General features: G+C 70.5%; 45 protein-coding genes, 1 tRNA gene and 1 pseudogene (1 of these 47 cut by a window edge). 24 read left to right on the top strand and 23 right to left on the bottom strand.

Features of this window, described 5'->3' with window-relative positions:
- The 3 genes from ABEA93_RS13385 to rarD form a co-directional block, all read left to right on the top strand.
- On the top strand, positions 1–1,451 hold the 3' portion of the coding sequence (locus tag ABEA93_RS13385) for a SpoIIE family protein phosphatase (protein WP_345675693.1). It extends 1,399 nt beyond the left edge of the window; only the last 1,451 of its 2,850 coding nucleotides appear in the window; its start codon lies off the left edge, out of view; its stop codon occupies positions 1,449–1,451.
- 201 nt (positions 1,452–1,652) lie between these two features.
- Complete coding sequence (locus tag ABEA93_RS13380) at positions 1,653–2,777, top strand: agmatine deiminase family protein (RefSeq protein WP_345675692.1); 1,125 nt, start codon at positions 1,653–1,655, stop codon at positions 2,775–2,777.
- A gap of 982 nt (positions 2,778–3,759) precedes the next feature.
- The gene (rarD, locus tag ABEA93_RS13375) at positions 3,760–4,632 is read left to right on the top strand and encodes an EamA family transporter RarD (protein ID WP_345675691.1); all 873 of its coding nucleotides are present in this window, start codon (positions 3,760–3,762) and stop codon (positions 4,630–4,632) included.
- A gap of 121 nt (positions 4,633–4,753) precedes the next feature.
- Here the strand turns inward: rarD and ABEA93_RS13370 are convergent, their stop codons facing one another.
- On the bottom strand, positions 4,754–5,872 hold the full coding sequence (locus tag ABEA93_RS13370) for a carboxylate-amine ligase (RefSeq protein ID WP_345675780.1): 1,119 nt from the start codon (positions 5,870–5,872) through the stop codon (positions 4,754–4,756).
- Positions 5,873–6,551: 679 nt separating this feature from the next.
- Here ABEA93_RS13370 and ABEA93_RS13365 point away from each other — a divergent pair.
- Genes ABEA93_RS13365 through ABEA93_RS13340 form a run of 6 tightly spaced genes read left to right on the top strand, consistent with a single transcriptional unit; the run spans position 6,552 to position 13,563 of the window.
- Positions 6,552–7,988: a type IV secretory system conjugative DNA transfer family protein gene (locus ABEA93_RS13365; protein ID WP_345675690.1), complete on the top strand. Its 1,437-nt coding sequence runs from the start codon at positions 6,552–6,554 to the stop codon at positions 7,986–7,988.
- A 53-nt stretch (positions 7,989–8,041) separates the two neighbouring features.
- The gene (locus ABEA93_RS13360; RefSeq protein ID WP_345675689.1) at positions 8,042–8,794 is read left to right on the top strand and encodes an SCO2525 family SAM-dependent methyltransferase; all 753 of its coding nucleotides are present in this window, start codon (positions 8,042–8,044) and stop codon (positions 8,792–8,794) included.
- Positions 8,788–10,617, top strand: a complete 1,830-nt coding sequence (locus ABEA93_RS13355) for an SCO2524 family protein (RefSeq protein WP_345675688.1) — start codon at positions 8,788–8,790, stop codon at positions 10,615–10,617. Before ABEA93_RS13360 ends, ABEA93_RS13355 begins: the two co-directional genes overlap by 7 nt.
- Before the next feature lie 2 nt (positions 10,618–10,619).
- Positions 10,620–11,537, top strand: a complete 918-nt coding sequence (locus ABEA93_RS13350) for an SCO2523 family variant P-loop protein (protein ID WP_345675687.1) — start codon at positions 10,620–10,622, stop codon at positions 11,535–11,537.
- A gap of 5 nt (positions 11,538–11,542) precedes the next feature.
- Positions 11,543–12,496 (top strand): SCO2522 family protein, encoded by a 954-nt coding sequence (locus tag ABEA93_RS13345; RefSeq protein WP_345675686.1) that lies wholly within the window; start codon positions 11,543–11,545, stop codon positions 12,494–12,496.
- Positions 12,493–13,563, top strand: a complete 1,071-nt coding sequence (locus ABEA93_RS13340) for an SCO2521 family protein (RefSeq protein ID WP_345675685.1) — start codon at positions 12,493–12,495, stop codon at positions 13,561–13,563. The genes ABEA93_RS13345 and ABEA93_RS13340 overlap by 4 nt, the downstream gene beginning before the upstream one ends.
- Here ABEA93_RS13340 and ABEA93_RS13335 read toward each other — a convergent pair.
- On the bottom strand, positions 13,532–14,386 hold the full coding sequence (locus ABEA93_RS13335; RefSeq protein WP_345675684.1) for an ABC transporter permease: 855 nt from the start codon (positions 14,384–14,386) through the stop codon (positions 13,532–13,534). The genes ABEA93_RS13340 and ABEA93_RS13335 overlap by 32 nt on opposite strands.
- The gene (locus ABEA93_RS13330; RefSeq protein ID WP_425584929.1) at positions 14,364–15,419 is read right to left on the bottom strand and encodes an ATP-binding cassette domain-containing protein; all 1,056 of its coding nucleotides are present in this window, start codon (positions 15,417–15,419) and stop codon (positions 14,364–14,366) included. The genes ABEA93_RS13335 and ABEA93_RS13330 overlap by 23 nt, the downstream gene beginning before the upstream one ends.
- A 67-nt stretch (positions 15,420–15,486) precedes the next feature.
- Here ABEA93_RS13330 and ABEA93_RS13325 point away from each other — a divergent pair, with 67 nt between their 5' ends.
- Positions 15,487–16,125, top strand: a complete 639-nt coding sequence (locus ABEA93_RS13325) for a TetR/AcrR family transcriptional regulator (RefSeq protein ID WP_345675682.1) — start codon at positions 15,487–15,489, stop codon at positions 16,123–16,125.
- Positions 16,126–16,153: 28 nt separating this feature from the next.
- Here the strand turns inward: ABEA93_RS13325 and ABEA93_RS13320 are convergent, their stop codons facing one another.
- The 3 genes from ABEA93_RS13320 to ABEA93_RS13310 form a co-directional block, all read right to left on the bottom strand.
- Positions 16,154–16,627: a hypothetical protein gene (locus tag ABEA93_RS13320; protein WP_345675681.1), complete on the bottom strand. Its 474-nt coding sequence runs from the start codon at positions 16,625–16,627 to the stop codon at positions 16,154–16,156.
- Between the two features lie 744 nt (positions 16,628–17,371).
- Entirely contained in the window at positions 17,372–17,806 is a 435-nt protein-coding gene (locus ABEA93_RS13315) for a PNPOx family protein (protein WP_345675680.1), read from the bottom strand.
- Positions 17,807–17,855: 49 nt separating this feature from the next.
- Positions 17,856–18,533 carry a hypothetical protein gene (locus ABEA93_RS13310; RefSeq protein WP_345675679.1) on the bottom strand — a complete coding sequence of 226 codons (678 nt, stop codon included), beginning with the start codon at positions 18,531–18,533 and terminating at the stop codon, positions 17,856–17,858.
- 86 nt (positions 18,534–18,619) lie between these two features.
- Here ABEA93_RS13310 and ABEA93_RS13305 point away from each other — a divergent pair, with 86 nt between their 5' ends.
- On the top strand, positions 18,620–19,081 hold the full coding sequence (locus ABEA93_RS13305; protein ID WP_345675678.1) for a MarR family winged helix-turn-helix transcriptional regulator: 462 nt from the start codon (positions 18,620–18,622) through the stop codon (positions 19,079–19,081).
- 531 nt (positions 19,082–19,612) lie between these two features.
- On the opposite strand, the gene ABEA93_RS13300 is transcribed toward ABEA93_RS13305, so the two are convergent.
- Positions 19,613–20,611, bottom strand: a complete 999-nt coding sequence (locus tag ABEA93_RS13300; RefSeq protein WP_345675677.1) for a GlxA family transcriptional regulator — start codon at positions 20,609–20,611, stop codon at positions 19,613–19,615.
- 541 nt (positions 20,612–21,152) lie between these two features.
- On the opposite strand from ABEA93_RS13300, the gene ABEA93_RS13295 reads away from it, so the two are divergent.
- The gene (locus tag ABEA93_RS13295) at positions 21,153–24,035 is read left to right on the top strand and encodes a helix-turn-helix transcriptional regulator (protein WP_345675676.1); all 2,883 of its coding nucleotides are present in this window, start codon (positions 21,153–21,155) and stop codon (positions 24,033–24,035) included.
- A 263-nt stretch (positions 24,036–24,298) separates the two neighbouring features.
- The gene (locus ABEA93_RS13290) at positions 24,299–25,135 is read left to right on the top strand and encodes an alpha/beta fold hydrolase (RefSeq protein WP_345675675.1); all 837 of its coding nucleotides are present in this window, start codon (positions 24,299–24,301) and stop codon (positions 25,133–25,135) included.
- A 165-nt stretch (positions 25,136–25,300) separates the two neighbouring features.
- Here the strand turns inward: ABEA93_RS13290 and ABEA93_RS13285 are convergent, their stop codons facing one another.
- The 7 genes from ABEA93_RS13285 to casA all read right to left on the bottom strand — a co-directional run bounded on the left by ABEA93_RS13285 (position 25,301) and on the right by casA (position 33,599).
- A complete protein-coding gene (locus ABEA93_RS13285) occupies positions 25,301–25,876 on the bottom strand; it encodes a DUF4913 domain-containing protein (protein WP_345675674.1) in 576 nt (191 codons plus the stop codon).
- Positions 25,873–27,657, bottom strand: coding sequence for a type IV secretory system conjugative DNA transfer family protein (locus ABEA93_RS13280; protein ID WP_345675673.1), 1,785 nt, complete (start codon positions 27,655–27,657; stop codon positions 25,873–25,875). Before ABEA93_RS13280 ends, ABEA93_RS13285 begins: the two co-directional genes overlap by 4 nt.
- 868 nt (positions 27,658–28,525) lie before the next feature.
- Positions 28,526–29,290: a type I-E CRISPR-associated protein Cas6/Cse3/CasE gene (gene cas6e / locus ABEA93_RS13275; protein ID WP_345675672.1), complete on the bottom strand. Its 765-nt coding sequence runs from the start codon at positions 29,288–29,290 to the stop codon at positions 28,526–28,528.
- Between the two features lie 6 nt (positions 29,291–29,296).
- Complete coding sequence (gene cas5e, locus ABEA93_RS13270; RefSeq protein ID WP_345675671.1) at positions 29,297–30,106, bottom strand: type I-E CRISPR-associated protein Cas5/CasD; 810 nt, start codon at positions 30,104–30,106, stop codon at positions 29,297–29,299.
- On the bottom strand, positions 30,103–31,251 hold the full coding sequence (cas7e, locus tag ABEA93_RS13265) for a type I-E CRISPR-associated protein Cas7/Cse4/CasC (RefSeq protein ID WP_345675670.1): 1,149 nt from the start codon (positions 31,249–31,251) through the stop codon (positions 30,103–30,105). Before cas7e ends, cas5e begins: the two co-directional genes overlap by 4 nt.
- A complete protein-coding gene (gene casB, locus ABEA93_RS13260) occupies positions 31,244–31,885 on the bottom strand; it encodes a type I-E CRISPR-associated protein Cse2/CasB (RefSeq protein WP_345675669.1) in 642 nt (213 codons plus the stop codon). Before casB ends, cas7e begins: the two co-directional genes overlap by 8 nt.
- Positions 31,878–33,599, bottom strand: a complete 1,722-nt coding sequence (gene casA / locus ABEA93_RS13255) for a type I-E CRISPR-associated protein Cse1/CasA (protein ID WP_345675668.1) — start codon at positions 33,597–33,599, stop codon at positions 31,878–31,880. The genes casB and casA overlap by 8 nt, the downstream gene beginning before the upstream one ends.
- A 451-nt stretch (positions 33,600–34,050) precedes the next feature.
- Here casA and ABEA93_RS13250 point away from each other — a divergent pair, with 451 nt between their 5' ends.
- Entirely contained in the window at positions 34,051–34,515 is a 465-nt protein-coding gene (locus ABEA93_RS13250; protein ID WP_345675667.1) for a hypothetical protein, read from the top strand.
- An 843-nt stretch (positions 34,516–35,358) separates the two neighbouring features.
- Here the strand turns inward: ABEA93_RS13250 and ABEA93_RS42120 are convergent.
- Positions 35,359–35,526, bottom strand: a pseudogene (locus tag ABEA93_RS42120) (MFS transporter); the annotation flags it as partial.
- 339 nt (positions 35,527–35,865) lie between these two features.
- Here ABEA93_RS42120 and ABEA93_RS13240 point away from each other — a divergent pair.
- The 5 genes from ABEA93_RS13240 to fxsT all read left to right on the top strand — a co-directional run bounded on the left by ABEA93_RS13240 (position 35,866) and on the right by fxsT (position 46,333).
- Positions 35,866–37,428 (top strand): hypothetical protein, encoded by a 1,563-nt coding sequence (locus ABEA93_RS13240; RefSeq protein ID WP_345675665.1) that lies wholly within the window; start codon positions 35,866–35,868, stop codon positions 37,426–37,428.
- 762 nt (positions 37,429–38,190) lie between these two features.
- On the top strand, positions 38,191–39,123 hold the full coding sequence (locus tag ABEA93_RS13235) for an effector-associated domain 2-containing protein (protein WP_345675664.1): 933 nt from the start codon (positions 38,191–38,193) through the stop codon (positions 39,121–39,123).
- Positions 39,116–40,606, top strand: a complete 1,491-nt coding sequence (locus ABEA93_RS13230) for a VMAP-C domain-containing protein (RefSeq protein ID WP_345675663.1) — start codon at positions 39,116–39,118, stop codon at positions 40,604–40,606. Before ABEA93_RS13235 ends, ABEA93_RS13230 begins: the two co-directional genes overlap by 8 nt.
- A 100-nt stretch (positions 40,607–40,706) precedes the next feature.
- Complete coding sequence (locus ABEA93_RS13225; protein WP_345675662.1) at positions 40,707–41,840, top strand: AAA family ATPase; 1,134 nt, start codon at positions 40,707–40,709, stop codon at positions 41,838–41,840.
- Between the two features lie 77 nt (positions 41,841–41,917).
- On the top strand, positions 41,918–46,333 hold the full coding sequence (gene fxsT, locus ABEA93_RS13220; RefSeq protein ID WP_345675661.1) for an FxSxx-COOH system tetratricopeptide repeat protein: 4,416 nt from the start codon (positions 41,918–41,920) through the stop codon (positions 46,331–46,333).
- Between the two features lie 58 nt (positions 46,334–46,391).
- Here fxsT and ABEA93_RS13215 read toward each other — a convergent pair whose 3' ends face one another.
- Both ABEA93_RS13215 and ABEA93_RS13210 read right to left on the bottom strand, forming a co-directional pair.
- Complete coding sequence (locus ABEA93_RS13215; protein ID WP_345675660.1) at positions 46,392–48,317, bottom strand: aKG-HExxH-type peptide beta-hydroxylase; 1,926 nt, start codon at positions 48,315–48,317, stop codon at positions 46,392–46,394.
- Between the two features lie 9 nt (positions 48,318–48,326).
- Entirely contained in the window at positions 48,327–48,524 is a 198-nt protein-coding gene (locus ABEA93_RS13210) for a hypothetical protein (protein ID WP_345675659.1), read from the bottom strand.
- 221 nt (positions 48,525–48,745) lie between these two features.
- Between ABEA93_RS13210 and ABEA93_RS13205 the strand changes: the two genes are divergently transcribed.
- Positions 48,746–49,078 carry a CU044_2847 family protein gene (locus ABEA93_RS13205; RefSeq protein WP_345675658.1) on the top strand — a complete coding sequence of 111 codons (333 nt, stop codon included), beginning with the start codon at positions 48,746–48,748 and terminating at the stop codon, positions 49,076–49,078.
- A 65-nt stretch (positions 49,079–49,143) separates the two neighbouring features.
- On the opposite strand, the gene ABEA93_RS13200 is transcribed toward ABEA93_RS13205, so the two are convergent.
- The 4 genes from ABEA93_RS13200 to ABEA93_RS13185 all read right to left on the bottom strand — a co-directional run bounded on the left by ABEA93_RS13200 (position 49,144) and on the right by ABEA93_RS13185 (position 51,454).
- Positions 49,144–49,653: a nuclear transport factor 2 family protein gene (locus ABEA93_RS13200; protein WP_345675657.1), complete on the bottom strand. Its 510-nt coding sequence runs from the start codon at positions 49,651–49,653 to the stop codon at positions 49,144–49,146.
- Between the two features lie 154 nt (positions 49,654–49,807).
- The gene (locus ABEA93_RS13195) at positions 49,808–50,644 is read right to left on the bottom strand and encodes an SMP-30/gluconolactonase/LRE family protein (protein WP_345675656.1); all 837 of its coding nucleotides are present in this window, start codon (positions 50,642–50,644) and stop codon (positions 49,808–49,810) included.
- Between the two features lie 225 nt (positions 50,645–50,869).
- Positions 50,870–51,124 carry a hypothetical protein gene (locus tag ABEA93_RS13190; RefSeq protein WP_345675655.1) on the bottom strand — a complete coding sequence of 85 codons (255 nt, stop codon included), beginning with the start codon at positions 51,122–51,124 and terminating at the stop codon, positions 50,870–50,872.
- A gap of 54 nt (positions 51,125–51,178) precedes the next feature.
- The gene (locus tag ABEA93_RS13185; RefSeq protein ID WP_345675654.1) at positions 51,179–51,454 is read right to left on the bottom strand and encodes a hypothetical protein; all 276 of its coding nucleotides are present in this window, start codon (positions 51,452–51,454) and stop codon (positions 51,179–51,181) included.
- Positions 51,455–51,726: 272 nt separating this feature from the next.
- Between ABEA93_RS13185 and ABEA93_RS13180 the strand changes: the two genes are divergently transcribed.
- The 3 genes from ABEA93_RS13180 to ABEA93_RS13170 all read left to right on the top strand — a co-directional run bounded on the left by ABEA93_RS13180 (position 51,727) and on the right by ABEA93_RS13170 (position 54,111).
- Entirely contained in the window at positions 51,727–52,515 is a 789-nt protein-coding gene (locus ABEA93_RS13180; RefSeq protein ID WP_345675653.1) for a polysaccharide deacetylase family protein, read from the top strand.
- Positions 52,516–52,857: 342 nt separating this feature from the next.
- The gene (locus ABEA93_RS13175; protein WP_345675652.1) at positions 52,858–53,865 is read left to right on the top strand and encodes an aminoglycoside phosphotransferase family protein; all 1,008 of its coding nucleotides are present in this window, start codon (positions 52,858–52,860) and stop codon (positions 53,863–53,865) included.
- 171 nt (positions 53,866–54,036) lie between these two features.
- A tRNA-Gly gene (locus tag ABEA93_RS13170) sits at positions 54,037–54,111 on the top strand.
- Positions 54,112–54,285: 174 nt separating this feature from the next.
- On the opposite strand, the gene ABEA93_RS13165 is transcribed toward ABEA93_RS13170, so the two are convergent.
- Positions 54,286–55,206: a LysR family transcriptional regulator gene (locus ABEA93_RS13165; protein WP_345675651.1), complete on the bottom strand. Its 921-nt coding sequence runs from the start codon at positions 55,204–55,206 to the stop codon at positions 54,286–54,288.
- 111 nt (positions 55,207–55,317) lie between these two features.
- On the opposite strand from ABEA93_RS13165, the gene ABEA93_RS13160 reads away from it, so the two are divergent.
- Positions 55,318–55,743, top strand: coding sequence for a carboxymuconolactone decarboxylase family protein (locus ABEA93_RS13160; RefSeq protein ID WP_345675650.1), 426 nt, complete (start codon positions 55,318–55,320; stop codon positions 55,741–55,743).
- A gap of 76 nt (positions 55,744–55,819) precedes the next feature.
- On the opposite strand, the gene murJ is transcribed toward ABEA93_RS13160, so the two are convergent.
- Complete coding sequence (gene murJ / locus ABEA93_RS13155) at positions 55,820–57,385, bottom strand: murein biosynthesis integral membrane protein MurJ (protein ID WP_425584927.1); 1,566 nt, start codon at positions 57,383–57,385, stop codon at positions 55,820–55,822.
- Between the last annotated feature and the right edge of the window lie 286 nt (positions 57,386–57,671).

Below are 57,671 nucleotides of genomic sequence, written 5' to 3'. Positions count from 1 at the left end.
CGCGGCTGATCGAGGCCGGGGTGCATTCGTTGGTCACGGTGCCGTTGCGGGCCCGCGGCCTGGTCCTGGGACTGGCGACGTTCTGGCGCGGGGCCGGGTCGCCGGCCTTCGACGCCGACGATGTGTCCTTCGCCGAGGAGGTCGCCGCGCGGGCGGCGGTCGCGGTGGACAACGCCCGCCGCTACACGCGCGAGCACACCACCGCGGTCACTCTGCAGCGCAGCCTGCTCCCCCAGGCGCTGCCCGGCCAGGACGCGGTCGACGCCGCGTTCCGCTACCTGCCTGCCCGAGCCGCGACGACGGCGGACGCCGGAGGAGGCGAGCCGGACGACGCTGCCGTCGTGGGGGCGACCGCCGCGGCGGGCGTGGGCGGTGACTGGTTCGACGTGATCGTGCTGCCGGGCGCGCGGGTGGCGCTCGTGGTCGGGGACGTGGTGGGGCACGGACTGCACGCGGCCGCGACGATGGGGCAGCTGCGGACCGCGGTGCGCAACTTCTCCGCACTCGACCTGCCGCCGGACGAGGTCCTGGGGCACTTGGACGAACTCGTCGCCGGGATCGACCAGGACCTGGACGCGGACGGCCCCGGCACCGAAGACGTGCGGATGACCGGCGCGACGTGCCTGTACGTGGTCTACGACCCGGTCGCCGGGCGCGCCGTTGCGGCCCGGGCCGGCCACCCGGGCCCGATGGTGGTCGACCCCGCGGGCGCCGTGGACTACCCCGACGTGCCCGTCTCGCTGCCGCTGGGACTGAACGAGGGACTGCCGATCGAGACCGCCGCGTTCGACCTGGCCGAAGGGTCGCGGCTGGTGCTGTTCACCGACGGCCTGGTCGAGCGCCGCGACCGGGATGTGGACGCCGGACTGCGCCTGCTCCGCGACGCACTGGTCGCCGCGGGACCGGCCGCGACCCCGGAGGAGACCTGCGACGCGGTGATCGCCGCGCTGGTCGCCGAGGGGCCGCGCGACGACGTGGCGCTGCTGGTTGCCCGTACGCAGGTACTCGAGAACGCCCAGGTGGCGTCGTGGGACGTGCCGTCCGACCCGGAGGCGGTCGGCGTCTTGCGTGCCGCGTGCGCGAGCCAGTTGGACGCGTGGGGGCTGGGCGGGATCGACTTCACCGCAGAGCTGATCCTCAGCGAGCTGGTGACCAACGCGATCCGCTACGGCACCGCACCGATCCGTGTCCGGCTGATCCACGAGCGCGCCTTGACCTGCGAGGTGTCCGACGCGAGCAGCACCGCCCCGCACCTGCGCCGCGCGGCCACCACCGACGAGGGCGGCCGCGGGCTGTTCCTCGTCGCCCGGTTCGCCGCCCGCTGGGGCACCCGCTACACCGCGCGCGGCAAGGTCATCTGGGCCGAACTCCCTCTCGCCGACACCGGCGACGCGCCCAAGGCGGACCTCGGTGAGGCGCTTCTCGACCAGTTCGACGACACCGGATGGTGACGCCGGGCGATTCGGGCATCGGGGCCCCCGCCCGACCGGTCCCGACACCATCCCACAAATTGACTGAAATTTCAGTCGGTGTCAGGATGGTACTCCGGCAGTCGCCGCGGGCGATCCCCGGGCGACCCCGCCGCGACACTGCTCTCCCCCACCCCGCAGCGCGCCGACCCGCGCCGGACCGGGCCCGATTCGGAGGACCGCATGCCCGAACAGCCTTCTTCCCCTCGAGGCCTCCTGAGGCGGGCCGCCGATTGGGGCGCCGCCGTCCTCGGCGGCGGAACCGCGTCCGCCGATGCGGCTGCGGCATCCGGCGCCGGGGCGCCGCGGTGGCGGGTGCCTGCCGACGAGGTCCCGCATGAGCGCACATGGATGTCCTGGCCCGCGAGCCGCTCCATCTGGGGCCGTCGGCTGCCCGGCGTCCAGGCGGACATCGCGCTGATCGCCCGGACGGTTGCCGCCTTCGAGCCCGTGGTGATGTGCGCGATCGACGAGCGCGCCGCGGCCGACGCGCGGGCGCACTGCGGGCCCGGCGTCACCGTCACCTCCGAGATCCCCACCGACGACCTGTGGATGCGCGATACGTGTCCGGTCTTCCGCAGCGACGGTGCCGGCGCGCTCGACGCGCTCGGGCTCGGCTTCGACGGCTGGGGCCGCAAGCAAACCCACCGCAACGACGCACGAGTTGCCGAATACGTCGCCGAGTACGAGGACTTGCCTTTCGGCCGGGCGGACTTCGTCGGCGAGGGCGGCGCGATCGAGACCGACGGCGACGGCACCGTCATGGCGACCGAGAGCAGCCTGGTCGCCAAGAACCGCAACCGGGGCCTGAGCAAGGCGCAGATCGAAGCCGCCGTCCTCCGCGCGTACGGAGCCGACACGATGCTGTGGGTACCGGGCATCAAGGGCCGGGACATCACCGACGACCACATCGACGTGACCTCGCGCTTCATCCGGCCCGGTGTCGTCATGGTCCAGGTCCCCCCGGGCGACCGCACCGACGTCTGGGCGGAGGACGCACGCCGGCAGCTCGCCATCCTCTCGACCGCGACCGACGCCCGGGGCCGGCGCCTCCGAGTGACCACCGTCGAAGGCCCGGACGCGCCCCGCTCGCACGCACGCGACTTCGTCGACTCCTACCTGAACTTCCACGTCGTCAACGGCGCCGTGATCACCGCGCAGTTCGGCGACCGCCCCAAGGACGAGGCGGCACGCGCCACGCTGGCGGCCGCGTTCCCCGGACGGACCGTCGTCCAGCTCGACGTCGACCGGCTGATGAACGGCGGCGGAGGCATCCACTGCTCCACGATGCAGCAGCCCGCCCGGTAGCCCTGCGCCTGGGCTCCGAACCGGGTCGACGACGTCGTCGCCCTTCTTCTTGCTCCGCCACACCATTCCGGGATTGTCGCCGCTGCGGCACGGACGACGGATCCGTAGATCTACCGGGTTGCCTTGCTCGACGTCGACAGTGGCGAGCCAGGCTTGCGCTCACCCCAGGCGGAAGCTCTCGACCTCAGTCGGAACGAGCAATCCCCGTAGGCACGGGGCCGACGCGAGCTGCACCCAGCCGGTCATGTCGTGAAGCGAGCAATCCCCGCATGTACGGGGCCGACTCCCAGCACTCGTGCACCGTGTGGCTGGTCGACGAGACATCCGCGCGGCGGGCCGACGCGGCGAGTACCTGCTGCGGCTGTTCGACGTCCGGGCCATCCCCGCTTCTGCGGCGCCGACGTCGCGCAATGTACACCGTGGCTGCCGGGGCACGCAGGGCCGGTTTGCACCCGGGCGCGGCAGCCGGGTAGGGCCGACTGCCGACCCGGCCCGCCCTGGCCTGGCCTGGCCTGGCCTGGCGACGAGCCGTTCCGCGCGCATTCGGCCAACTCGGCCCCGTCGTGGGCGGGTCGGGCTGTCCAGAACGCGCGTCGCCGCCTCGCCCCAGGTGCCGATTCCGGAGGCTGCGAGTACCGTCACGGCATCCATTCGTGGCCGGGGCGCTCCTGCGAGGACGGCCCGATGCCGAGGCGCTCGCGATCGGCAGTGCCAGTGGCAGGCAGACCCCCAGGACGGCGGGGGCGGCCCATCGGCGAAGCCTGGGCCAAGGCCTCCACGCGCCTCATGTTCGCGGCCGCAGACCCGCAGGGCTGCTCGGTAGCCGACGATCCCGCCACGAGCCGGGTTCACCGTGTGCCGGAGGTTCCGGACGCAGGTGCGGGCGCCGTCGACGACACCGACAGGCACCCGGAAGTCGGGGCGATTGACGCAGGGATGAACGGCTCTTCGATCGCGAGGAAGGCGAGGGCGGAAGGTGTCCATGGGAAGGTTGCGCGGGCTGCTGCTGGGACTGGGCGCCTATGTGCTGTGGGGGCTGTTTCCCCTGTACTGGCCGCTGCTGAAGCCCGCCGGCGCAGTCGAACTCCTTGCGCATCGCACCGTGTGGTCGATGGCCGTGGTCATCGGGCTGCTGGCGGTGGAACGGCGGTGGGCATGGGTTCGCGAAGTGATCCGTGCGCGTGCGGCCTTGGGCAGGTGCGTGCTTGCGGCCGCGACCCTCACGTTCAACTGGGGGCTGTACATCTACAGCGTCAACACCGGCCGTGTGGTCGAGGCTGCCCTCGGCTACTTCATCGCCCCGCTGGTTCTCATCGCTGTGGGCGTCCTGAAATTCCGCGAGCGCCTGGGCCCCCTCCAGTGGACAGCCGTGGCATTGGGCGCCGGCGCGGTTCTTGTCCTGTCGTCCGCCTCCGGGCGCGCACCGGTAACCGCACTGGCCCTTGCCGGGTCGTGGGCGGTCTACGGGTACCTGAAAAAGACCGTGGCTCTTCCCGCCACACAGTCCCTCGCCATCGAAACCGCCGCGATGTTCCTCCCGGCAGTCGGATACCTGGCGTGGCTCGCCGCAAGCGGCCGAGGCAGCTTCGAAATCGCCGCGCCCGGGCATTCGCTGCTGCTGGCGACCACCGGTCTGGCCGTCGTTCCCCTCTTGCTCTTTGCCGCTGCTGCGCGGAAAGTCACGATGAGCACCTTGGGGGCGCTGCAGTACGTCGAGCCCACACTCCAATTCGGCATCGGGGTCCTGATTCGGCACGAGACCATGCCCGTCGGCAGGTGGACGGGATTCATTCTGGTCTGGGCCGCGCTGCTGCTTCTCGCCTTCGATGCCGGAACGTCGCCTGGCACCACGTGAATGGGAACCCTGAAGCCCCGCCGATGCGGGGCCGATCCGGCGGCGGAAGCGATGCGGCTCAGTTCCGTCGAATGATCCCCGCATGTGCGGGGCGGCTTTCCCATCGTGGAGTTGCCGTGTCTCAGGAAAAGAGTACCGGTCTCCCCGGAACGGCGGACGACCGCTTGGCGCTGGTCGTCGTCACCAGTGCGTCCACCAGCGCCGTCAGCCCCAGACGACGCCCGATGGCCCGCTGCCTCTTGGCCGCAGAGCCTGCGGCCATGAGCGCATCGGCGGTGGCACGGACCAGGTCGAGGTCCCCGAATTGCGCCAACTCCGTCTTCACCGTCTCGATGAGACGGTCGATCATCGCGCGAGCAGGTTCGGCCGCCATCGTGAACGGGTCGACGAGGTTTCCCTCCAACCCCGAGCGGGCGGCCCGCCAGCTCGCGGCGCGCAACCACGGTCCGCGTACGTCAGGCGGGAGTTCGGCAGTGGACGCACGGCGGCACGCGTGCACCACCAAGGCGCGGAAAAGCGCCGCGATCATCACCGAAGTCGATACATCCGGAACGGCGTCGCAGGATCGCAGCTCGACGGTCGGCAGGTGGTCGGACAACCGGACGTCGTAGTACAGCATGCCGCGGTCGTGGATGACCCCCGACCGTACAAGAGCCTCTGCTGTCTGGTCGTACTCTGCGGCCGACCCGAAGTTCGGCGAGGGGCCGGCACTGGGCCAGCGGTTCCAGACCATCGTTCGCCAGCTCGCATAGCCCGTCTCCTGGCCGAGCCAGTAAGGCGACCCGGCCGCCATGGCCGTCAGAGCCGGGATCCATGGGTTGATCCACGCGAGAGCCCTCGCGGCAAGGTCACGGTCCTCGACTCCGACGTGAACGTGCAGACCACAGATCTGCAGTTCATGCAACAGCTTGACGTAGCTGTGTTCGATGTGCGCGTAGCGATCGCCATCCGAGTGAATCGAGTCTTCGGCCCGCATGAGCGGCGCCGTACCGGACGCGACGACTCCGCACCCCTGTTCCGCTGCTGCGGCGGCCAAGGCCGCCCGTGCCGTCACGAGATCGTGCCGCAGCGCGGGGATGTCCGAGTGCGGCAGCGACCGGGATTCGATGCAGGCCTTCATGGCCTCGGCGGCGAACGCCGAGCCGGGAAGCACATCGAGCAATTGGGGAGCAACGGGCGCCAGACGGCGTGTCTTCAGGTCGACGATGTGAAATTCCTCTTCCACACCAACCGTTGTCACATCATCCCTCTCGGTGAAGTGCGCGAAGCTGCAACAAAATGCAGTCGCCTGGGTTCCTGCCAAGGTCCCGCCGCGTTTCGCGGTTGTCAACGCGCCTATCCGTTGGACGCAGGAGGCCGGCACGCCGGCGGACGCGGTCCCGAATGGCTGATTCAACCACCATGAACACGGTGTGACGTCGGCCCCGCCGAACTCCGAAGCCCGGTTGCGGCCACTGCGAAATTTACGGGGGTTGATACGTGCTATTCGGTACCCGCGCCCGCCCTGGCCGGTGTTTGGACGGGGTAACGCCGTTTGGCCTTGTCTTTCGGAGTCCGCGCAGTGAATCGTTCGGACCAGCTTGAGTTTTACGGCGAAGACAGAGCGCGCCTGTTCGCTGGTGACGGGTGAAATACAAGCGCAACGAGCGGATCAGCCTCGGTCGTTCGAGAGGAGGTACTGTGCGTAACCCACGGCAACATCCGGCAGGTTCCCGGGCATGAGTGCCACGGGCAGGCGCCGCGGGCCTCGCGATCCGCGCCTCGGCTTCTCCGCAGTCGTCGGGGCAATTGCCGGCCTCGGCCTTGTGGTTGCCGCATTCCTCGTGGACACGGCTGTCGGCGAGGGCCTGGTTGCGGTCGCAGCCGCTTGCGCGGCGGGGGCGGCGTACATCCGGTGGAGAACGAAGCGACGACCGGAAGTGGACCGGGCCGGCCGCTATTTGTCCGGTGCGGCCGACCGCCGCCGGGCAGGTGCCAGGGCCGCCGGCGCCGCGGCCTCCCGCCTCGGCGTCACCGGCAATGCCGCGCCGGGCCTCTTCATCGGGCGCACCGTCCCCGGTAATCACGGCGTCTGGGGTTCATGGGAGGACATGCACCTCGACATCTGGGGACCGCGGACCGGCAAGACCACCAGCCGAGCCATTCCCGGTGTCCTGGCCGCGCCCGGCATCGCCGTCGTCACCTCCAACAAGCGCGACATCGTCGACGCGACGCGCGGCATACGGGCCGAACGCGGCCCCGTGTGGGTCTTCGACCCCCAGCAGCAAGCCGGCGCACCTGCTGCCTGGTGGTGGAACCCGCTGACCTTCGCTCACACCTTCCCCCGCGCGGTCATCCTCGCCGGGCTGTTCGGCAGCATCGGCGAGGCCTCGCATATGCGCTCGGACGCCTACTTCCATCCGGCAGCTCAAAACGTCTTCGCCGGCTTGCTGTTCGCAGCGGCTCTCGACGGTCGGCCGATCACGGACGCCTACAGATGGATCACCCGCCCGACCGACGACACACCGGCGCGCATACTCCACGCCCACCACCATGCCGCGGTGGCCGCATCAATAGAGGCCGTCCAGGCAGCCCCCTCGCGTCAGCGGTCGGGTGTCTACGGGACTGCCGTGCAGATGGCCTCGTTCCTCACGTCCCCGGCACTGAATCGGTGGATCGTCCCCGGCGACGACCCCGGACGCCCGGAGTTCCGCCATGCCGACTTCGCCTCCGGCTCGTGTGGTTCGCTCTACCTGCTCTCGGACGACAAGGAGAACTTCGCCTCTCCCGTCGTGCTGGCCCTGACCACGGCCGTCGCCTACGAACTCGAAGGCCTTGCGATCGAGAGCCCCGGCGGCCGCCTCCCCATCCCGGCCCTGTTCGTCCTCGACGAAGCCGCCAACGTCTGTCCGTGGGACGAACTCCCGTTTCTGTACAGCCATTACGGCTCACGCGGCATCGTCATGATGACGATTCTCCAGTCGTGGGAGCAGGGTGCCGCCGTCTGGGGTGAGAACGGCATGGCTCAGCTCTGGGGGTCGGCCGGCATACGCGTCTATGGCGGCGGTCTGCCCAGCGGCGACTTCCTGACGAAGCTGGCGGCCACATCCGGGATCTTCGAGGCCCCGACGTTCGGCCACACGCAATCGGCCCACGCCCTGTGGCCGCATACGTTCTCGCGAGCGAGCCGGTCGGAGATGGTCCTGGACGTCCATGACTTGAACGCACTTCCGCGCGGCCGAGCGTATGTCCAGATCAAGGGAGGCCGGCCGCTGCTCGTGCGGACCGTGCCGTGGTGGGAAGGCCCGGACGCCGACGGCATCCGCGCCTCACTGATGCGTCACGGTCCCCGGCCGGGACCACGGCCTGCTCGGTGATCGGCGCCCGCGCGCGGGAAACCCAAGAAGATCTGCTCGGCCAGGAGGCCCATTTGCACCGCAACGCCGACATGGACTGGGACGCATTCGACCCGGCCCAGTACGTGGCCCACAACTATGCGAGTCTCCGGCGCGACGACCAACGTCTGATCACGCTCACCCGGGACTGGTTCGCGTTCGCCGGTCTGCCGACCGCGGCGGCGCGCGGGCTCGATGTGGGAACCGGCTCGAACCTCTACCCTGCGCTCGCCATGCTCCCCCACTGCCGTGATGTCACCCTGTGGGAGTACTCCCGGAGCAACATCGCGTGGCTCGAGACCGAGGTCGCCGCATACTCGCGGCACTGGGACGCGGGTTGGGGCGTCCTCGCCGAATCCCCCGGATACCGGGACCTCGGGGACCCCCGCTTCGAGCTGGCGCGACGAGCCCGGATCGTCCAGGGCAGCGTGTACGGCCTTCCGGCCGCAACCTGGGATCTGGGCACCATGTTCTTCGTCGCCGAGTCCATCTCGCAGGTCTTCGGCGAGTTCCGCGCCGCAGTAACGGCTTTTGCCTCGGCTCTGAAACCGGGCGCGCCCTTCGCTGCGGCATTCGTCGAGAATTCCGAGGGATACGCGGTGGCCGGGAAGAGCTACCCGGCCGTCGCCGTGACCCGTGCGATGGTGCGTGACGCGCTCGTGGGATTGACCGACGGTCTCACCGTCGAACGCATCGAGCCGATCGGCGAGAAGTTCCGGGACGGTTATACCGGATTGCTCCTGGCCTGCGGCCGGATAGGCCGCGAAGGAGGCGCGGAGCCTTGTTGATCAGGCCACGCCAGCAGATCCTGGAAATATGGCGGGGCGTGGCGCGCTTGTCGGACCCGGCAGGGCAGGGGCGGCAAACGGCCGAAGCGAACTCCATCACCGACGCCGAGAAGCTTCTGTGTCTCATGTACCCGGCGTACGAACTGGACGGATTCCGTCTCGACACCCCCGACGAGACCGCGGACGACGTCCTCGACGCCCTGCGGACGCTCGGTGACCGGGTGAGCATCCCCAGACACCTGACGGAGATGATCGCCGACTTCCTCGAGGCGTACACCGAGCCGGACGGCACGCCGGTGTTCTCCGGCGGGAACTGCCTCGTCACCGCCGATCCCGGTAGCCGGCCGGCACCCGCGCAACTGCGTCTGGACGTCGTGAACTCGCTGTCGATGTCCCTCACCTTGACCCTCACCTCGCTCCGCTTCCTCAAGGCTTTCGGACGCGAAGTGCGGCGTCCGGATCTTCGCCGGCGGATCGCCGCGGTCGAGGAGGGCCTCGGCAAGCGGCTTACCGCATCCATGGTCGGCCTGATCCGCAGCTTCGCCGTGCGGACCTTGCCGCACACCTCGCCCGAGGGCCGCGCGCTGCTCGGCATGCTCGGAAACGCGCAGGCCCACTCCCGGAACGCCGACACGCGTCTCGCCAACCTGCTCAGACCGATCCGCTTCGGGCTGATCGATCTCCTCGACGGCGCCGACGCCCCGCCGGGTCTGGACGACGACGAGATGCTCTTCGAATGCGGCTGGGCGTGGTCGGTCCGCAAAGACGCGCCTCTCCTCACGACGGCTCAGGACATAGGCGGACAACCGGACGGGGTGGCCGAGCCGGTCCCCGACCTCTACTTCACGGTCATCGCCCTCGACGGGCTGATGGACATCTTCACCGACCGGACGCTCATGCTGAGCTTGCTGACCGCCGAGCAGCAGCAGTTGGCCCACACCTTGCGCCTCCAGGCCGAACTCACCCACCGGTACTGGTCCGTGGTCGCCTGTTTCGGAGACGGGACGTGGCCGCTCGAACGGCTTCCCTGGCAAACGGTCGACGGGCGGGCGTCGGACTACTTCACCCTCCTGGTGATGTCCGTCGTCGCCCAGGACCTGCTGCGCCGCCAGGCGGGTGACGAGGACCTGGAGCGCACCATCCGGACCATCGAACTGCTCGCCATCCGGGCGCGGATTCCCCAGCGCGGCGAGACCGCCGTTGCCGGGAGAACCCGCTCGGCACCTGCGGTGAATCTCGAACTGCCCGGGAGCGAAACCCTGGGGCCCCCGCTGAGGTGGCCCCTCTCGGACTTCCCGACCGTGCTCCTCAAGCGTGCCGTCCAGTTCGCCGGGCTTGCCCACGAACCCGAGTCCCGCGACCGCCTGCTCCGGCTCGCCGAGGCAACGCTGGCGCATGTGTGGGAGTCCCGCCGCCAATACGGGCCGGCCGACGGTCTGTGGCACGAGCCGAGCCGTCTGCCCGACGATGCCGCGGCCCCTGTCGCACCGTCGTGGACGCACACGGAACGTGTCGTCGAGAGTCTCGTCGCGGCGGCGGGTATGCTCCGCGGCGCGCCCCTGCGAAGCACACGCGTGACCGAACTGGCGCGCGGCATGATCCTCGAAGCCGAGCATCTGCTGGGGCAGGAACTCCTCCAGGTGGCGTCCGGGCCCGTGTCGTCACTGCACACGAGCCTGCAACGCATGCAGTCGAGGCTCCGACGCGCCCGCGAGATCCTGGGCGAACGCCCCGGCAGCGCGTACGCGATCGTCGCGGAGGTCCTGCGCGAACTCGACGAGCTCACCGCGGCCCGGCAGCACAGCACCAGTGCGAGGGCCTAGCCGTGCTGATCTTCGTCACGTCCGACAAAGGCGGCACCGGTCGTTCGGTCACCAGCGGGAATCTCGCCTACCGGCGGGCGCTATACGGCGACGACGTGTGCTACCTGGATTTCGATTTCGGATCGCCCACCGCAGCCGGTGTCTTCGACATCGCCGCGGCCGGGGCCATGCTCGAGCACGGCGGGCTTCATTCCTATCTGCAAGGCCGCGCGTCGACCCCCCGTGCACTCGACGTGTGGGCGGCGTCGGACCGGCGCACCCTCAGCTCGCCCACCGCCGTCCGGGGTCGGCTCGATCTGTTCCCCGGCGACGCGGGAGGCGGAGAGTTCGCCATCACGCCGCAGGCGACGGACAACTGCGTCGACCTCTTGCTGCGCCTGGAGGAGGAGTTCGACTGCTGCTTCGTCGACTGCAGCGCCGGTCGTTCCTACGCGCTCGACATGATGCTCACTGCCACCGCGGACCCGCGTCTCGCCCACGTGTGCTGCCGCTGGCTGGTATTCCACCGCTGGACCCGGCAGCATGTCGCCGCTGCGGCCGGACTCGTCTTCGGACCGCGCGGCGTCCTGCAGTCGGGGATCGTGCGCGGACACGATCGGGAAGCGCTGCGCGACAGCGTGCGCTTCGTACGCACCGCCGTACCGTCGGCCGACGCGCACGGCCTGGGCCAACTACGGCCGTCGCAGGTGGCTTGGCTGCGCGAATGCGACGACCAGCTCCGGAGTCTGGCGGTGCGCCTCCACCTGGGTCCGAGCGTGGTGCTGGGCACGACCCCGTTCGAACCGCTGCTGCAATGGCGCGAACAAATCATCACCGACGCCGACGTATCCATCACCCGTGTCGCGAACGCCGCGACCGTCGACGCTTTCGACGACCTCGCCCGTCGGCTGTCCGACGCGACGGCCTGGGAAGGGCTGTGATCCCGATGACCACGCAATTCCACGAGAGTTCGACCGACCCCCGGGTCGCCCAGGTGCCGCTCGCCCACCTCTCCGTCGAACTCGGCCACGTCTACATGGAGGACTTCGAAGGCGGTCCCGAGGCGCTGCACCGTCGGCTCGGAGGCCTGGGGCCCTGGCTGGCGGCCGCTGAGGAGTCGCTGCGCGGACGGCTCGGCGGCCGCCGTACCAGGATGAGCACCTGCTTCCTCGTCGACGACTACTTCGCCCGAACCGTCCCGCCTGCCAAGGCCCTGCCGGCGCTGGTCGAGGTGGCACGAGAGAACGGGCTTCCGCTGGACTATGTGGCACGCGAATCCGGTTGTGCGTTCGCCGATGGCGTGCCGATCGCCCGACTCGTCGAAGCCGGGCTCGTCCCCGTTCCCCTGCCCGGCGACAACGGGGCCCGTCCGCCCGCAACGGATTCGGGTTGGCTCAGCAACGGACGCCGCTCGCCCGCCGCGTACCGCGGTGAAGCGATGGCGGAGCCGCTTTCGTGGGCCGCCCCCTGGGAAGTCGGCGCGCGTCGGCACTCGATCTTCGCCGACGTGCAACTCTGGGATGCCAAGGCGGGCACGCGGACCTGGTCCTGCCCCTTCCTCGCCTCGGTATGGCAGCTCATGCGGTTGGGCATGCTGCGCTACCAGGGCCGTGACATCGTCCGACCATGGACCTGGGAGGGTCCCTTCCCCGACGACTGGGACGAGCTTCCGCCCGTCATCCGGCTCAACCCCGACGCCCAGCCGTTCTGCGCCTACCGCACGCTTTCCGTACTCGAACCCCGGTTTCTGCCGGTCGAGCACGCGGTCCGCGTGATCACGGGCCAGTTCGCGCCCGACCCGGAAGTGCTCCGTCAGACCGCCGCACGGTACGCGGCCGAAGCGCCCGGCGAGCTCGAGGACGTGGTCGACCGCATCGCCTACGTGTTCCCGCCGGCATGACCAGGGGCCCGCGAACGCCCGAGCCCCGAAGCACGATTGCCGTCCTGGGCGAAATATCGACGGGTCTGCTCGGGCACTCGGCTCCGGTACCCCTTGCCGCGGCCGGTGACATCCTGACGCGACCGTTCGGACGCACGGTGCGGACCTGGACCCGGCCGATCGCCCGGGCGGTTTCCCCCGACACCGCCACGGGTACCGACTGCCGGCTCCCGGTCGAAGGCACCGGCAAGCGCGTGCGCGGCATCGGCAGCGTCCTGTCGCACACGGCCGTCACCGGCGGGCGCATCCTGCAAGGCAGCACGTACACGCGCGTGATGCCGAGCGCCGTGGACCACAGACTTCCGTGGTCGCACTACCTGCTGCGGCCCGGGACCGTCGAGTCCGTCGGCCGGCTTTCCGGACGTCCTTTGGCGCGTGGCTTCTTCGCTGCCGACGATGCCCCGGATGTGCTCGATCTGGGCGGCGCGAACCGCCGATGCCTGCGGGAGGTGCAGCGATCACCATGCCTCGACAACCGACCGCCCTTGAAGACGGCACGCACACGGCTGCGCTGGGCGGTCGTCCTCGACGCCGAGAACCACCACGAACAGGCCGAGTTCACGCTCACCGGGCGGCGGACCCGCACGCTCCTGATCCGTGCAGCGAGCCTGGACGCCCTCGACGAGCTGGTGGCTTTCAGCGAGGACATCGCACGTCATGACTGGCTGCTCACCGTCATGGACGAGGTGCTGAGCCGCCTCGACGAGTGTCCGATCCGCAGCCGACGACTGCGCATGGCCGCCGAGCATCTCGCGCACCTGTGGATGCCGTCCCCGACGCCGGGCCCGCTGGCCGCACTGTTCTGGAGCGGCTTCGAACAAGACCCCGGGTTCACCCGGCAATGGTCCGCCATCGAGTCCCAGGTCCGCCGCACCATCGCGGCCCGCTCCTTCGCCCTGCTGGACGAACAGCGGCCGGACCGGCCACTCGCCTCCGAGATCGCACGGGGCTCGCCCCCGCCGCACAGACCTGCCGCACCGGTCGGCCGGTTCCCGCTCAGTCCTGTCTGCCGTAGAGGCGGAGGCTGACAGGGCCGCAGACCAGGGCTATGACGGCGGTAGCGGTGACCGACCAAAAGACCGCGCTGCCGGCGCCTCCGGTGTCGTTCATCAGCGCCCGGGCCGCGGTCGCGAGGTGGCTGAGCGGGTTGACGTCGACGAACGTCCGAAGCCAGCCGGGCATGGTGCGGGGTTGGACGAAGACGTTGCTGGCGAAGGAGAGCGGCATCAGCACCGCGTTCGCGATGCCGATGACGACCGCCGGATCGCGGACCACCAGGGCGAGCACCGCCCACACCAGCGACAGCGCGAGTCCGAAGGAGACGACGAGTGCCACTGCCGCAAGGACGCCTGGTGCGCCCCCTTCGGGGCGGTAGCCCATCGCCAGACCGAGGCCTACCACGATGGCCGACGCGAACAGGTAGCGGGCGGCATCGCTGAGCAGGCCGCCGAAGACGAACGCGCCGCGCCAGACCGGCAGTCCGCGGACGCGCTCGAATGCGCCGCTGCGCACGTCCTGGGCGAGGCGGGCGCCGCCGTACATGGTGACGACGGCGATGCTCATGCTGAGCACGCCCGGCAGGAGGAGGGTGAGGTAGTCGCCGGTCGAACCGCTGATGGCGCCGCCGAACAAGTAGGTGAACAGCACCGTGAACAGGATCGGGATGGCGGCCGAGTCCACAAGCTGCTTGGGATCGTGCTTGAGCTTCAGCAGCGCACGTATGCCGAAGGCGGCCGAGGCGGTGAGCGCTCCGGCGCGACGGCTGCCGCGGCCTTCGGCGAGGAGCACGTCGATCGGGTCGCTTCCCGACGCGGCGTGCCGCGTCGCCTCAGCGGGGGTGGCCATGCTCATGAGTACGCGTCCTCTCTTCTGCCGGGTCCGGACCCCCGTGACGATCGGTCAGCATGAGAAAGGCCTCGTCCAGGCTGGGCCTCCCCAGGTGGAAATCGGAGACACCCACGCCGGTGTCGGCGAGTCGGGTCATCGCACTCCCGACTTGGCGGCCCACCTCGGTCGCGTCGTCCGCGCCCGCCCCTTCGGTCGGGGTGGCGAGGAACACGGACAACACGAGCGGGTCTGCGTCGAACTGGACGGTTCCCGCCAGGACCTCGGACAGTATCCGCCGGGCCTGCGGCCGCTGCTCCCGGTCCAGGAGGCGCAGATGCAGCGTGTTGGCGCCCACACGCGACTTGAGTTGGGCGCTGGTGCCTTCCGCGACGATCCGCCCGTGGTCGACGACCGCGATCCGCTCGGCGAGCCGGTCGGCTTCTTCCAGGTACTGGGTGGTGAGCAGCACTGCGGTGCCCGCCGCGGCGACCCGGCGGACCACTTCCCATACCTGGTTGCGACTGCGCGGATCCAGCCCTGTCGTCGGCTCGTCCAGGAACAGCAGGTCGGGGGTGGTGATCAGTCCCGCCGCGATGTCCAGCCGGCGGCGCATGCCCCCCGAGTAGCCGCTCACCGGCCGGTCCGCGGCCGAGCGGGTCAGGTCGAACGCGGCCAGCAGACCGTCGGCGCGATCCCTGCGCGCGCCCCGCGACATGCCGTGCAGCCGGCCGAGGATCAGCAGGTTCTCGTAGCCGGTCAGGTCTTCGTCGAGGGACGCGAACTGGCCGGTCACCGCCACCCGTTCGCGGATGGCATCGGCCTCGGTCACCACGTCGTACCCGAGGACGCGAGCGGTGCCGCCGTCCGGCCGGGCCAGCGTGGCAAGGATGCGGATCGTGGTGGTCTTGCCCGCCCCGTTGGGGCCGAGGAAGCCGTACACCTGACCGCGCCGGACCGTCAGATCGATCCCGTCCAGTGCCCGCTGCCCACCGTAGGCCTTGACCAGGCCGCGCGCCTCGACAGCGGGGTGGTCCCGCACTGCTCTTATCTTTGACATTACGTAAGAATTAATGGAAATCTTACGCCGTGTCAAGGTTAAGTTGCGAGGCAGTATCCTTCGTGAAATGGCCAGTTCGCGCGACACCGCCAAGCCGCCCCGCCGCCGCCGGGCCGACGCCCGGCGCAGCATCGACGCCATCCTCGACGCGGCCCGACGCCTGCTCGGCGATCGGCTCGACGTCGGCATGGAGGACATCGCTGCCGCGGCCGGCGTCACCCGCCAGACCGTCTATGCGCACTTTCCTTCGCGCGACGCCCTGCTCGGCGCCCTCGTCGAAACCGCTGCCGCCGAATACGCGGCCCTGCTGGACGAGGCGGAACTCGACGCGGCTCCACCTGTAGACGCCCTGGCCCGATTCCTCGACGCCGGCTGGCAATTCCTGGGTCGCTACCGCTTCTTGCTGAACGCCACCGCGGCCCAGGTCCCCCGGCCCGACGCCGACCCCCACGACTTCGGGCCCCCACGCCTCGAACGGCTCCTCGAACGGGGCCAGCGCACCGGCGACTTCGATGCTTCTCTGCCCGCCGCGTGGCTCGCCGCCGCCATCTTCGGACTCCAGCACACCGCCGTGGCGCACATCGCCGGCGGGCGATCGAGCGCCGACGAAGCGAAGGCGCTGTGCCTGGCCAGCACCCTGCGCCTGTGCGGCGCCCCGGCAGGCGACCCCGTGATGCTCGCCGAGCGTGGCGATCGTCCGCTGTGATGGGCTGACTCCGGTACCGCGGGCAGATCTACAGCTTGCACTCCGCGGCGTTCTCGCTCACGGTCGCGGCGCGTGCCTGCCACATTCCGGTCGGCGTGGGAAGTCGGGTCATGACGAGGTCGAACGACACCAGGTTCCGCGTGCTCGAGTCGGACGTCAGATGGACCTTTCCGGTCTCGATTTCTTTGCTGTACACCTTTGTCTGGTCCTCACACACGCGAACGTCGATGACCGTTCCGGACGTAGTCGTGATGACAGGCCGGTAGTAGTGGTCGTGTCCTGTCATCGCCAGCTTGAGGTCGACGTTCTCCTGCACATAGTGCCGCGCGTAGGCCAGTGCCTGGTCAGTCGCGTACTGAGACAGGGGCGGATCGGCCGCGTTCTGGGCAACCACCGCGTGCAGGATCGACTGCAGATAATCCGCTGCCGCGGTCAGTGCCGCTGCCTGCGAAGGATCCGCCGGCACGGCCCATTCGAATTGCACGGTCAGGTCGGGCGGCAACGCAAGCGAGGACCCGGCACCGGATGCGGACGCGGCAGCCGAGGACGTGGGAGCTGACGGCTTGCCGACCGATGGAGGCGGCGGAGCCGTCGGAGCAGTCGTCCGAGGCGCAGCCGTCGCGGGAAGCGTAGCCTCCGCGTGATCGGCGGAACCGCCGCCGCAGCCGGACACAAGCACAGCACTTGCGAGTACACCGACAGCTGCGTGCAGCCTGGCTCGCATGTTCACGACTCTCCTCCACCGGTCGTCCGGTATGGGCACGCGCGCTGGCAGATTCTCACATTCTGCGTCGGCGGTCTGTCCAATTGGCGCTGCGTCGCGGACAGCGCCATGCGGCCGAGCCCCGACCCGAATATTCGCGCGCAGATCCCCGCGTGCGCGGGGCCGACCCTGCCTGACTTGGAAGTGTGCAGTTGACACTTCGCTCACGCACGCGACCACGCGCAAGCAACTCGGCAAGTCGGTGGTCGCGTTGAATTCAGTCTATGCACGGAGGTGAACGGGAGGCCGGCATAGGGCCTGTCAGAAACACGTGAGCAGCCGCACGTTACTGCATGACCGTGCCAGACCGAAGACAGCTTCCGTGCCGGTGGCAAGAATGTTGGCTTTTCTGTCATTGCCGCCCTACGGCCATGGCGTGAAGCTGAAGCCACAGGAGCAATCGCAGCCGCTCCGGTTCATCGAGGAGGTTGCCCCGTGAGCGCCACATGCCGCGGGGGTGACCTGGGCGCAGCAGCAGCTCGGTCACCGCGGGGTCAGCCTGAGCACGCGCGCGCCGCCGAGCCAGACAAGCTCCAGGTCGCCGGGGTCGGGCCGGCCGTCTTCGGAGACGCGAATCCTGTTGAACTTGGCGAACGTCGGGTTGACGCGCGCCATGTGGGCGTACGCCCCGACGACTTCCGCCTGCCGCGCACTGATCCGGACGTCGGCTTGGCGGAGCCGCCCTCGGAGGCGGATGGCGAGGGACTCGCCGGTGCGCAGGTTGCGCAGCCACGCGGCGGACGTGCCGATCAGGAGGTCCTCGCCTTCGGAGAGGTAGGCGACAGGAACGGCGAAGCGGCGCTTCGATTTTCGGCCTACGACGTAGAGGGTGACCAAGCGGCCGCCGACAACCCTGCCGAGGCCCGGCGAACGCAGCAGGGCGCGGACGACGAGGTTCACGAAGCGTTGCGCCGGCATGGGCCGCGCCCTCGGCTCCGGGCCCGGGCCGGGTTGCGCCGCGCCCGGGTTACCGGTCATCGCTGGTCGTCGTCACCTTGCGGACCTGCGGAAGGCGCTGGTCGGCGGCCGACTTCGGTACCATCCGGGCGACGCCGTCGGGCATCGGTCCGACGGTGAACACGTGCGTGACCCGGCCGACGGTGACGGCGGCGAAGGACGCGACCGACGGCACCAGGTCCGGCAGTTGAATCACGTGGGAGCCTGCGTCGAGTCGGCCGTCCGACACCTGCAGCGAGTCGCTCTTCGGCTCCGGGGGCACGAAGGACGTGCCCCACCACGCCTCGACCGCGACCCGGGCGGGATCGTCCAGCACGAGGTGCACCGCGCGCTGATCCGCGTCGTACGCCACTTGACCGCCGTCGCGGAGTTCGGCGGTGGCCGCGGCCTGCACTTGGGCGGCGATGAGGCCGGGAATTCCCGCGAGCCCCTGGATGACGGCCACGCGCGGGTTGAGCCGGGAAACGTCCTCGCGCAGACGTTCCTTGGTGTCGGCCGGGATCATGCCGCCGAAGACCAGGACGTCGAGATCGGCGACGTCGTAGTCGTCGAGGACCCGGTCGAACTGGTTCGTGGCGTCGGCGGAGTAGCCCTTGGCCCGCAGGATGCCGACGGCTGTGACCAGCACGCTGGGGCTGCGGCCGACGATGAGAACGCGTTCGGGGTCGCGGTTCGGCGACGATTCCATGACGGTGTCCCCTTGAGAATAGATTCAATGTTGGCCAGACCAACATAACAAGCGTTGGTGCAACCCACAACTGTTACTCTCAGGGTGTGCCTACGACCCATCACGAAACCGACGCCGTACCCACCCGGCTCGCACAACGCGCGACCTGGCAGGTCAGTCGGGCGTATCTGCGCGCGACCGGACTGCTCAACACCGGCTTCGAGGCCCACGGCCGGGGACTGCGCGGCTACCACTACCGACTCCTCGCCGCGCTCGACGAGTCCGGACCCCTCAGTCAGGCCGAACTCGGCCGCAGGACCGGGATCGACCGCAGCGACGTGACCGCCGCCTTGACCGAACTCGAGTCGCGCGGCCTGCTCGCCCGCTCGGTCGATCCCGAGCACAAGCGCCGCAACATCGTCACGATCACCGCGGAAGGCGTGGCGCAGCTGCTCGAACTCGACGACGTCGTCAGCGGGATCCAGGACGAGTTCCTCGCGCCCTTGAGCGCGGCCCAGCGACGCCAGTTCCTCACTCTCATCACCCGGCTGGCCGACGGAAGCCGTTGATTCGACCTCGGCCGGCACCTCTCCCGTCGTTGCCGACGTACCGTCCGGCCGTTCACCGACGACGGCGGCTTCGACGGTCCGGCGGCCCACGGCGACGCCCTGGGACTCCCATGCTCGCGGCGCGAGACCCAGCATCTTGCCGGGAAGTCGCAGTCCGTCCGCCACTCGCTCGAGCACGTTCTGGTCCCGAGCGCGCATCCGGCCCTTCGCGTACGAGCTGACCCGGCTCGGAGTCATGTCGCACAACCGCGCTATCCGCGAGCGCCTGTCGGCTGTCACGTGTCGCCGACGGCTGAGCGGCAGGATCGCCCGGACGCGGCGGCAGGGCCGCCCGAAGTGCGAGGTCACCACCCCGTAGTGCGCCGACCGCCACCAAGAGCCAGGTCCAGAGCACGCTGGTGTTGACTTCGTCGCGTTCGGCGGCGTTCTTCTCCGGTGCTGTCGAAACGATCACATCGTCATTGTGTGAAGGTGCGTCTGTCGGGTCTTCCGTACAAGTACGTGGTCGGCGTCGGCCGTGGTCGAGGCGGATCAGGTCGGGGGCAGAGCCATTCGCGGTGCGTGGCCGCGGGCAACGGTGCGGAAGCGGCGACGGTATTCGCCCGGCGTGATCGCCAAGAGCCGCAGGAACGCTCGACGCAGGACTTCGGACGAGCCGTATCCGGAAGCGTGGGCGACGTCGTCGAGGGAGTCGTCCGTGGATTCGAGTCGGCGTCGGGCGGCGTTGAGGCGGACGCTGTCGACGTACTTGCCGGCCGTGACCCCGGCGGTGTCCCGGAACACCCGGGCGAACTGGCGCGGCGACAGCGCGACACGCCCCGCCAGCGCATCGACGGACAGGTCCTCCGCAGGATGGTCGATGATCCACTGCTGAAGCTTGCGGACCGGGTGGCGTTCGGCGTTCGCTGCGGTCGGGCCGTCGGCGAACTGGCCTTGGTCGCCGGGCCTGCGGAGGAATACCAGCAGGTCCCGGGCAACGCGCAGGGCCACGTCGCTGCCGAGATCCTCTTCGACCAGAGACAGCGCGAGATCGATGCCGGCGGTCACACCGCCGGAGCTGTAGACGTTGCCGTCGCGGACGAACAAGGGATCCGGCAGAACTGTCACCGCGGGGAATTTCCGGGCGAGTTCCTCGGCGGAAGCCCAGTGCGTGGTGGCCCGCCGACCGTCCAGCAAGCCGGCTTCGGCCAGCAGCAGCGTCCCCGTACAGATCGAGACCACACGCTCGGCACCTGCCGCGAGTTCGGCAACGCGTTCCACCATCCGCGACGGGACGCAGCTTTGCCCCGGGCCGCCGGGGACCAGGAGCGTATGGGGCGGGTTGCATGCAGCGAGGTCGTGCGTCGGCGTCATGGCGAGACCCATCGAGCTGGCCACCGGCCTGCCGTCCAGCGCTGCCGTTCTCAGACCATAGGCCCCCGGTGGGGAGGCAAGTTCCGCGGCCCTGGCGAAGACCTCGAGCGGGCCTGTGACGTTCAAGCCCAAGACTCCGTCGTACAGGACCGCGAGCACGGTGCGACGGTTCTTCATGCCGGTCAGCTTCACAGGTGCCCCGCATGGCAGCAATGACACAGAACCCACTTTTCCTGCCATGGCCGGTGGAAGGCGTCGACCGGACCCTTACCGGTTCATGGCAGGGAGCGTGGGTTTCGTGTCATTGCTCCGTGTGTGGCCGCCGTGGAAACTGCGTTCCTCAGGGCGTGGCTTTCCACACGGGAGCTTGGAAGGGCAATGTCGAATACCGTCAACCTACCGGCCGATGGGTGGTCCGGAGGGGCTGTGGCCGCACGACTGTGCAGGTCTAACCCCCGCATGTCGTCGGATGCCGGCGCTCCTGCTCCTCCGTAGCCTTACCGGTGCGCAGCCTTTGATCGTTGGGATGGGCTGCTGCGACGCCTTCTCCGGGCCCGTCGTTCTGTGGGTCTCACGAACGACATCTCCACACAAGGACACCGGCCCGGCATGGGGCGACTCGTCAAGGTTCTCTCGGCTCCGGCCCTTGCCCGAAGCCATACGAAGCGCTCGCTTCACCTCTGTTGTGGGCGATGACACGTGTACAGGTGGGTACAACATGGCCGACGTGATCCGCTCTGCGGCGGCAACGCAGCATGTCCTGCTGGGCCGCCAGTCCGAGACCGACATGATCGTCGATCTCCTCGAAGCGGCGCGGCGAGGACGCAGTCGGGCCCTCGTGGTGCGAGGTCCGGCAGGGATCGGCAAGAGCGCGCTGTTGGACTGGGCCGCAAGAGCATTTGCGGAAGATGCCACGGCACGCGTGATACATGTCCGAGGCATCGAGAGCGAGGTCGAACTGCCTTACGCCGCACTGCATATGCTGTTCGGCGGATGGAGTGCGGAAATTGATGCGCTGCCCATTGCCCAGGCCGGCGCGCTCCACGCCGCTCTCGGCAGCCCGGAGGGGGACTCCGCGGCGGGCGGGTCGTCCAGGGATCGTCTGCTGGTCGGCCTCGGTGCGCTCACGCTCTTGTCGGACGTTTCCGCGTCCGCTCCGCTGTTGTGCGTCGTCGACGATGCGCAATGGCTGGACGAAGCTTCGGCCACCGCCCTCAGCTTCGCCGCGCGGCGCCTCGGCACCGAGGGAGTGGTCATGCTCTTCGCCGTGCGCGATCACGAGGACTCCCATATCGGCTCGGACCTTCCGGAACTTCGCGTGGCACCCCTGTCGCGGGAGGACTCGTATGAGCTTCTGGCCGGGCGGGCGCCTGGGCTCCAAGCGGCAGCACTCCAGCGCGTCATCGATGTCGCGGGCGGCAACCCGCTTGCTTTGATCGAGCTGTGCGCGCTGATTTCGGACTCCGATCAAGCGGTCTTCGCCGGTGACGACCCCGTGCTGGCACCCGGCCCGGTGTCGGACCGCATCGAGAGGACCTTCGGCGCCCGGGTTCGCGCGCTTCCCGAGGAAACCCGTTCCATGCTTCTGACCGCGGCCACCGAGGACACCGGGGTTCTGACGGTCTTGGCGGCCGCAGCGGACGAGCTGGGAGATTCGCTCGCGGCCTTGGAAGCAGCCGAGCGCGCCAAGCTGATCGAGGTCACCGGTGATGTCGTCACTTTCCGGCATCCCTTGATACGCCGCGTGGTGTACCGCCAGGCGCCGCTCGTCCGGCGGCTGGCCACGCACCAGGCTCTCGCACGTGTACTGACCAGCGATGAGTACGCCGATCGACGAGCATGGCACTTGGCCGCCGGAACTGCCGGAACCAGCGGGGAAGTCGCCGCGGCGCTGGAATCGGCAGCCGATCGGGCACAGAACCTCGGTGCCTACCGAACCAGCGCCATGGCCTATGAACGCGCGGCCTCTTTTGCCACGGAGGACCGTGCACGTGCGAAGCTGCTTGCTTCGTCCGCGCAGGCCATGCTGGTGACCGGTCGTCTCGATGCCGCACAGAAGCTCGCGGCGCGTTCCATGCTGCTGTCGTCGGATCCCCTGACCCGCGCCGAGTCTGCCGCCGTTCGTGCACACGTCGAGCAGGTCCGTTCCTCGAGCTCGGACGCGTGCCGTACGGTGCTCGATGCGGCAGCCCCGTTGGTCCGGAGTCACCCGTCGGCGGCCCAGACGATGCTGTCGGCTGTCTTCCGCTGGCTGACCTACGCACCCGATCCGGGCATGATCAAACTGGCCCAGCCGTTGGCCGACGCGATCGCGGCGGAACTCGGTTCGGAGGCCTCGGTACAGCTGACGGCGGGACGGCATGCGGCGCTCGTCTCGGCAGGACGCTTCGATGCTGCGGCCCCGCTGGTGCGCGCCCTCGCTCCCCTGCGCAAGCGGCCGGTCCAGATCGGCTCCCCCGAAGACGAACTGGCCAACATCTTGCTTTTGTTGGCAGTGGAAGACGCACACGAAGCCCTCTTGCGGGCCCTCGAACTTCTGCGGACCTGCCGAGAACGGGGGATGACAGGGCTGCTTCCCGAGGTCCTCCACCGGGTAGCCCTCGCCCAGTTGGGGCTGGGCGCCTTGCGGCAGTCCAAAGCCGCCGCAGCCGAGGGGTTGGCCGTCGCCGACGCCATCGGAACCCCCCTGGCCGCAATCCGGCTCTGCGAGATCCTGGCCGTACATGCGGCCATCTCGGGCGACGAACAGGAGTGCAGGAACCTCGGCAACCGGTGCGCGACCTCGACCGGCGAGCACGACGAGCACGACGAGCCGCAGTACACCGCTCACGCGCTGTCCACACTCGACATGGGCTACACCCGCTACGAGTCGGCTATCTCACGCACCGACTTGGGCACCAGGCCGTTCCACGGACTGCTCTATCTGCGGCTTGCCCCGAACCACATCGAGGCGGCGGTGCGCCTGGGCCGGCGCAGCGAGGCCGCCGAGCGCCTCACGTATTACCTGCAGTGGGCGACGGCCCTCGGCGACAACCCGGCCGTGACCGCGGTGGCTTACCGTTGCCGCGCGCTGGTCGCCGACGACGAAGACGCCAAAGACCTGTGGCTCGCCGCCATCGAGTGCCATGCCAAGGACGAGCGTCCGTTCGAGTACGCACGAACGCTGCTTCTGTACGGCGAGTGGCTGCGACACATGCGCAGAAGGGCCGACGCCCGGGAAACGCTGCGCGGCGCGCTGGCGCGCTTTGAACGTCTCGGTGCGCACCCCTGGGCCGAGAGGACACGTGTGGGGCTGCGCGCGTGCGGAGTCACCGTTTTCGACGGCGAGCGCAAGGGCGGAAACCCCGTCCAGCTGACCGGCCAGGAAGCCACCGTCGCACAGTTGGCCGCCGAGGGACTCGCCGACCGGGAGATCGCCGCACGGCTCTTCCTCAGCCCCCGCACGGTCTCGTATCACCTGTCGAACTCGTACCGGAAATTGGGTGTTTCGTCGCGGATGGCACTCACGCGGGTCCTCGCGCAGGGGCGAGAGCTGCGGGGCGACGGATCGGCGCCCCCGACGTCCGACGCCGTTTCGCAACCGTCGGCGCACTTCGCATGAGAAAAGACGAAAAGCTCTTCACCGGAATGCCGTGCCCCACTGCCGCTTCTCCCGCAGATATACCGGGCCGATTCGACGTCACACCACCGCCGGCAGCCGTCGGCCTCGCATTTCCTCCGCCATTCCACACCATGGCAAAAATGGTGGGTTTCGTGTCATTGCCGCCCGAGATCGACAATGCCAATCTGCATTCGTGCCCGAAGGGCGGCGAACCACCGACGGCGGGCACGGCCTCATGCCCCGCTTAGCCATGGAGTTCCCGGATGACGAATGCCCACGGATTCACGCGCCGCCACGTCGTGGCAGGCACCTCCGCTGTGATCGGCAGTGCCGTGCTCGGGACGGGGACCGCCTCCGCACGGCCTGCCACATCCTCACCGTCGGCCGCGCGGCCGACGGTCGTCCTCGTGCACGGCGCTTTCGTCGACGGTGCGAGTTGGGCGCCGGTCATCGCACGTCTGCAGGCCAAGGGACACGCGGTGATCGCCGCCGCAAACCCCTTGCGAGGGCTGGAAGCCGACGCCGCACACGTCAGGTCCGTCCTCGCCCATGTCGACGGTCCGGCGGTCCTGGTCGGCCACTCCTACGCCGGCGCTGTCATCACCCAGGCGGCCGCGTCCGCACCCAACGTGAAGGCTCTCGTCTACGTCGCCGCACTCATCCCCGATGTCGGGGAGACCACCGGCGAACTCGCTTTCCGCTACCCGGGGTCGGAGCTGCAGCCGACACTCGAGGAGGTACCGGCTCCGGGCGGGGACGGATCCGCGGGCGTCGACCTGTACATCCGGCAGGACGCATTCCCCCGCGTCTACGCCGCGGACTCACCGATCGCGGACGCCCGCGTATTCGCGGCCGCACAGCGCCCCATTCATGCCGCGGCGCTGGCCGAGCCGGCAACCGAGGCAGCCTGGCACACGCTTCCTTCCTGGACGCTGATCACCACGGCCGACCGCATCCTCCCCCTCGATCTGCAGAAGTTCCAAGCCGACCGCGCGCGTTCCGTCACACGGTCGGTGAACGCGTCCCATCTCGTCCAGCGGAGTTGTCCCGTTGCTGTCGTGAGCATGATCGACGCGGCCGTAAAAGCCACAGTTCACTGATCCGGTCACCCACGGGAATTCCGGACACGGGAGAGCCGTGGCGCAGGGTTGCCTCTCCTGTGCCACGGCTCATGTGCTCCTGCGCCACGGCTCATGTGGAGGTGCCCGGCCCGACAGGCGACGAACTCGCGTTGGATCCAGAGCTGTTGGCATCGTTGCGGCAGGTCAGTATTCGGGGCCCATGTCCAGGGTGTAGCCGGAGGGCGCAGGCGGCGGCGGGAGGTTTTCGCCAACGGTCTTCACGGACTTGCCAAGGTCACTTGTGTCGAGCCGGAAGGCAGGATGGTCCCACATCTCCGGCGGCGACGGTGCCATGGGCAGCGGCTCCAACTCGCGGACGGCGTGGCCTTCCCGCGGGTCGCACAGCGCGAACGGCCCGAACTCCGGGTCCATGAGCACGCGCATGTGCGGGTCGGCGTGGTGCAGCCAGAACGCGGACATGCCCAAAGCCGCGTCGACGCGCAGGTATTCGAACGCCCGCCACATCGCGCTGAGCCGCACCAGGGCCTCGGGGTGCCGCCACCATTCGGGGCACCAGATCGCGGTGGCGCGGTTGAGCCGGCGGCGAAGGACTTGCCCGATGTACTCGGTGACGAAGCTGTCGAGTGACGTGAAGGCAAGATCGTATTCGACCCGCCCCTCTTCATCAGGGCGTTCGGTGGTCTTCGGGTCATTCTTCGGACCGAGGGCATCGGCGTGCGGTGTGGAGTCGGGGTCGGGTTGGTTGATGAAAGCACTCATGGCGTCTTCCGCAGGGCCTCGGGCGTTGCTTCCTGGGGCCCCAAGGGGCCTCCGGTTCCGCCGGGTTCAAAGTAGGCAAGGGATGCCCGGATCTCGTCGGCATAGGGGCCTTCCCACCACGGCACGGGCTTCACGAGCGTCGGCCGCGTACCGCTGTACTGGACCAGCGCCCGGCCGCGTGGCATCGACGCCAGATCGGGCACGTCGAGCACAGGCTCACTTCGCGACCCGGTCGTGACGTTCTTGTCCCACAAGTCGTGCACCTTGCGGCTCGTCGACGTCGTCTCCGGTTCGAAGATGCCGGCCGATGCGGACAGGTCCCCGAGGAACTTGGTGTCGGAGACGCCGCCGCCGTAGACGCGGACGTTCGCCGCGCCCCACAGCTTCGCCATGCCCGTGTCCCCCCACGCCGCCGCGCCCTGGGCCCACGACTGCAGGATCGTCATCATCACGATCCCACGCGAACCGAAGTGCGAGTACTTGTCCGGAAGCGCCTTCCACGGGCAGACGTTCGCCGCCTCGTCCAGCACGAACAGGATCGGCGTCTCGACGCGGCCGCCAGGTCGGACGATGCCCCAGTTCTCGGCCGCCTCGGCCAGGGCGGCGGTGAGGGCCAGGACCAGGGGCGCGGCCATCTTGTTCGTCTCCTCGGAGAGGAGGTAGATGGTGTCGGCGCCTTCCTTGACGAACGACAGGTAGTCGAACTGCGGACGGCTCGGATCAGTGCCCGGCGTCACCCACTCGGCGATGCCCGGGGCGATCAGGAACGACATGATCTGCGCCGCCGTCCCGTACACACCCGCACGCTGCCGGTCCGGCGCCGTGATCACGTTCTCCACCGCATCCGCCGACATGTCGTGCCCGAACGCCCGCAGGATCCGCTCCGGAGTGTCGTCCGTCGGCCGCGTCAGCCACGTGTAGACCCGCGTGATCGGAAGATTGTCCAACGACGCCGCCAGCAGCATGTTGCTGATCAAGTCCTCCGCCGCCGGCTCGAAGTACGCGTCGCTGCGCGCATGGTCGGGCCGGTTGATCGACGAGAAGCGACCCGTCATCTTCACCGCACGCACGATGCTGTCCCCGACATACGACAACGGGTCCCAGTACCAGCTCGGCGGCTCACTGGCCTGCGCCTGCGGATCCAACACCCACACCCGGCCGCGCCGCATCCGGGACAGCCTCGTTGCGTCCACGACATCGCGTTTGTTCGACGTCACCACCGTCGGCCCCGGAGCCGCCACGATGTTCGGAATCGCCCGGGTCGCCGTCTTACCTGTGCGAGGTCCCCAGATGTCCACGTGCATGTCCTCCCACGTGCCCCACAAGTCGGCACTCCCCCGGACCATCCGACCGATCTGCACACCCGGCGGATCCAGACCCGGCAGACCCAGCCGCCGCGCCGTGTTCGACGCACCCCGGGTCGTGATCGCCGCCAACTCCCGCTTCTGCGCCAGATACGGCGCGGCCCGGTCCACCAGGACCTCACGACGATGCCGGGCGATGACCACCGCGGCGATGCCCGCGCCCAACGCGGCGATCGCGACAGAGATGACGAACACCGCGGCAGTCGCCGTCGCGCCCGGCCACTGATACTTGCCCAGGGCCAGGAGCACGACCGTGACTGGGGGAACGCCCGGCGGGTTCTCCTGGCCTTCGCCGGTCCCGATCCACGCCCCGGCCCACGCCACCACACAACCGAGGAACAACACCCCGATGACCGCGCCCAGCGCCTGCATCTCCGCGTACGGATTGGGCCCCCGCCGCTTGGTCGTCGCGCTCAACGGCGTCCTCTCTCAGGGACTTTCCGGCGCCCGCGTCCGCCGTCGGACAGACCACGTGCGGCCCTCATGAGTCGCATGAAGCCGATGCGGTTCGGCTGCGTGAAGTCGTCGTCTGCGTCCACCGCCCTATTCCGGATTTCACTCCGGAGACGTGGCGCCGACGAGCCTCGAGCACGAAGCGACGCCGTCCATCAAAGGACAAGAATCGGAATCACGCAATACAGAACACGCAAATACGCGAGACCCCTTGGGGCGGAGACCGCAGAAATCGGATCAACATTTCGGGAAAGAACGAAGAGGTATTCGGCTTGGTTGGGTGTCGACCGCCTGCTGTCCACGACGGCACTTTGGCGCGCACATTCACCCGCAGTTGTCGACGAGGCGTTCCAGGTCGGCCGACAACCGCGCCGGCGAGGATGGCGGCTTGCGGTCGGCCGCGCCCCGGAAAACGGGGCGGAGGTGGTGGTCCCGGGTGGGAAATCCCCGCATGTGCGGGGCCGACGACGATGGCAGAGAGAACGAGGAGGTGTTCGGTGAGCAATCCCCGTACCGGGGCCGACACGGCTGCCCTTCCCCCGCGCAGCCGGGGATTTTACCCACCCCCAGCCCAAGGCCGACGGGACGACGAATCACAGGGGTTCAATATCGATTCATTCGCACACAAGGCGCTGCGCTCCGCCTATTCGACTTGCCGAAGGTCGAACACCAAGCAAGGGTTCCGACAGGCCGGCCCGTCGGCTCCGGGTCCAAGGGGCTTCAGCGGGCCGCCTCATCGGCGGTGCGGTGGTCATCGGCAGTGCTTCCTCGCAATCGCGGCGCGCCTGCGGCCGACCGGTTCGGGGTCGGCCGCGCCGTGTGCCTTCTCTTCCTAGCCGGAGGAGGGCAGCGGGGCGAGGGTGAGCAGTCCGCAACCGTATGCCTTGGCAGGCCCCATGCCCTCGGTCAAGCAGGCCGTGAACGTTGCGGCGTCGGTGATCTCGAGGGCCCCTTCGAAGGTGGCGGTGTGCAGAACCACGGGTTTGCCGGGCCCCTTGCGGAAGCTCATCCGCTGCCGGGACACGAAGCGGACCTCCCGCGGCACAGTCTCTTGCCCATCCGGGGAGGGCTCGTGTGGTCCCGACGCCCTGGGATCGGCGCGGACGGGCGGGACGGTGAAGCCCCATCGCTCGGTGCGTTCGAGGAACCACCGGAGTTGGGCCGCGGCGGTGCGGTGCCCGATGCGGAAGGCCCGTTCCGGTCGGCCGACTTCGAGGCGGGCCTGCTGGCCGGCGGAGGCTTTCTGCGGGGCATACGTGTTCTGGACGGGGTTCGCGGTCAGGCGGAACGCGAACCGGCCTCCGACCGCGAGGCGCGCCAGGAGCGGGGTGTAGTCGGTGACCAGCGCGTGGTCGCCGTCGGCGTCGGGCCAGCCGACGGACTCGACGGCATGCGTCCAGTCCGGCTTCGATGTGCTGAGGACGTAGAGCTGCGGCCGTCTCGGGTTGTCGTGGTCGAGCCGCCACAGGACGCGCTCGTCCAGCGGATTGCCGGGGATCCCGCCCATGACCAGTCCGCGCATGGCGCGGGGGTTCGCGAGGATCTTGCGGCTCGCGGCGCGCAGGGGATTGATGCGTATCCGGGAAAGACGAGTCATGCCGTGTCACCATCCCAGGAGCGCAAATGGGTCGTGCCCGGAAGGCAATTGGTCCGGGCTGTCGGGATTCCGGATGCCCGTGGGGGCGGACACCCGCACGTGCCGGACACGGCGGCTGGTGAATCCCCGGCGGAGTGGGTCGAAGGAGCGGGGTACGTCGCCGAGGACGTCGTCTCCGGAGTCGTCGTCCACGGTCGCGTTCAGGTCGACGCGGGCAGGGCGGCCACCGGCACGGCGGCAGTGCGCGTTCCGGGCGTGCTCGGAAACCTGCCACGGTTCGTCACGCAACGCCGCTTCCACTCCGCCGCGCCGCAGCCCCAGACGGATGGGTTGGGTCGGCACGCAGGACCTGCGGCCGAGCGCAAGCGGGAACGCCGGGCTGCGAACCGCGTCGTCCAATGCTTCGATCAGCGGCCCGGGGCCGCCGACCGCTGCCAGGAAGACCGCGTCCTGAAGGTAGTACCGCTGGGTGACGTGCGTGTACTTGGCCGGGGAGGTCGGCTTTTGAACGCCTTTCGCGGTCACCCCCGACTGGAGGAGCGGGCGGCCCCGGTAGTCGGACACCGTGTGGAAGTCGCGCAGCAACGTGCCGGGCTGGTCGACTCGTACGCCGAGTCGCAGGGCTGCCAGGTCGGAGATGTCGTCTTCCCTGGCCCGTCCCTGCGCAGCCGCGAGCAAACCGACGATCCCGGACTTCGTCGGTTCGGGGCGGGTCTCGCGGCGGTTGAACGCGCTGGCATATCCCCATGACTGAAGCGGCGCGGCCAGCCGCAGCAACAGCACGGCCTGCCCGCGGGGGTCTTCGGCGGCCGTCATGCGCCGGGACCCCATCCCATCGCGTCCTCCAGCGGCCGTGCGAGTCCACGGGTCAGTTGTGGAAACGGCACCGGCGGACCGAGGAGTTCGCGAAGCCGGCCGGCCGCCGGTGATTTCTCGTCGAAGGTGTGGCACACGGCCAGATGCCCGGGAGCGCCGCCCCAAGTCTCGGTGACGCGCCCGTACTCTTCGGCCAACCGCACGGCCGAGGCCGCCGCGATCCCGTCGGTGGCCGTGATGGGTTCCTCGAACGCGGAGACCAGGTTGACCGGCTGATCGGTCCGCACGATCACCACCACCGTGCTCGGGAGGGTGCGGTGCGCAAACGCGTTCTGATAGCCGCCGGGGACGGTACGGGCGAAGCCCTCGACGAAGGCGATCGCGGCCTTGAGCGCGGCTCCGCGGTCCGCGAGATTGCGGTGCAACTGGTGGAGGCCGACTGTGGCGTACCGGTACAGCGTCGCCGAGTTGAAGCCGACGTCCCCGATCATCGCCGCGCCGGTCTCCCCCACCGGGTTCTGGTCGTCGACAGCGGTGTAGTAGTCGAACTCCAAGTCGACCGCGTGCGTGGACAGCGCATGCGCAACCTGCACGGAAGCATCCACATTGAGAGACGCGATCGCCGCGACCATACGGCCGAACAGCGCCACCTCCACCGGGTGGCCGACGCCGAGCTTGTCCACGACCGGTAGTTCCTTGACGTGCGCGGTCAACGCCTCGTCGTCCAACCCGGCCAGTTCGACCGCATCGCCGGCGACAAGATCGACGATGTCCTCAAGTTGACGGTGCCCGTAGAACAGCAGGTACGCGGTCTCCCCTGCCTTCTTCCCCGCCTTGATCCCCAACGGCACCAGCAAGAACGACGCAAGGCGTTGCGCTTGTTCGTCGTCCACTCCGGTGCGGCGCAGTCTGCCGGCCAGTTCGGCGACGATCCGCTTGGTCCGGGTGCCCTGTTCCAACTCGGGCAGTCGGGACGCCAGTTCCATCCGCGTGGCGCGCTTCCAGGCCTGTGAGGACACCCGTGCGCGGCGGACTCCGCCGAAGTATGCCTCCTTGGGGTTGCCCTGGTCGTCGCGGTTCAGGTTTGCGGGCGGCACCGTCTGGAGGATGTGGACATCCAAGTAGGCGCGGCGCGCTTCACTCATGGCAGGGCTCCGAGATGCGTGGGGAGAGGGAGACGTGTTCATCGGGGCGTCGTCCCGGTGGCCGCCGGCTGTAGTAGGCCACGGCCCAGCGCTCGCGCACCGCGGCCCGGCCTGCCGGTCGTTCGTAAGCCATCAGGTCACGGACCAGCAGGTCGTAGTCCAACGGCAGTCCTTGTCCGCGGAGTTGCGTCACCAGGCCGCGCAGCCGTGCCACGAACACCCGCGTACTGGTGGCGGTCACGGCGGCGTTCACCCGACGGTCGACCGCGTCCCCGCTGTATGCACCAGTGCTGCGCATGGTTCGGAGCGCCGCGCCGGCGGAGACGCCGCGCTTGTGCATGGGAGTGCGCTGTGACTGCTGGTGCAGTCCGTACAGCGCGAGCGCCGCATGCTCGGCTCGTTGCTCAGGGGTTACCTGATCCCGGCGCGCCAGCCGGTCGTCGACAGGAGCCGAGCACAGCCGCCAGATGGGCAGAGACGTGCCTGGAGGCACGGACAATCCCCTGCGCAGTGCGGCCAGGTCCTCACCGGGCGGAGGCCCGGCCAGTCCGGTGACGGGGTTCTTGCGCCAGGTGCCGTCCGGTGCCGTGAAGCGGTTCCAGTAGCGCATGGGCTTTCCCGGGTTGTCAGGCATGGACGGAGTCCTCGGTCGAAGCGGGCACAGGGTTCGACGCTTGCGCCGCGGCGCGAGCCTCGGCCGCTCGGTGGAGGATCTCCCGCATGCGGCGGCGGAAGTCGGTGACGGCGGAACCGAGATGGAAGGCGACGTCTCTTCCGTTCTGCTGGACGGTCCGCCCGCCGAACGCACTCGGCAACGCCGTCGAGATCACCCGGTCGGCGATCTGCCAGGTGCAGCGCCACGCAAGCTGCTCCCACGCCAGGCGACCGCGTCGGATCAGGGCTTCGTCCTCGTCGACAGCGCGCAAGCCGGTGAGCATGCGCCGCATCAGAGGGTCCAGCCCGTGCAGGACCAGTTCACCCGGCCGCTGGCCCCTGTCCCAGGGAATCGGCTCGCTGCCCGCAGCGCGCCGCAGGTCCGCCGAGAGGATGTTGACCGCGCGGGCAAGCTGTTCCGCTTGCTCGGCAGCGTCGAGAATCGCGGCGCGGACCGGCGAATCCCGGGAAAGCGCCTGCAGCGGCAGGGGTGTCGCATCGTGGAAGATGTCGTCGACCACGGCGGACTGGTTGCCGTAGAACACCCCTGTCAGGTCGATGCGGAGGGGGTAGGCCGGGGGGAGACGGCCGAGAACACCGCGCATCTGGGCCACCAGCACGCTGGTCGCGAACCCGTCCTGGTGAGCGGTGGCAGGCGCTTCCGGACGTTGTGCGGCGAGCAGCGCATCGAGTCCCCGCCATGTGGCCTTCCCCGGCTGGTGACGCCGCGGCCGACGCGCCATCGGGGCCGAGGCCGCGTTGGCTCGGCCGGCGGCGGGAAGTGTCCAGGCGGTGTGCGGTTCCACTTCCGGCAACTCGCGCAGCCGGTCACCGGCGGCCACGATGACCCGAGTGACCCGTATCCCCTCGGCGGTGTCTTCGGGGAACAACCGGATCCGGCGCGACTGCCATGTCCACAGGTCCAGGACTCCGTCGGCGGACCTGACCTTCCACTCGGCGTCCTGGGGCGCACGCCGCCAGTGGGGCACATCCCGGTCGGCTCTTCCGTCCGGACGGATCGGGATGTTCAGCCAGACGGTCTCGTACAGGGTTCGGCCCATGGGCACGACGACGCCCAACTGCCCCAGAGGACCCGTCGGATTCCCGGTAGTCTTCCCGGACTTGGCTTGGGAATCGTGCATGGCCCCGGTTTTGATGCCGGCGGTATCCCAGCATTGCGTGTGCAACAACCACCTCGCCGCCTCCCCCGGGGTCAGGGCCAAGGTGTCGCCCTCGGTGCGAGATGAGAACAGCGGCACGTTGTTCCCTGTCGCCGCGGTGGCGACGAGAAGCGCCGCCCCCTTTGTCTCGCCTTTTGCCGTGTGAAGTCCCCCGGCCTGCCCGAATGGTGCGATCGGATCGAAGAGGTCGAAGCGGGCGCGCCAGTCGTCGAGGTAGCTGTCGAGTCGCTCACGCTCCGCCGGGGTGAACTCACCTTGCCGAAAACGGCCGAGCCAGTCCGCCGTGGTCTTCGGATGCCCCAGCGCGTCCACGACAACCGGCAGCACAACCTGCCGCAGCAACGCCGGAAACATCGTCGGGATTTCGACCGTCACACCGGCGAGGCGATGGGAATCGAGCAGCAACTCCCGGAGGCTGTACCCGCGTCCGTCAAGACCGGCAGCCACGGTGGGCGACGGTACCGCCGACTCCCCGTGCAGCCACGGATCGTCGACCAGATTGAAGACGGGCATGCGCTGTTCCAATCGATTGCCAGTTTCCCGAGTTTATGAACCTCGCCTCGGATCGGGATCCGTAGATCTACCGGGGTCCACGAAAGTGGCAGTGTCGTCCCACGGGCTATTACCAAGAGAGTTCGGAATCGACGACGCGCTCTACGAAGATCCGACCGAAGAGACCGCCGGGTTCACCCCACGTGCACCCGGTGTCGTGCACAAAGCCTGCACTACGACAAGCTGCTGCTGCGGGTGGCTCCACGGCGGGAGTCGGAGCACAGCGAAGTCTGCCTGCTGGACCTTCAGGTGCTCACCATCGCCGATCCGATGCTTGACGTTGCGGTGGCCGCCGTCAAACTCGACCGCACGATGCAATGAGGTCGTCGACCGCACCGCCGGCTGGGCCGAGCGGCTCGGGCCGGCACACACCGCGGGAGTGGAACGGGATCTGCCGACCGGGACGGCCGTCGTGGGCGCGACCCAGGCGGCGGTCGTGGTCCCCGACGTCATCGCCGAGGTCCGGGGTGCGGCCGAGCACGACGGCGCCGGCCTCGACCGGGCACTCGACGACGGGACCGCCCTCATCCACAAAGTGGTGGCACCCGCCCTCTACGGCCGCGGCCTCCAGGTCACGGCCTACTGGGTGCGCGACCGGCTCGCCGCCACAGTCCCGCGCGACCCTGCCAAGACCGCGGGTTCGGACCTCGCGTCGGCGAGCAATGCGGCTCCGGACCTGACGCCGCTGTCCTGGAGTCCGGGGCCGGCACCGGTGACGACCGCTCACCGTGACGCGCCTACCCCTGCCTGGGTCGCGTCGACGCCCCCGATCGGCGCGTCGAAAGGGCGACCCCGCCGAGGATTCCCGAGGACGGACACGGGGCGGCGGGTGGCCGGCCCGCCGGTGAGCGATCCCGGGGCCCAGGCGCCGGCGTGAACCCCGAACTGGGTCGTGGCTTCTGAGTCGGGCCCGCTCCGGCGCGACCGCTCGGCTCCTCCCCCGCGAAATGCGGCTACGCCCGCTCCCGAGCGGCCCCGGGACCAACAGTTCCTCGCTCGTATGCCGAGGGCTAGAGTCGGATCGAGAAGGCGGGTGGCCCTGCAGGCGTATTGGCTTCGCCAAAGCGCGCATCCCGCCCCTGTACGTGCGGGGATTGCTCGGACGCATCGCTGCCCCGGGCGCCGAACGCTTCGTCGGCCCTGCGCGCGCGGGGTTCCGGGACTTGCGAATTCCCGCGCAGAGCCCATGAAGCCGTATGGCCGCGGTGATGGGCGGACCCGGCTTGCCTGAGCGGGAACTCGACCGGGCCAAAGACCGGCGGGAGCGACTGACGGCTGTCGGGTCGCCGGCCACACCGCTTTGACCTGCGCAAACGCTGAGCGACCGAAGCGACTCGACAACAGCGACCGAACGTTGCCATGGGCCGACTTCTTCGATCCCCCGCCGCCGAGGTGCCGGGTTGGGCTTAGGCTGGGACAACTGCTCGGCCTCGGAACGACGCGCGATGACAGGCAGCGGAGTTCGCGTGCCGAGCGACTGGGCCCCGCGGAAGCGGGGGTGAGCCGCGGACCTCACCGAGGAGCGGTGGATCCCCACCGTGGTCCCCGCGCATGCGGGGGTGAGCCGCCCTTGCCGAAAACCCGCTGCTCGAAGCAGTCGTGGTCCCCGCGGAAGCGGGGCTGACGCAACGGGGTCATCCGCCCGTCCTCGGAGTCCGACCTGGACGACGCGCGCGGCGATGAGCATCGGCATGGACGTCGCCGGCCCGCACGGCAGCGAGCCCGCCGTGAACACCACCGTCGACGAGATCCACACGTGCTTGGCGCCGAACCGGTCGTTGGCCCAGCCGGAAAGCGGCACGACCGCGGCCAGTGCCGGCAGGTAGACCGTGCCGACCCACTGGATCGTCACCGGCGACGTGCCGAAACCCGTGACCAGGGACGGCATGGCCACGTGGACGACCGTCGTGTCCAGAACCGAAATCAGGGACCCGAGAACCGTGACCGACACGGCCGAAGTCATGCGCCGGTCGAATACTTTCTCTGTGTGCTCCGTCTCTTCTTTCACAGGCGAGCCGCCGCAATCACCGTGCTGCATTCCGGGGCAACGCCCGGGCTCGGCTCTTCTGCCCCGCTGCGGGCCGCCGTCCAGGGGGGCGTCGGTGCCGTGGCCCCTCGTTGCGGAGGGCTTGAGGGGGTTCAGTCGGGAAGATGAGGGACGTTCCCCCGTCCCGGAGTCGCCCGCGCACGTAGGCTGATGCGGATCTTGAGCGAAGACGGGTGAACCATGGCCGCAGACAGTTCCGAGCCCGCGCACGACGCCGCGAGGCAAGCTGCGCAAGATGCCGCGACCGAGGCGCTGATCACCATGGCGCGGCGCATCGGCGTCACCTACCGGGCGGTGACCGGTGCGGTCGGCCAGGGAACCGGACACGCGAAGTACGTGGCGACGGAACTGATGCAGCCCGACAACGCTCCGCGCGTCGCCCGCACGCAGCCGTCCGCGAGTCGCGAGGGCCAGTTCACCGGAAGTCCGCGTGCACAGCGCAGAGAAGTCGCGCGACGCGACAAGGCGGTCCGCAGCGATGTCAACCAGTGGCGGAAGCGGCAGGTCGCACGCTCCCAGGACAGCCAGGACACGGGCGGCGCGACGGCGCTCGCCGCCCGCCTTGACGAGCGCATGCGGGAGTACATGGCCGCTTTCGACGCCGAGGCGGCGCGACGCAACATGACCCCGGCCGAGTTGCGGGCCGCGAACGACGCCGCGGCAGCCCAGGCAGGGGAGGACCGCGTCACGGCCGCCGAACGAGCGAGCCGCCCGGCAAGACGCAGGATGATCACGCGGCATAACGCCCAGGCGCGTCCCGGGCGTCCGCTCATCACGGTAGTGCGCGACTTTCGGGGCCTGGACTACGGCAAGGTCCCGGTGTTCGTGGGCGGCGGTCCCCAGCCTCCGCGTCCCGTCCGGCTCACCGGCGACGCGCTTGCCAAGGGGCTCGGCGACGGCACGGGCGGGCCGAGCAAGTTCGCCTTGGACGCCGTCGGCCGGCGCACGGTGGCGAGGGCGTCCGGCGCCCAGTCGTCGGCCGGTTCGCACGGCACCCTGCTCGTCCCGGAGTCGTCCGGGACGGCGGGGCATGAGGCGACCGCATCCGCGAAACGCCTGGACAGGTCGGGTCGGGACTGGATCCCGCCGATGGTCATGCCTGCGCAGCGTGCGCGGGGTGTGCCGACGCCGTGGACCGGCAGCGTGGCCATACATCGCTCTTCGCCGCCGGTGGCACCCAAACCCGCGGTGCGGCCCGAGCTACAGCCCGGGCCGTCCGATCGCACGACGGCAGACCGTATGGCCGCCGGTGTCCCATACGCTGACCACGACACCGATCGCGGGGCCTCTCCGCTTCCCCACTACGAAGTCCCCTACCAGGGGAGGGACGGCCAGGCGCGCACAGCGCGCGTGGTCGTCGACGCCCCCGCGACCCGCCTGCCGGGCACGCCGACGGCGAATACGACGCCGTTCGCCAAAGACCAGAAGCAGCCCGGCGGACGCACGGCGGCGAACGCGGCGGCGCGGCGGAACGAAGAACTGGGCCTGCCCTCCCCGCGGAACGACGTGCCGGACCTGCCGGCGCCGAAGCACGTACCCACGGTGGCCCCGATGGCGGCCGCGCCGACCAAGGGCCTGGGGAAGGTGAACGCCGCTCAGCGTTCGACGGCTCCCACCGTGCGACACCAGGCGCGCGCAGGGGCGGCGAATCCGTGGGTGGGCGTGGCCGTGATTCGGCAGGCCCGGCCCCGGCAGCCGTCGACCGCCGTGGAGTTGGCCAGGGACACGCGGCTCGGCAAGTGAGAAGCCGCGCCGCGACCGCGCGGAGTGGGCGCCGTCCACGGCTACTTCGCCACCCGCGACGACCCGGTCACCGCGAGCTGCTCGATGACGTGTGCGGGCCCCTCGTGGTGGCGGTGCCGGCGCCGGTCAGGGACCGGTCGACCGCAGCGTCGGACATCGGCGGCGCGGGCTGACGCGGCACCGCCGTCCCGCGCGGCGCCGGGACGACCCGGCGCTCCTCCAGTGCCGCAGCTTCTTGTTCGAGCGCCTCGCCCGCCCCGTCGCCCGTGCCGGCTGCTTCCGCGTGGGACGCGGCCCGGAGGCAGCACGCACCGTCAACCACATCGCGGGTCGCCCGGACCGCCCTTTGCCCCGGCCGCTTCGGGGCGTGCCCGCAACCCGGTTGGGGCCGTGGGGAAGCGATTGCCGCCGTCGCGGGCGCCGGCACGCATGGCCTCGGCCGGAGCGGCGCGTCGATGCGGCGTGCGGGGGGGCCGGAAGCGGCACCGCGCCGGATTCCGCCGCCCTGCGAAGCGGGGCCGCCGGGCGGCGGGCGGGGCCTCGGCGGCGGGTCGGCGCGGCCGCCCGCCGCCTCGGGGCCACGGCGAATCCCGGGCAACGAACCCGTGCCGTCAAGCAGTCGTTCGGCTTACCCTGATGGTCCCGCCGCGAGAGCAAGGGGGACAGGGGTTGCGCGAGTTCGGGGGCTCCGCATCGCCAGGCGCCGCACCGTGGCGCGTTCGGGTGTGGTCGCACGGGGGCGCGGAGATCGCGGGAGCGGGTGTGCTGCTGCCCGACGGCGCCGTCCTGACGTGCGCCCACGTGGTCGAGGCGGCGTTCGGTCTGCGGCCGGAATCGGACCCTCCGGACGGGGCCGTCCCCCTGGATTTCCCCGGCGTGCCGGGCGGGCCGGCGTCGGTGGGCGGCACGCCCCGGGTCCTCGCGCACGTCGCCCCCGGCGGATGGCTGCGGAAAGCCCCGGCCGGCGACCTCGCCGTGCTGCGCCTCGCCGGACCGCCGCCGCCGGGCGCGGTGCCGCCCGCGCTCGGGCGCTGCGGCGACGGCTCCGCCGGTGCCGACGGCGGCGGCGCGCCCGTCCTCGTGTTCGGGCACCCCCGGTCGGTCCCGGGCGGGCTGTGGTCGCGCGGCCGCGTCGTGGCCGCCGGTGGTTCGTATCCGGACTGGCGGCAGGTCGACGGCCTGGACGCGGTGGGCGCCGCGGTCGAGCGGGGGTTCAGCGGCGCGGGGGTGTGGGACCAGGCACGCGGGCTCGTCACGGGCGTCCTCGCCGAGGTGTTCGAGGGAACCGCGGCCCGCGTCTCGTGGATGATCCCGCTCGACACCCTGGACGGGACCGCGTTCGCGCTCCCCCCGCGGAGCGCACCGCGGCCGAGCTCCGCTCCGCCGCCCGCGCCCCTGCCCCCGGCGGCGATCTGGCCGTTGGTCGATCTGCTGCTGGCCGTCGAGTCGTTCCGGGTCGACGGGGGCGCCGATCTGCTGTCCGTCCTGCCGTCCGACATCGCCGCGACGGTGCCGCGGTCCCGCAGCCCGAGGCTCGGGTTCTTCCAGATCGTCGCGCGGTGCGACGCCTTCGTCCACGGGCCCCGGGCCTTGGTGGACGCCGTGCGGCAGATCGAGGGGGACACCGCCGCCGCCGCCGATTTCACCGCGCACGCGCGACGGGCGTGGCCGACCCGTGTGGACGACGATGGATAGGTTCCGTGCGGGTCGGTCCCCGAGCGTCACCGAACAACTGGTCGACGCTTTGGGCAGGGTCGACATCCTCGACGACGCCGACGGTCGACGGGCGTGCGTGAGTTACGCGCAGGAGATCCTGGGGAAGCACGTCAGGGTCAGGGACTCCGGCAACCCCCACCTCCATCTCTTCCACATCGTGCAGGCCTTCGGGGACGTCCCGGACGGCTGGCGGGCCTTGACCCACGCGGTCTGGATCGTGTCCGGCAAGGACCATCACGCGGAGTACGCGGCGAGTCTCGTGGACCCGATCGAGGCCGCGCACAGTGCCCCGGCCACGGACGAACTCTTCGTGCTGCTCGACGGGTTGGACAAGTCGAGTGTCCCGCGGCTGGAGGCGATCCACCGCCACGCGGCGGGTGACGCCTTCGCGGTGCTCCCGGGCGTCGTCGGCACGGCCGCCGAGGCCTACGAGCATCTCGCCCGGATCAACCTGCCCGCCGACGGAATCGCCCGGAGCCTGCGCTTTCTCACCGACCTCGCCGCGGTGGTCCCCTCCGACCGCGGTGACGCGCTGCGGACGTGGATAAGCCGCCAAGTGCGGGCGTCGGCCCCCGAGCCGCAGGCGGCGCAGGCCGTGCTCGACGACCTGCTGCGCGGCGTCAGCGGATGGCGGCAGGAGGCGAAGTCGCCCGCGTACCTGCTGATCCGGTTGTCGCCGTCCTCGTCGGGCAACCGGATCGACGTCACGTACTGGACGAACTACGGCACGGGCTGGGAGCCTCGGCGGCGCGACGACCGTTCGCTCGACGCGGACCAGGTACGCGCATATGTGGCCACCGTCCTCGACCGCGAGGAGGCGCACCTTCACACCCATCGCGGCAACCTCGTGGTCGAGTTCATCCTGCCGCTGTCGATGATCCACGAACCGGTCCAACTCTGGTCCCGACACGGCGTTCTCGCGGGCAGGAAGATCATGGACACGGAGTTCGGCGGCCCGCCTCTCCACTACGACTACACCGTCTATGTGCGGAGCCTCGAACGCATCGACACCCTGCACTGGCACCGCGCCTGGCGCATGCGCTGGGCAGCTCCGGAGGCTCACGGGGGCGCGCGCATGCACCGCTGCCGGAGCGGTGAGGGCGCCCGCCACGACGGCCTGTACGCGCGGCTGGCGGCAGACCCGGCGATCGCCGTTCTGGGGCTCAGCGCCCCGCCTGACGACCCGCACGGGGCACAGGAGCTGAGCGCCGCGCTGGTGGCCGGCGTACCCCTGGTGGCCTGGCCCTTCCGTTCCGACGCGACCGATTCCGACACGTCGATGATCGAGAATGATCCGGATGAGCTCGGCGACTATCTCGGCGAACTCTCTTGCCAGATGGCCCGCTTGCGCTCCGCATCCCGAACGGGGGACGATACGCGCGGGGGCTGTGCCCGGCCCGGCTTCGCCGTGCTGTGGGACGACCCGACCAGGTTGCCCGAGGTTCCGGAACGGATCGCTTGACCACGGCCAGGCGTGCGGAAGGCCCACGGGCACCGCACCGCTGAAGAAAGACCAAGGTCGTCGATCGGCACGACGGCCGATCGGCACGATGCTCCGGGGGGTGGCAGTGAACGGGGGCGTCCCGAACGGAGCGCGCGGTTCCGCCGACGCGTTCACGTCGGCGGCCGACTCCACCGGCGGCGCCTGGTGGATCTACCGGGGGAACGGCGAACTCCCCGACGGCGAAACGCTTTCCGACCGGCTTCCACCACCCCCGCCCTGGCGGGACTTCGACGGAGGCCCCGTGGTGGCGGGGCCGCCTCCCGACGACGACGCGGAGATACGCCGACGCCTCGGCAAGCCCGCGGTCACGGCGGCGTTCGGCTCACCGCGCGAGGCCGACATGGTCAACGCCGCGCTGTTTCTGCGCCGCCCGCTGATCGTTACCGGCCCTCCCGGCATCGGCAAGTCCAGCCTGGCCCACCGGGTGAGCCGGGAACTCGGCCTCGGCAGGGTCCTGCGCTGGACCATCACCAGCCGTTCCACCCTCCGCCAGGGCCTCTACGAGTACGACGCCGTCGGACGGATCCAGGAAGCCACCGCCCGGGACGCGCAGGCCCGCGCCGCCGCCGCGCAAGGGGCCCATGACGCGGCGGAAGACGCGGTCGGCATCGGCGACTTCATCCAGCTCGGCCCGCTCGGCACGGCCCTTGTCCCCCGGGAGATCCCGCGCGTCCTCCTCATCGACGAGTTCGACAAGGCCGACACCGACCTTGCCAACGACCTCCTCGGGGCTTTCGAGGAAGGCGAGTTCGCGATCCCGGAGCTGTCCCGCGTGCGCTCCCGGATGCCGGAGGCCGCCGTGCACACCGACGATCCGGACGGGACGTACACCGTCCGGAACGGCCGGATCCGGTGCCGGGCCTTCCCGTTCGTCGTCATCACCAGCAACGGCGAACGCACCATGCCCCCGGCCTTCCTGCGCCGCTGCCTGACGCTGACCATGGAGCCGCCCGCCGAGGACGAACTGGCGGCGATCCTCGCGGCACAGTTCGCCGCCGCCGGAGACGACGACGAACGCACGCGTATGATCCGTGACTTCGTGATCCGCGCGCAGTCCTCCGGGCCGCTGCCCACCGACCAGCTCATGAACGCCGAATACCTGCGCCTCTCCACCTCGGGCCTCGACACCGACTCCTGGAACCGATTACTGCACGCGCTGTGGCAGAGGCTGGACGGAGTTGGTTCTGCATGACGTTGCCGCCCTCCCACCGCGGTAGGGCGAGTGACGGTACTGACCCGGGTATCGCCTCGCGTGGGGACACACGTGCCGTGCTCCACGTGCACGAGGCGGGCGAGGTGCTGTGGCTTGCCGCGCAGCGGGAACTCCGCATCCGCGCGCTGCGGGAGGCCCGCGAATCCGTGGGCGACCCGCCCGCCGGCGAGCCGCCCCACGCGCCGACGGCGGCAGCGACGGAACCCGGCGTCCCCCTCCCCGCTCCCGACCCCCCGGATCCGGCGGCCGCGCCGTCCGATCCGCCCGGCCCCGACCCCGAAGACGTCCCGCCCGCACCCGGGAGCCGTCCGCACGGGCCACCCGACTCCCCCGCACCCGAGATCGGGGCCGTCTACGGGTCGGCTCCCCGCGAAGGACCTCCCCGGGCACTGCCAGGCGAGGCGGCGCCCGGACGCGGCGCGGCGAGCGCGCTCGACCGTTCCCGCCAGATCGAACAGGCCTTCCGTCCGTTGCGCCGCAGGCTCGACTCCCGGGTCGACGTCGTCCTGGACGAGGCCGCCACCGCCGAGTCCCGCGCCGAGCAGGGCATGTGGACGCCCCGGTTCCGGCCCGCGCGGGAACGGTGGCTCACGATGTCCCTCGTCGTGGACACCGGCGAGGCCCGTGCCCTGTGGTCGCGCACCGTGGAACGGCTCGCCGCCGCGCTGTCCGGCTCCGGGGCGTTCCGCGACGTCGTCGTCCGTGCGTGGCCCGCGGCGGCGGTTCCGGGCGCGGCGGGCGGCACCGAGCCCGGCGGTCCGGCCCCCGGCGGGGGGCCGCACGACGGGGCCCGGCACATGGTCATGGTGCTCAGCGACATGCACGCCGGCCACTGGCGCGACGGGGCCGCGTTGCGGCAGCTCGCCCGCTGGGCGGACGACGCACCGGTGGCCGTCGTCAATCTGCTGCCCGAGTACCTGTGGTCCCGTATGCCCGTGGTGCCCCAACGCACCGTGCTGCACAGCCCGGCCCCGGCCGCGGCGAACCGGCACTGGTCGTGCCACGACGACCCGTTCGGCCTCCTCGCGCGGGACCCGGACGCGGACGGACCGGGCCGCCCCGACCCGCACCACATGCCCGTGCCCGTCCTCGAACTCACCCCCGAGGCGCTGTCCGGGTGGGCCCGGTTCGTGCGCCGCGACGACGCCGCGGGATACGCCGCCAAGGCCGTCCTGGTCCCGCCGACGGCCCCCGCGGTCCGGATCCCCGAGGCGGCCGCCGACGCGCCGGAGGCATCCGACGACGTCCGCCGCCTCCAGGCGCAATTGAGCCCTTTGGCCTATCACTTGGCACGTCTGGGTGCGGCCATACCGCTCAACCTGACCGTGCTGCAACTCCTCCAGCAGCGCCTGCTCCCCGAGGCCCGGCCCTGGCACTTGGCGGAACTGCTGCTCAGCGGGCTCCTGCACGCCGCACCCGCGGACGCCTCGCTGCCCGCCGCCGCCCGTGTCGACCTGGAGTTCCCGGCCGGGGTAAGGCAGCACCTGCTCGCCGACGGCACCCGGCGCGAGACCGTGCTCGCGCTGCGCCTGGCCTTCGACCAGTTCGCCGACTGCGTGCCCGGCAGCGCCGGCCAGACGCTCCGCCGATTGAGCGACGTGGTGGTGCGTCCCGGCACGGCCGCGCGCCTGCCCGCGCTCGACGCCGTGGAAGCCTGGCTCACCCCGGCGCTGCCCGCGCTGACCGCGCTGGACGGGCAGCACAGCGCCATGGTCGGCCTGCTGCGGGAGCGCATGGCCGCGGGCGCCTTCGCCGCCGGCCCTTCGCCTACCCGAGTGAACCACCCCGTGCCAGGGGCGGCCGCGGTCACTGATGGTCGCACGATCGACACGAACAGTGGCTACCCTGAGGAATCGGCTGACGTCCCCGTCTCACCTGGGGACCCCCCGTCGATCCTCGCGGAGGAAACGACAGAATCAGTTGGAGGGAACGTGTCCGTGAGTGGCGTGCAGCCGATGGCCGCCAGGTCCACCGAAATGGCGCTGAAGCCGCCGCCGGTCTGGGGCAATGTGCCTCCGCGGAACCGCGCGTTCACCGGGCGCGGGCTCTTGTTGGAGCAATTGCACGCCCGCTTGCAGGAAGGGACCACCGCGGTCCTTCCCGAGGCGCTCCAGGGCATGGGCGGCGTCGGCAAGTCGCAGCTGGCGGTCGAATACGTCTACAAGCACATGCACGAGTACCAGGTCGTGTGGTGGATTTCCGCCGAGCAGCCGCAGCAGATCCGGCAGGTCCTGGTCGAACTGGCCCGGAGGCTCCACTTGGAGGTCGGCAGCGGTGAGGCGAACGCCGCCGTCCCGGCCGTCATAGAGGCCTTGCGGATAGGCGAGCCGTACAAGAACTGGCTCCTCATCTTCGACAATGCGGAAGACCTTGACGCAGTGCGGGAGTTCTTCCCGACCAACGGCCCAGGACGAATTCTCGTGACCTCTCGCAACGCCCAGTGGAGCACCGCGGCCCGCCCTCTCGAAGTGGACGTGTTCGCCCGCGACGAAAGCCGCCAGCTGCTCCAGCTCCGCGCGCCCAACCTCGACGACGCCACCGCAGACCGACTGGCGGAGACCCTCGGCGACCTCCCGCTCGGCATCGAACAGGCCGCTGTGTGGCTGGCCGAGACGGGCATGCCGGCCGAGGAGTACCTCCGGTTGTTCGAACAGCAGGCCGCGGACCTCATGGTGAGCGCCCCACCCGCCGACTACCCGCTGTCGGTGGCCGCGGCGTGGAACGTGTCGCTGGAACGCCTCCAGCAGAACCACCCCGCCGCGTTGCAACTCCTGCAGGTCTGCGCGTTCTTCGCGCCGGAGCCCATCTCGCGGCGGCTGCTCACCGGGGTCCGCGACGCGCCGGTGCCGCCCGAACTGGCGGCCGCGCTCGGCGACCCGATCCGGCTGAGCCGGGCGATCCGCGAGATCAACCGCTACGCGCTCGCCCGCATCAACCACAGCACCAACACCCTCCAGCTCCACCGCCTGGTCCAACGGGTCCTCATCAACCAGATGCCGCAGAGCCTCCAGGACCAGATGCGGCGCGGGGCGCACGCGCTGCTCGCCAACGGCGACCCGAACGCGCCCACCGACCCGGGTCAGTGGCCCAGGTACGGCGAGCTGCTGCCGCACGTCCTGAGCAGCAACGCCGTGGAGTCCCACGAGCCTTGGGTCCGCCAGCTGGTCCGCAACGAGATCCAGTACATGTATTCGTGGGGCGACCACGACGGCTCCCGCGACCTGGCCCGGCGCGCCTACGAGCAGTGGCGGCGGGACGACGGCGACGACCACGGCGACGTGATGACGGTCGCCCAGCAGTACGCGAACGCCCTGCGCATCCTCGGCCGCTACGACGAGGCGTACGACCTCGACCTGCGCAACCGGGACGCGATGGTGGCCACGCTCGGCGAGGAACACGAGATGACGCTGGAGATCACCAGCATGCTCGCGTGGGACCTGCGGATGCGCGGCGACTTCGCGTCCGCCGCGGATCTGGACCGGGAGGTGTACGAGGTCAGCCTGCGCAAGTTCGGCCCCAACGACCTCGCCTCGCTCGTCGTCGCGCACCGCGTCGCCCTGAACCTGCGCCTCACCGGATCGGCCCAAGCCGCGCTGGAGCTGGACGAGGACACCCACCGCCGGAAGCTCGAAGAGCTGGGCGAGAACGACCTGTACACGCTGAACACCCTGGCGGCGCTGGCCATCGACCAGATGGAGACCGGCAATTACCAGTTGGCGCGGGACACCCAGCAGGAAGTGTCCAGCCGCTGCGCGTACATCTTCGGCCCGAAGAACCCGAACACCATCGCCAGCCTCCGCAGCCTGTCGGTGACGGAACGGCGGCAGGGCAGGCACGAGGAAGCCCTGCAGCTGTCCGCGAGCGCGCTCACCGAGTTCCGGAACCGCTACGGCGAGAACTACCCGGACACGCTGAGCGCGCTGCTGGCGCACTCGATCGACGTCCGGCACAGCGGCGACCTCTCCCACGCGCTGGAGCTGAGCGAGCAGGCCTGCATCGGCTACGAGCGGCTCTTCGGCGGAGGCCATCCGCACGCGCTGAGCGCGCTGGTCAACCACGCGGTGTGCCTCCGGCTGATGGGGCGCGTCGAAGAGGCGCGCGACCTCAACGTGCGGCTGACCGGCGAATTGGGGGCCAAGCTGGGCGAGGAGCACCCGAGCGTGCTGGCCTGCGCGAGCAACCTCATCGCGGACCTGCTGGCCCTCGGGAACGTCCAGGCCTCGGTCGATCTCGCCACCAAGACGCTCGTCACGTGCAAGCGTCACTTGGGCTCGGACCACCCGGCGACGCTGGCCGTGGCGAACAATCTGGCCCTCGGCCTGCCGCACCTGGGCCAGGACGCCGAAGCCGAAGCCCTGCACGCGGACACGATGGAGCGCTACATCCGGATCCTCGGCGAGGACCACCCGGGCACGATCGCGGCCGGCGAGCGTATCCCGGCGAACTGCGACATCGACCCGATGCCGCTGTAGGCGGCGCCGCCGCGGGCGGGCGTGACGGATGCGGGCGGTGCCGTGGGCGCCGCCCGCGTCAGTCGTCTCCGGCCGCCTCGGGGACGCGCCCGACCCAGTCGGCGAGGGTGAGCGGGTCCGGGGCGCGCCGGGTGGTCTCGGCGAGGTTGCCGTGCAGGGCACGAACCGCTTCGGGGTGCCGGAGCAGGGCGCGCGCGGCGGAGGGTTCGCCGAGGTGTTCCGCGGCCAGCCCCAGTCCCACCCACGCGGACGGCAGGCCGGGCGCGGTGGCGAGCACCCGGACGTATCCCTGGGCGGCCCGGGCGGGGTCACCGTGCAGCAGGTGGATGTCGGCGGCGGTCATGGCGGGCGGACGCCGGGACGCGGCGGTCTCCCGAACGCGGGCCGGCAGCAGTCCCGGGTCGGCCAGCAGGATTCTGCGGAACTCGCTCCGGGCGTCGGGTAATCCGGCGTTCGGTTCGGGGCGCAGGCGGGAACTGATGGCGGGCGCCGTCTTGGGGTCGGCGCCGCGCAGCCAGCAGTCGGCCCAGCCGTCCACGGCACCGCGCGGCGGGCGCAGGTGCCGGGCCCGCCACACCGCTTTCAGGTCGGCGGTCTCGTCGAGGGCCCAGGCGTGCGCGCGGGCCGGTACGGCCTCGTCGGCCCACGGGCGCGACTCGTCGGCCAAGCCGGTGACGAACTGCCGTCCCAGAGGGGTCAGGCCGGGAGACACGCACAGGGTGTCCAGGGCGGCCAGCACGCCGCGGCTCCACACGGCGAACTCGAAGTGCCCCAGATCGGCCTGCGGGCCGCTGACGGCGTGGCGTTCCGTGCGCCAGAACTCGGCCACGCCGGCGAAGGCGTAGGCGCCGTGCAGGAGGCCCGAGAGCGGGCGCGGGTCGGTACGCCATTGCGCATAATGGCGCGGTTCGGCCGCGGCGGTGTCGGCGAGCAGCGGGAGTTGGTGCAGCAGCCCGTTCAGGATCGAGTGGCGGGCCTCGTGCACCATGGTCACCGCCAGATCCCGGGCATCGGGCGGCAGTGCGATGACCGCGCTGCCGAACGCCTCGTTGTGGGACGCGCTGGCGATCCGGAAGCGGGGCGCCTCGGGGAGGGGGACGAGGACGCGCAGGGCCGCGGTCACCAGCGCCGCCGTGTGCGGGTGCCGGGTGGTGAGGATGTCGAACGCCTCGGAGACGAGCTTCCGCCAGCGGCCGGCCTCGTGGTCGGTGAGGTAGCGGCTCGGCGGGGTGCGGGCGTCTGCGCGGAAGTCCCGGTAGGGGTCGGAATCCTCCAGGACGAGGCGGGTCGGGACGCGTCTGCCTTCGGCGGCGAGCGGGATGACCCGCAGCGGCAGCCACGGCTCCTGACGGGTGCCCAGGTCGGCGGGAACGGCCACGGTCCGGTCCGCGGCCGTGAGCACGGTGGGGCCGCCGCCGGGGGGTGGGAGGTGTAGTGTCGCCCAGCCGTACCGGTCGTCCTCGGTGCCGACGACGGGGGCGGCCAGCCGGACCCGGCCGAGGGTGGGCAGCGCGACGGCGCCGTCGCGGACCGGTACCCGGATGGTCCCTTCGAGTCCGGAGCGGAGGAGGGCCGTGGCGGCCAGGCTGTGCAGGTAGCCGAGTTCCACCCACAGCGGCGGCGCGGCGGCGGCCGCGGGACCTGGCCCGTGTTCGGCCGCGAGGCGGTCCAGGACCCGGACCGCCCAGATGCCGGTGCCGGGGTGCTCCAGCATGTCGCGGACGACGTCCGGCCGGATCTGCTCGACCTTGACCAGGACACCGAGCGCGTGCCGCATCGGCAGGAGCGGCGAACGCAGGTCCGCCGCGCCGTCCCGCGCGGTGTCGGCGACCGCCCGGAGCATCAGCATCCGCCTGCCGCGCTCGGTGTCGGAGAGACGGCGGCCGGTGCCCAGCGGGACCCGCCCCCGCGCGAGCGCGTCGATGTCCGATGCCGGGATCCGGTACCGGGCCAAGCCCGGTCGAGGGGCCGGCGGCTGCTGCACCTGCCGGCTCTAGATGTCGTCGCCGTCGCAGGGGGTCACGCCGCCACCGCCGCCCGCGGCCTGGGAGGCGGCGCCTTGGCCCAGGTCGTGGACCAGCGACCACAGCGCGTCGACGAACGGCGGGTCCTGGTTGGCCATCACGTCGCCGAGTGCGCAACTGCTGAGGTCGACCAGTCCGGTCTCGATTTCGATGGTTGGTGTCGTCACGTCCCGTTGCCCCCTGTCGGTGTGCCGAAGTCGGTGACATTGCGTCCAATGCACAGGCTCCTTCCCATAGTGGCCCAACCGGAAGCCCAGCGAAAAGGAGATGGCTGTCACCACCACTGACCTCACCTTCATTTCAAGGCATTTCATGACGTGTTCAGCGGGCGGCGGGGGGGGTTCGCTAGCGTGGGCCTCCGTTGGTCGGACGTGAAGGGGGCGCTGTCGTGGCCGAGTTGCTGCGTTTCGAGCTGGAGGACGGCGGGAGTGTCGTCGCGCAGGTGGACCATGCCGGTCCGGGGGTGGTCGCGGCGGCAAGCGCCGGGGACGTGGTGCGGCGGGCGGCCGGATCGTTCGACGCCGCGCTCGACGGGGTGCGGAACGCCGCGGCGGCGACGTTGCGGCAGATGAGCACCCTCGCGCAGCAACCGGACGAGGTCACCCTGGAGTTCGGCATCCAATTGGACGCCGAGGTCGGCGCGGTCCTGGCACGGACCGGGGTGCAGGGCCACATCCAGGTCCAGCTGACGTGGCGCCGCGCGGGGTCGCCGACCGTGTGACGGCACTCCTCCGGGGCCGCCTCGGCTCGCGCACGAGAGATCACGAACCGCGGGCGGCCGTCCCGTCACCGGCGCTCCTGCTTCACCCCCAACGCCTCGGCAACGGCGATGGTGTCCCAGTAGAACGGGTGGATCTCGGTGATGAGCCCGCGTTCGACGGTGATCAGCTGCATGACCGCGGTGTCGAGGATCCGACCGGTGGCGCGGGCCTGCAGGCGGCCCCGGTTGAACACCGCGACGCTGTCTCCGTCGACCACGAATTTCTGCTCCACGAACTCCAGCGACTGCCACGCCTCACTCATCGCGGCCATGAACTCCTCGATGCCGCGCGGCCCGCGCCACGTGCCCCCGTAAGGAAGCCCGGGCGCCTGGTACATCACCACGTCGGGATCGAGGCACGCCGCGAGTTCGTCGAAGCTCGCTTTGCCGAGGCCTCCGGCGGCGATGTAGTCCGCTTCGGCGGCATAGAACTTCTCCAGCACGGCCAACGCGTCGCCGCGTGCCTGCCCACCCGTGGGTGTGCCGGTCCCCGCTGCTGCGGCCTGGCTCGGGTGGGTCGGGTTTTCTTGGGTCATCAGGCCATCGTGGCGGTCCGGCACGCGGGATACCGGCGGCAATCGGACGTCGTGTCCGGCGCGTCCCGGACGTGCCGGAACATGTGTGGTCCGCGGCGCCCTGAACGGCCGGACGGCGTCGAGCCCGGACGCGACGTCCGATTGCCGCCGGACGTCACACGCGGATGTCGGCCACCTCGATGCGGCCGCTGCGGGCGCGGAGGGTTTCTGCGGTGTTCATGTGCTCGGTCGTGCACACGAAGAGGCGGACGTCGTCGGGGCCGCCGACCGCGCAGGCGAGGGCCCGTCCCGCGCAGACGACGCGGTGGGTGACTGCGCCGCCGTCCGTCAGGCGCAGTACCTCGGGCGTCAGGCACGCGACCCAGATGCCGCCGCCCGGATCGGCGGCGATTCCGTCGGGGCGCAGCCCGTCGGGCAGCTCCGCCCAGATGCGGCGCTCGGTCAGCTCGCCGTCCGGGCCGATGGTGAAGGCGGTCAGACGGCCCGCGTAGGTCTCGGCGACCACGAGGGTGCGTCCTGCGTCGACGATCACGGCCCCGTTGGGGAACATGAGCCCGTCGGCGGCAGTGGAGACGTTCCCCGCCGGACTGATCCGGAACAGCGCCGCAGGGGCGGGCGGTTCGCCGGCGTACGGGTCGAACCCGAAGTTGCCGACGTACGCCGTGCCGTCGGCGGCAACCACCATGTCGTTGCCGTCGCCACCCGCGTGCGCCGAGAAGTCGCCATGCGTGACGAGTCCCCCGGGCCCGTGGCGCAGGACGCGCCGCCCGTGCATGTCGACCACGAGCAGGCCGCCGTCGGGCAGCCGGCCCAGGCCGCTGGGCGGACCGGCGAGGGTGAGCTCGACGCGCCCGACGCCGTCTTCACCGACCGAACGCACGGTATGCGTGTGGAAGTCCGAGAACCACAACCGGTCATCCCACCACCGTGGCGCCTCGGGAAACGTCAGGCCGGCCAGCAGTTCCCCGGCGTGCACGCTGCTTCGTGTCATGTCCCTCCCCTGCCGCGGGCATCCGTGGACTGCATCCGCCTGGTGCGCGGCCGAACGCAGACCGCCTGACCCGCCGCCGACGCCGCGATCACCGCGGCACAGGATGGTTTTCGCATCCCACCGCACACCCCCACGGATTTCAAGCGGCACCCACGAGCGCGGCGACGGCCGCGAAACGGGCAGTGATCTTCTTGATCTTCAGGCGTTCCCGACGACGGCGTTCCTTCAGACCGGAATTCCCAAGGCGGCGAGGAGTCCCAGGAAGCGGTCTTCCGCACACCGGTGGTGGCCCCGCATCACCGCCAGGACCTGCTCGCGGTCACCGGTCAAGTCCGCGGCGTCGGCCCAAGCGGCGAGGTCGTCGGCGTGCGCCGGAAGCCGCGCGTCGATCCAGGCGGACCATTCGCGTTCCCCGGCGCCCGCGTCCGGCCCACCCGGCAGCGGGGGTCCTTGGGCGGCGTAGCCTCGCACAGCGGACAACAACCAACCCACCCCAAAAGCCCACTGCCGTGTCCCCCTCGCCCGACCCGGACGCTACCCCACGCGGAGGGTGCGCCGGATCGCGTCGACGACCCGGGTGCCCTGCTCGCGGGTCAGTTCGATCTGCTCGTTGCCGAAACTCGGCATCGTCTCGACGAGGGGGTGCTGCGGGTCGCGGTTGGCGGCCAGTGCCTGGCAGATGCCCAAGCCGTTGACCATCAGGGACACCGCCGTGGAGCGCCCCGCCACGATGGCCGGGTCGAGCGCGTCCAGCTCGGCAACGTAGGCCGCGACAGCGTCGGAGCTGGGCGCCGGTACGCCGACGACCAACGGGAGTCGGACGTTTCTCGGTCGACCTGGCTGCCGCCGAAATGCCGCGTGGGTCGTGCGGGATTCGCCGGGGATTCCGGTGCGGTGATTTCCGGTTTTGCAAACCGGCAGGAGATCCAAGATGATCATGCATCTTCGGGCGGGGCGCCTCGGCTTTGCGCCGAGGAGCGAAAACCCACGGCGCCGGGTCGCGGTCTTCCGAACGTCTCCATGCCGCTTCCCACCGATCGCCGAGCCGAGAACGAGCCGAGAACGAGCCGAGAAGGTGAACCGTGGCAGTCAAGCGGTCCGTACCCCGCCGCCGGATAGGCACCGCCCTGATCGGTGCCGGCATCCTCGCAGCCGTCCCGTCCCTCTCGGCATGTGCCTCGTCCGACAAAGCCGCCGACGCGCCCAAGCCGCCGTCGGCTTCGGCAGCCGCCGCGGCGCCCCCCGGCCCGGACCGGTGCGCGGCCGGGTATGTCGCCCTCACATTCGACGACGGGCCGACGCCGATGACGTCCGCGTACGTCCAGGCCCTCGCCGCCGCCGGAAACACCCGCGCGACGTTCTTCCTGACCGGTGCCCACGCCGAGAAGGACCCGGGCACTGTGCGCGCCTTGGTGGAGGCCGGCCACGCGGTCGGCAACCACTCGTACTCGCATCCATACCTCGACCAAGAGGGCGAGCCGAAAGCCTTCAACGAGCTGCTCGGCACCAATCAGATCGTCAAGTCGGCGGCCGGTTCCGCACCGACTCTGTTCCGGCCGCCGTTCGGCCGCACCAATGCGCAGATCCGCGACGATGCCCGCCGGCTCGGAATGACCGAAGTCCTCTGGACCACCGATTCCTTCGACTACAAGGGCATCCCCGCGGACGAGATCACCCGCAACGCACTCGCCGTCCAGCCCGGCGGCGTCATCCTGCTGCACGAGGGATACCCGGCGACCGCCGCCGCGATTCCGGCGATCGTCAAGGGCCTCGCGGACCGGGGACTGTGCACCGGGAAGGTGGTGCCGTCCAGCACCACCATCGAGGCCTGGCCGGGCCAAACCCACAACGCCGTCGCCGCACCTTGGTGACGCGCACCCTCCGGACCATTTCCGCTCGTTCGCCGGGTGGCGCGACCCCGAGTCGCGCGGCCTGGCAGAGCGAGCCGGAATGCGCCGAGCACTTCGGAGCGTGCCGCGAGCTGTGCACGGAGATGCGGGGCGGCGGCTACGAACTGGTCAGCTCGGTCTGACCGCCTTCCGCCGTCCGCCCAGCGATATCACCCGGCGGCGACTGCCCGCGGAGACAAGAGGCAGCCTCTACCACGACTTCCCGCAGATCGCTAAGATCCAACCATCATGCTGTGATCTTAGCGAGAGGCGTCTTTCATGCCCGCGCTCCAGCTCCCTCCCGTTCCCCGGACACTCTCCGATGTGCTGACGCCCGACTGGCTCAGCGCAGCCCTCGCCCCGCGGTTCCCGGGCATCGAGGTGACCGCCGTGCACCCAGGCCCCGTGGTGAGCCGCGTGGCGACGAACGCCTCGTTCACCATCGAATGCCGAGACGGCGTACCCGACGGCCTGTCGCCGAACCTGTGGGTCAAGGGGTACTTCTCCGACACCGGATGGCCGCTCCGCCAGGCCGGATTCCACGAAGTCTCCTTCTACCGCCACCTGGCCGCGCGCTCCGGCGTGCGCACGCTGCGCAGCGTATATGCCGACGTCGACGCCGAGACCGAGCACGGCGTGGTCATCACCGAGGATGTGCTGTGCCGGGGCGCGGAGTTCCTGGACGCCGGCAGCGACTTCACACCGGACCTTGCCGCCGAGAGCCTGACCCAGCTCGCCCTGCTGCACGCGTCCGCATGGGGCGCGGACTTCGTGACCGACCACGCACCATGGCTGGCTCCGCGGCTCGACGAATACGCGCGCCGACGAGGAGTCCCCGAGATCCGCAGCAACTTCGAAAGCGCCATCGGCGCCGGGGTCCCCGACGAAGTACGCGACGCCGATCGGCTGTTCTCCGCCTATCTCGACGTCCATGCGCGCACCGCGGACGCTTCACCGGCCACCGTGATCCACGGCGACACGCACGTCGGCAACCTCTTCCTCGACGGCGACGGACGCCCCGCATTCGTGGACTGGCAGCTCGTCCAACGCGGACCCTGGTACCTGGACGTCGCCTACCACATCGCGTCCGTGCTCACGGTCGAGGACCGGCGGCGCACCGAAAAGGACTTGCTACGCCACTACCTCGACCAGTTGGCCGCTGCCGGCGTCCCGGCCCCGACCTGGGACGACGCCTGGCTCGGCATGCGCGAAGGCATCATCCACGGCTTCTTCCTCTGGGGCATCACCCTCAAAGTCGACCCCGCGATCACCAGCGTCCTCCTCCAACGCCTGGGTACCGCCGCGGCCGACCACGAGGTGTTCTCCGGATAGACGCCACCCGCCCGGCTCGTTCGGCGTGCAGCGTTCCTCGGCGCGTCGGAGCGCCGGGCTCATACCCCAGACAACCCTACGGTCACATTACGTGATGCATCCTTACGAAGAGTGATGTAGAGTCGTCGTTATCGGCCGGGTGTCCTGCGCAGCGGCGCATCCGACCGTCACGCGCCGGTGGTGCAACCGCAAGCACACCCGTCTTCCGGGCGGGAGGTCCTGGTTCAAACCCAGGCCGGCGCTCCACGCGATGTCCCCGGCGGCCGCCCTGCCGCCGGGGACATCGCCGTTCCCGGCGCGTCTCCTGCGCGGCTCCAGCCGGGTGCGCGGGCTTCGCGGCGGGAACCCCGGCGCCCGCTGCACGTCTCCGTGTCCTGGCGGGCTGCGCCACAGGGCGGGCCCGCGATCCGGCGGCCGTGGTCAGCCCGTGTCTCCGGTTGGCTGGGGCTGTGTCCGGCGGCCGGCGGCGTCGGCCAGCACGTCGCGGAAGCGGGTGACCAGCGGATTGTGGTCCGCGGCACGCCGGACGAGGTGCAGGGTGGTGCGGGTGCCCGCCAGGTCGCGTGGGACGACGCCGATGCGGCGCAGCGCCCGGTGCGACTGTGACATGACCGCCCCGCCGAAACCGGCGGCGACCAGGGCCAGGACGGTTTGCACACTGCGTCCTTCCGCGCCGATCCGTGGGACGACCCCCGCCTGGGCGCACAGGGTGAGGATCTCGTCGTGGGACTGAGGAGACACGTCCCTGGGCCACAGCACGAGCGGGATCCGGCCCAGGTCCTCCGGCGGGGCCGGGCCGGGGCGGTGGGCGAGGGGATGGCCTTCGGGGAGGAAGAAGGTCAGGGGCTCGTGCCACCACTCCTCGGCCGCCAGGCGCGCGTCGCGCAGGGGCAGGCGCTGGACCGCGATGTCGAAGCGGCCGTCCAGCACCCCCTGGGACATCTCGGCATCGCTGAAGCTCTCCTCCAGGCGCAGGGCCACTCGGGGCAGTTCGCGGCGTACGCGGCCCAGCGCCGCGCCCAGGGCGCCGTTGATGCCCGAGCCGGCGAAGGCCACCGTGAGGTGCCCGCTGCGGCCTTCGGCCGCGAGCCGGACGTCTTCGATCGCGGCGTCGGCTTGCGCGAGCAGCGCGGTGGCCCGGCGGACGAGCGCAGCTCCCGCGGCGGTGGGCGTGAGGTTGCGGCCGTCGCGCTCGAACAGTTCGACGTCCAGGCGCCGTTCGAGGTCCCGGAGCTGACGGCTGAGGGTGGGCTGGGTGAGGCCGAGGCGCCGTGCGGCGCCGCTCACTCCGCCCTCCTCGGCGACGGCCACGAGGTAGCCGAGGAGTCGCAGGTCAAGCATCAATGCCTCCGGAGCATGGAACAAGAACATTTCCAAGCCTAATGGGCAGTGTCGGCGCGTGGCCGGGAGAACCTGGGTCCATCACCCGGACACGACTCGGAGGAACACCCCATGACCACCACCCACACCCCCGCCGTCTCCCGCGCCGACCGCTACACCCGGGGCATGGACGTCCTGCTGAAGGTCGACGGCGAGGCCGGACAGCGGATCGTCGACACGCTGGCGGACGTCTCGCCGGAGCTGGGGCACCAGGTGGTCGCCTGGGCGTTCGGCGACATGTACGCCCGCCCCGAGTTGGTGGCGCGCGAACGCCAGCTGGTGACCCTGGGCGTGCTGACGGCGCTGGGCGGCTGCGAGATCGAGCTGGACGTCCACATCAACGCCGCGTTGAACGTGGGCCTGACGCCGGTGGAGATATCGGAGGCGCTGCTGCACTCGGCGGTGTACTGCGGGATGCCGCGCGCGATCAACGCCACGCTGGTGGCGAAGAAGGTGTTCGCGGACCGCGGTCTGCTCCCCGTCTCCAACATCGCCTGACGTCGCCGGACAGGTCTGTGCGAAGGCCTCGTGGCCTGGGACGTGGTCACCGGCCACGAGGCCTTCGCCGTCCGCGTCAGCCCCGATGGCGGCCGGGTGCCCGCGTGGTCTGCCGCGCGGGCCGGGTCGGCGCCCGCCGCGGTGCCTTGAGCGTCGGGAGCACCACCGGCCCGGCCAATGCCGCGAAGACGGCGGCGCCGAGGCCGAGCGCGACCGTCGCACCCACCGGGCCGTCGCCCAGCTCCCGGACGCAGATCGCCGCCAGTACCCACGAACCGGCGGCGGCCATCGCCGACGCGGTCCCCAGGGCCAGGTGCGTGCGGATCACCGATGCGGAGTCCAAATGCCCGAGGCGGCGCCGCAGCACCGCCGCCATCCAGACCAGGCCCACCACCTGGGACAGGCTGTACGCCGCCGCCATCGCCGTGACCGACCACCTCAGCGGGAGCGTCAGGTACGCGCCGACCGACAATGCCGAACACGTCGCCGCCATGGCCACGTTCGCCCAGAACGGCGCGCGGGCGTCCTGCACGGCGTACAGGCCGCGCTGGATCAGGTAGCCCGCCGAGTAGGCGATGAGACCGGGTGCGAAGGCGCACAGCATCAGCCCCATCGCCCGTGTGTCTGCCGCATCCGTCGCGCCGTGCTGGAACACGACCGCGGTGATCTGCGGGCCGAGCGCGAGGAATACGAACGCGCAGGGCACGACCGCAGCCGCGTTGAAGCGCAGGCCCCGCGCGATGTACGCCCGCACCGCCTCCAGTTCCCCGTCCGCCGCCGCCCGGCTGACCCTCGGCATGAGCATCGTCGCCAGCGACACCGTGACCACCCCGTGCGGCACGATCCACAGCAATTGGGCGTTCGCGTAAGCGGTGTATCCGACGCCGTGCCCGATCCCGTCACGGGCCGCACGCTCGGAAACCGTCGCCGCAAGGCGGGTCGTCAGCCAGTACGCGAGCTGTGACACGCCCACCATCGCGACCGCCCACCCCGCCATCCGCAGCGGCGCGCCGAGGCCGTGTCCACGCCAGTCGAAGCGCGGGCGCAGCCGCACGCCGGCCTCGCGCACATAGGGCAGCAGTGTCGACGCCTGCACGACGATGCCCAGCGTGGTCCCGATGCCCAGCAACCGCAGTTGGTCCGGGGTGACGTCGCCCGCGTCGTCCGCTCCGCGCGCAACGGCCAGGTACGCCGCGAACACCGCGATCACCACGATGTTGTTCAGAATCGGCGTCCACGCGGGCGGCCCGGACTTGCCGCGCGCATTGAGGACTTCGCTCAACAACGCGAACGCGCCGTAGAAGAAGATCTGCGGCAGGCAATAGCGCGCGAGTGTCACGGTGATGTTCCGCTGCGCACCCTCGAAATGCGCGTAAGCGCTCACGATCCACGGGGCACACACCACCGTGATTGTGGTCAGCACCAAAAGCAGGGTGCACACGGCAGTCACCAAGCGGTCGGTGTAAGCCACCCCGCCGTCGGGGTCTCTGCGGGCGGCGCGCACGAGTTGCGGCACCAGCACCGAATTGAGTGCGCCGCCGACGAGCAGGATATAGAGGATGTTCGGCACGGTATTTGCCACGTTGTAGCCGTCCGCGAACAAGCCCGTGCCCAGAGCCGCGACGACAATCGCGCTGCGCACGAACCCCGTCAGACGGGACACCACCGAGCCGGCCGCAAGGCTTACGCCGCCGCCGACCAGTGACTTTCGACCGCGCCGCGCGACACGTCGCCGGGGCTCCGGGGTCCCTGCCGCGTGTTCCCGAACAGCCGTTCCCGCGGCGGTCGGCATGGGGCTCCCTTCGCCCGTGGTCGGCTTTTCACAGGCTGTCTCCGGCCCTGTTCCCGGCCCTTCCCGAACGTCGTGGGGCGCACCTGTCCGCCTTCTCTGACGTCATGACGCCGGCGGTTCGTTGCACATCGCCGGG

Source organism: Yinghuangia aomiensis (genome assembly GCF_039542225.1).
GTDB lineage: Bacteria > Actinomycetota > Actinomycetes > Streptomycetales > Streptomycetaceae > Yinghuangia > Yinghuangia aomiensis.
This window is presented reverse-complemented; position numbering and strand designations above follow the sequence as displayed.

Excerpts from the sequence above, each read along its gene's own strand:
- ABEA93_RS13380 (WP_345675692.1), top strand. The coding sequence starts at position 1,653 with ATGCCCGAACAGCCTTCTTCCCCTCGAGGCCTCCTGAGGCGGGCCGCC.
- rarD (WP_345675691.1), top strand. The coding sequence starts at position 3,760 with ATGGGAAGGTTGCGCGGGCTGCTGCTGGGACTGGGCGCCTATGTGCTG.
- ABEA93_RS13345 (WP_345675686.1), top strand. The coding sequence starts at position 11,543 with ATGACCACGCAATTCCACGAGAGTTCGACCGACCCCCGGGTCGCCCAG.
- ABEA93_RS13340 (WP_345675685.1), top strand. The coding sequence starts at position 12,493 with ATGACCAGGGGCCCGCGAACGCCCGAGCCCCGAAGCACGATTGCCGTC.
- ABEA93_RS13335 (WP_345675684.1), bottom strand. The coding sequence starts at position 14,386 with ATGAGCATGGCCACCCCCGCTGAGGCGACGCGGCACGCCGCGTCGGGA.
- ABEA93_RS13330 (WP_425584929.1), bottom strand. The coding sequence starts at position 15,419 with ATGTCAAAGATAAGAGCAGTGCGGGACCACCCCGCTGTCGAGGCGCGC.
- ABEA93_RS13325 (WP_345675682.1), top strand. The coding sequence starts at position 15,487 with ATGGCCAGTTCGCGCGACACCGCCAAGCCGCCCCGCCGCCGCCGGGCC.
- ABEA93_RS13315 (WP_345675680.1), bottom strand. The coding sequence starts at position 17,806 with ATGCCGGCGCAACGCTTCGTGAACCTCGTCGTCCGCGCCCTGCTGCGT.
- ABEA93_RS13310 (WP_345675679.1), bottom strand. The coding sequence starts at position 18,533 with ATGGAATCGTCGCCGAACCGCGACCCCGAACGCGTTCTCATCGTCGGC.
- ABEA93_RS13300 (WP_345675677.1), bottom strand. The coding sequence starts at position 20,611 with ATGAAGAACCGTCGCACCGTGCTCGCGGTCCTGTACGACGGAGTCTTG.
- ABEA93_RS13295 (WP_345675676.1), top strand. The coding sequence starts at position 21,153 with ATGGCCGACGTGATCCGCTCTGCGGCGGCAACGCAGCATGTCCTGCTG.
- ABEA93_RS13290 (WP_345675675.1), top strand. The coding sequence starts at position 24,299 with ATGACGAATGCCCACGGATTCACGCGCCGCCACGTCGTGGCAGGCACC.
- ABEA93_RS13285 (WP_345675674.1), bottom strand. The coding sequence starts at position 25,876 with ATGAGTGCTTTCATCAACCAACCCGACCCCGACTCCACACCGCACGCC.
- cas6e (WP_345675672.1), bottom strand. The coding sequence starts at position 29,290 with ATGACTCGTCTTTCCCGGATACGCATCAATCCCCTGCGCGCCGCGAGC.
- cas5e (WP_345675671.1), bottom strand. The coding sequence starts at position 30,106 with ATGACGGCCGCCGAAGACCCCCGCGGGCAGGCCGTGCTGTTGCTGCGG.
- cas7e (WP_345675670.1), bottom strand. The coding sequence starts at position 31,251 with ATGAGTGAAGCGCGCCGCGCCTACTTGGATGTCCACATCCTCCAGACG.
- casB (WP_345675669.1), bottom strand. The coding sequence starts at position 31,885 with ATGCCTGACAACCCGGGAAAGCCCATGCGCTACTGGAACCGCTTCACG.
- casA (WP_345675668.1), bottom strand. The coding sequence starts at position 33,599 with ATGCCCGTCTTCAATCTGGTCGACGATCCGTGGCTGCACGGGGAGTCG.
- ABEA93_RS13240 (WP_345675665.1), top strand. The coding sequence starts at position 35,866 with ATGGCCGCAGACAGTTCCGAGCCCGCGCACGACGCCGCGAGGCAAGCT.
- ABEA93_RS13230 (WP_345675663.1), top strand. The coding sequence starts at position 39,116 with ATGGATAGGTTCCGTGCGGGTCGGTCCCCGAGCGTCACCGAACAACTG.
- ABEA93_RS13200 (WP_345675657.1), bottom strand. The coding sequence starts at position 49,653 with ATGACCCAAGAAAACCCGACCCACCCGAGCCAGGCCGCAGCAGCGGGG.
- ABEA93_RS13195 (WP_345675656.1), bottom strand. The coding sequence starts at position 50,644 with ATGACACGAAGCAGCGTGCACGCCGGGGAACTGCTGGCCGGCCTGACG.
- ABEA93_RS13165 (WP_345675651.1), bottom strand. The coding sequence starts at position 55,206 with ATGCTTGACCTGCGACTCCTCGGCTACCTCGTGGCCGTCGCCGAGGAG.
- ABEA93_RS13160 (WP_345675650.1), top strand. The coding sequence starts at position 55,318 with ATGACCACCACCCACACCCCCGCCGTCTCCCGCGCCGACCGCTACACC.